The sequence below is a fragment of the Stenotrophomonas sp. TWI602 genome, assembly GCF_039674045.1.
Lineage (GTDB): Bacteria > Pseudomonadota > Gammaproteobacteria > Xanthomonadales > Xanthomonadaceae > Stenotrophomonas.
In genome coordinates this window covers 1-55,371 of record NZ_JBDJMT010000018.1, presented here as the reverse complement: position 1 = coordinate 55,371, position 55,371 = coordinate 1, and the positions used below count along the sequence as shown (strand labels likewise).

Genomic DNA, 55,371 nt, shown 5'->3' with positions numbered 1-55,371 from the left:
GGCTATTACCTGACGGTCTCCATCCCGAGCGTGCGTGAGCAGTTGGCCGGCTACAAGTATTACCCGCGCAACTTCGCCGGCTGGGAACCGTTGGCAGGCGCCGTGCGCGACGAGCTGAAACGCATGCCGCCCGGCACGCGCGTGCTGGCCGGCAACTTCAAGGTGGGTGCGGAACTGGGCTTCCAGTTGCGCGACGCCTCTATCGAGGTGCTGCCCCACCCGTTGAACGACAAGCACGGCCGCACTGCGCAGCTGGGGCTGTGGGGGCTGCTGCACGATGGCCAGCGCGACGCGCCGATGCTGCTGGTGCTCTCGCCCAGCGACCAGCGCTATCGCGATCTGCTGGCGCGCTACCACGCGGTCTGCGAACAGGTGGGCCCGCTGCCGCCGCCGCGTGTGGTCAGCAACGATCATGGTTTCCAGCGCTTCCTGTTGTTCAAGCTGCCGGCCGAGCGGGTCGAGGGGCCGTGCGTTACGCCGGCGATGGCCTGGCTGGATACGCCACAGCCCGGCGCCGCGGCGGGCAACCCCCTCCAGGTGCGTGGCTGGGCCTTCAAGGATGGCGTGGGCATCGAGCGTGTCGAGCTGCTGATCGATGGCCAGCCGGTGGGCGATGCGGTCTACGGTCGGCCCTACGACATCACCGGCGCGTGGAAGATCTCCACCGATCCGCAGCACCCGAACGTGGCCTTCGATGCCACGCTGAAGACCGACCACCTCGCGCCCGGCCGTCATTGGCTCGGCATGACGCTGCACGGCAAGGACGGCAGCGTGGAGCAGTGGCAGGAACAGGCCTTCACCGTCCCCGCGCGCTGAGCGTGCGTGTTCTTCCATGGATGACACCGTCATGCGCAATGCGCCGCAGGAATCTGCCCCCCTGTCTGCTTCCCACCCGCACGCCAAGCCGGTGTCACCCGCGCTGATCCGTGCGTTGTGGTGCGCGGTGGTGGGCATCGTCGCGGTGGGTGTGGCCGCGATGCTGTGGCTCTCACCGCGCGTGTTGTACGCCGATCCGTGGCGCTTCACCCAGAAGCTGCTGGAGATGCCGTGGCCGGGCAACGTGCTGGTGTCGGACAATGGCCACCGCGAAATCCTGCCGAACCTGGTGCGCTACGCCGAGTTGGAGTGGCTGCACGGCAATCAATGGCTGCAGATCGGTACCGGCGTTGCGTTGGCATTGGCCACGGTAGGGCTGCTCGCCCGGATCATCAGGGCCGATGCCTTGGCGCCGCCGGTGCGCGCCGCCGCCACCCTGGTCGCAGCGCTGTCGGTCTTCTGGCTGGGCAGCCAGCGCGCGCTCACCCATGCCAACGAATCGGTCCACGCGTACCTGATCACCGTGGCGCTGATGGCGGGCGTCGCCCTGCTGCTGCGTGGCGATCGCCGCGGCGCGGTCGCGGCCGCCGTATGCGGCGTGGCGGCGACGTTCTCCTTCGGCAGCGGCGTGGCCGTGTTCGTGGGGCTGGCGGCGGTGCTGGTGGTGCGGCGTGCGCCGTTGTCGCACTGGGTGCCCTGGATCGCCGGCCTGCTCGTGGCGGTCGGGCTGCACCTGGGCATGGGGCGGACCGGCATGCCGACACAGATGGCGCTGGCCCCGTTGCCGCAGCTGGACGTGCTGCTGCGCTGGCTGGCCTCGCCCTTCATCTATCTGGCTTGGCCGGCACTGGATCCGGCAGCGGCACAGCAGTTGCCGTTCGCGCCCGTGCGCGGCGTGGTGCATGCCGTGGCGAGCGCCTATCAGGCGCAGTTCGGACCGGTGCTGACCTCGCGCTGGCCGCATCTGCTGATCGGTGCTGCGGGGATGGCCGGGTTGCTCGGCATGACCTGGCGCACCTGGCAGCGCGGCCACCGCGCCGGGGCGGGGGAATCGGTGGGGCTGGCAATGGCATGGTTCGGCCTGGCCGTGGGCGGGCTGGTCGCACTGAGCCGCTGGACCTACTTTGCCGACTACCCCACGCAGCTGGCCGCACCGCGCTATGTGCCCTGGTCGTGGTTGTTCTGGTCCGGTCTGATGCTGTGGACGATCGTGCGCGTCGGCCTGCGCCGTCCCGGGGCGGTGGCCTGGGCAGCCCTGCTGTTGGCCTTGGTGGCCGTGCCGAGTACGGCGTGGATGGCCTACCTCGGTGCCAGCATGCAGCGGGTGGCCAACATGACCGCTACAGCGGCCGCGGCCGGTGTGGTCGATCCGGATCAGACGCATGGGGAAAGCGTGCCCGGCGAAGTGCTGGCCGCGCTGCCCAGCCTGCGCGCGCACGGGGCATCGGTGTTTGCCTGGCCGGAAGTTCGCTATCTGCAGGGCGCGCCAACGACGGCGACCGGCGTGGCCGTCCCGGTCAGCGACGTCTCCCTCGTGGCCGTGCGCAACCTCCTGGGGCACCCGGCCTGGCGCATCGATTTCAGCGCCCAGAGCAGGGCGCCACGGCTGGTCCTGCAATGCGGCGGGCATCCCGTGGGCCTGGCCATGCCGCTGGCGGGCCGCTGGGTTGGTTGGGCCACCGGCGAGCTTGATGCCAGCTGCCTGGAGGCGCTGCAGCTGCGCTGAGGCTCAGGGCAGGGTGTAGCCGGCCTGGCGCAGCAGCTGGCTGACCGCGATCAGCGGCAGCCCGATCAGCGCGGTCGGGTCGCGGTTCTCGATCGCCTCGAACAAGGTGATGCCCAGGCCTTCGCACTTGAAGCTGCCGGCGCAGTCCAGCGGCTGCTCGGCCGCCACGTAGCGGGCGATCTCGGCGGCCTCCAGCACCCGGAAGTGGACCCGGGTCAGATCACAGGTCGCCAGGGCCTCGCCATCGCGCACCAGGCTCACGGCCGTGTGGAACGCGACCACCTGCCCGGACATCGCGGCCAGCTGCGCATGCGCGCCCTCGACCGAGCCGGGCTTGCCCAGCGGGGCGCCGTTCAGTTCCGCCACCTGGTCCGAGCCGATCACCCACCGGCCCGGGTGCAGGCGGGCGACGGCCTCGGCCTTCGCGCGCGCCAGCCGCACCGCCACGGCCCGTGGGGCTTCGGCGGGGCCGGGGGTCTCGTCCACCTCGGGGCGGGCGGTCTCCAGGGGCAGGCCGAGCCGCTCCAGCAGTTCACGGCGGTAGCGGGAAGTAGAGGCAAGCAGCAGCGGGGTCATGCGACAATACCGGGCACGGAAGGGCGGCAGTCTGGCCCTTCGGGGCGGGGATCGGCAACCTGACTGCGCAGGCATTTGACAGCGGCCCGGACGATCCTTAACATTCAGCGGCTTATGTCCGCAAACGTGCCCGAAATGCTGGATGCTTGGCGGATGGTCGCAGCACGCAGGTGCTTCGACGGCCAGGTGAATCTAGCGGAATTGACCCGCCTCCAGGGCCTTGTCGCCGATACCGAAGGAACGTGCACCTATGCACTGGAATTCGCGCACGACGACATCCTGCAGGTATCCTATGTTGAACTGTCCATCGACACCGCGCTGCCGCTGATCTGTCAGCGCAGCCTGCAGCGTTTCCTGTTGCCGGTTTCGATGGTGCAGCGGCTCGGCCTGATCCGCAGCGAAGAGGAAGAATCCTCGCTGCCGGAAGGCTGGGAACCGTGGCTGGTGCCGGAAGACGGCATGCTGCGACCGCTGGAACTGGTCGAGGACGAACTCGTCCTGGCCGTGCCCGTCGTGCCGCTGTCTCCCGATGGTGAGGCCGTGGACAAGGACTGGGCACCGACCGAAGAAGAAATCAGCAAGGCCAATCCGTTCGCGGCGTTGGCGGCACTGAAAAAACAATAGCAGCCGGATTGTCGTCGGCGGCTGCGGCGAAAGCGAAAACTGTGCTGGGCGCTGGCGTCCTGCGCGACGATACGACGAAGCAAAACGAACCGAGTTTGGAGCAATCCCATGGCTGTGCAGAAATCCCGTGTCACCCCGTCCCGCCGCGGTATGCGCCGTGCGCATGACGCCCTGAGCGCCAAGCAGCTGTCCACCGATCCGACCACCGGTGAAGTGCATCTGCGTCACCACATCACCGCTGACGGTTTCTACCGTGGCAAGAAGGTGATCACGACCAAGTCGAACTCGGCCGTCGAAGAAGATTGATTTGTGAAGGCCGCTGCCCGGTCGGGCAGCGGCCTTTACCCCATTCTTCCCGATCGTCACGTTTGGCGATCGAGCTACAGGACATGCAATGAGCAAGCGGATCTACTCGAGGATCGCGGGCACCGGTAGTTATTTGCCCGAAAAAGTGTTGACCAACCAGGATCTGGAGAAAATGGTCGACACCAGCGATGAGTGGATTCAATCGCGCACTGGTATCCGCGAACGGCACATTGCGGCCGAAGGCGAAACCACCAGCGACCTCGGCTACCACGCCGCGGTACGTGCGCTTGAAGCGGCCGGTATCGACGCTTCGCAGCTCGACATGATCGTGGTGGGTACCACCACGCCTGACCTGATTTTCCCGTCCACCGCGTGCCTGATCCAGGCCAAGCTCGGTGCGAGCGGCTGCCCCGCCTTCGACGTCAACGCGGCCTGTTCGGGCTTCGTGTTCGCGTTGAGCGTGGCCGACAAATTCATTCGTTCCGGTGATGCACGCCATGTGCTGGTCATCGGTGCGGAAACGCTGACCCGTATCGTCGACTGGACCGAGCGCACCACCTGCGTGCTGTTCGGCGATGGCGCGGGCGCCGTCGTGCTCAAGGCCGACGAAGAGACCGGCATCCTCAGCACCCACCTGCATTCGGATGGCAGCAAGAAAGAGCTGCTGTGGAACCCGGTGGGCGTCTCGGCCGGCTTCGGCGAGGGCGAGAATGCCCGCGGCGCGATCCTAATGAAGGGCAACGACGTGTTCAAGTACGCCGTCAAGGCGCTGGACTCGGTCGTCGATGAAACCCTGGAAGCCAACGCGCTGACCAAGGACGACCTGGACTGGCTGATCCCGCACCAGGCCAACCTGCGCATCATCGAAGCCACCGCCAAGCGCCTGGAGATGTCCATGGACCAGGTGGTGGTGACGGTGGACAAGCATGGCAACACCTCCTCGGCCTCCGTGCCGATGGCGCTGGACCACGCGGTCCGCTCCGGCCGTGTCGAGCGCGGCCAGCTGCTGCTGCTGGAAGCCTTCGGCGGCGGCTTCACGTGGGGTTCTGCTCTGCTGCGCTATTGATAGTGTCAGTTACGACAACGTGACGCTGTCGTTACGGCCCCATTACGGGGCCGTATGCATTTCAGGAGAACTGCCATGGTTGAGCCCATCGTCATCGAGGGCCAACGCGCCTGGCTGAAGCAGTACGGCGAAGGCAGCCGGGTGGTCGCACTCGGGCTGCTCAATTTCATTGCCCGTCGCTTCCAGCTCGACGCCCTGCGCCCACCGCCGCACCGCGGTGGCGACGCCGCCCGCGAAACCGAGGCCCGCCGCCTGGCCGAACTGCAGGCGCAAGGTGTCAACGTCCCCAGTGTGATCGGCAGCGGTCATGCCGCCCTCGTGCTCGGCGACAACGGCTCCTCGTTCAATACCTGCCTGCGCGAAGCCGACGATGCCGGCCGTGACCGCCTTGTGTCCGCCGCGATGAATGCCATTGCCCAGGCGCACCGCAAGGGCGCGTACTTCGGCCAGCCGCTGCCGCGCAACCTCACCTGGGATGGCAAGGAGATCGGCTTCATCGATTTCGAGGAAGATCCCCTTGAGGTCATGGACCTCGCCCAGGCCCAGGCCCGCGACTGGCTGATGTTCGGTTACGGCGTGGCCAAGTACTACGAGGACCGTCCGCAACAGCTGCAGACCCTCATGGCCCAGGCCATGGACGGCGCCGAAGCCCCGGTCCTCGCCCATGCCCACGATGTCACCGGCCGCCTCCAGGGGCTGGCCCGCGCCAGCATGAAGATGGGCCGCTCCGCCCGGGCGCTGGCCCATTCCATCCTCATCGTGCACGGTGCCACCACCCTGGGCGTGCTGATGCTGGCCGTGATCTGCATCGATTTCTTCAGTGACGGCGACCTCGACATCCTCCAGCTGTTCACCTGAAGAAAGACCCCACATACGCGGCAGTACAGACGAAGGGCGACGTTCCCCTTTATCATTCGCCGTTCGATTTTTGCAGGCGGATGATCGCGTGACCGATACCAATCTCGCATTCGTGTTCCCGGGCCAGGGCTCGCAGTCGCTGGGCATGCTGGCCGAACTGGCCGAGCTGCACCCGCAGATCCGCGAGGCCTTCACCGAAGCCTCCGACGGCGCCGGTGTCGACCTGTGGGCGCTGTCGCAGGGCGGTCCCGAGGAAATGCTCAACCGCACCGAATACACCCAGCCGGCCCTGCTGGCCGCCAGCATCGGCGTGTGGCGCGCCTGGAACGCCGTTGGCGGCGTCCAGCCGGCCGTCCTGGCCGGCCATAGCCTCGGCGAGTACACCGCCCTGGTGGCCGCCGGCGCGCTGACCCTGCGGGACGGTGCCCACCTGGTGCGCCTGCGTGGCCAGCTGATGCAGGAAGCCGCCCCGACCGGCGTGGGCGCCATGGCCGCCGTGCTCGGCGCCGAAGACGCGCTGGTCGTGGAGGTCTGCGAGCAGGCCGCCGGCAGCCAGGTCGTCGTGCCCGCCAATTACAACTCGCCCGGCCAGATCGTCATCGGTGGCGACGCTGCCGCCGTGGATCGTGCGCTGGCGCTGCTGGCCGAGAAGGGCGTCCGCAAGGCCGTCAAGCTGGCTGTCAGCGTGCCCTCGCACACTCCGCTGATGCGCGAAGCCGCCAACCGCCTGGCCGAAACCATGGCCGGCCTGGATTGGCGCGCCCCGGCCCTGCCGGTGGTGCAGAACGTGGATGCCCGTGTGCATGACGGCGTGGACGCCATCCGCCAGGCGCTGGTGCAGCAGCTGTACCTGCCCGTGCAGTGGACCGGCTGCGTGCAGGCGCTGGCCGCCCGTGGCGTCACCCGCGTGGCCGAATGCGGCCCGGGCAAGGTGCTGAGCGGATTGATCAAGCGCATCGACAAATCGCTGGACGCGCGCACACTGTCCACGCCCGCCGATTTCGAGACGGCCCGCGAGACCTGGGCCGCCTGATGTCTTCCGATCGCGCCCGTGCTGGAATGGCTTCGCGCCAGCCCGGCCGGACCGGTCCCGTTTGAGGAAATGAGATGAGCAAGCCCCTTCAGGGTGAAATCGCACTGGTCACCGGCGCCAGCCGGGGTATCGGTGCCGCGATCGCCGACGCACTGGCCGCGCAGGGCGCGACCGTCATCGGCACCGCCACCACCGACGCCGGTGCCGCCGCCATCGGTGAGCGCCTGGCCGCCGTGGGTGGTCACGGCCGCGCGCTGAACGTCACCGACGCCGCTGCGCTGGAGGCCGTGCTGGACGGTATCGCCAAGGAATTCGGCGCCATCAGCATCCTGGTCAACAACGCCGGCATCACCCGCGACAACCTGTTGCTGCGGATGAAGGAAGAAGACTGGCAGGCGATCCTGGACACCAACCTGACCAGCGTCTTCCGCACCTCCAAGGCCGTCATGCGCGGCATGATGAAGGCGCGCAAGGGCCGCATCATCAACATCGCCTCGGTGATCGGCGTGACCGGCAATGCCGGCCAGGCCAACTACGCCGCGGCCAAGGCCGGCATCATTGCCTTCTCCAAGTCGCTGGCCAAGGAAATCGGCTCGCGCGGGATCACCGTCAACGTGGTCGCGCCGGGCTTCATCGATACCGACATGACCAAGGCCCTGCCGGAAGAGCAGCGCACCGGCCTGGTCAAGTCGATCGCCCTGGAGCGGCTCGGCGAGCCGTCCGATATCGCCAACGCGGTGGCGTTCCTGGCCGGTCCTTCGGCCAGCTACATCACCGGCGAAACCCTCCATGTGAACGGCGGCATGTACATGCCGTAAGCATGTGGCGCAAGGATTGCGCCGCAAGTGGTTGATCCGTTTGATGTTTTGCTGCAATGCAAGGTGTCGCTGGTTTCCACTACACTATCCCACGGTCATCCCTCACCGGATGGCGTCATTTTTGAACCACTACTCCATCTGGAGCGATATCCAATGAGCACCATCGAAGAACGCGTCAAGAAAATCGTCGTCGAACAGCTTGGCGTCAAGGAAGAGGAAGTCACCAACAGCGCATCGTTCGTCGATGACCTGGGCGCTGACTCGCTGGACACCGTTGAACTGGTGATGGCGCTGGAAGAAGAGTTCGAGTGCGAAATCCCGGACGAAGAAGCCGAAAAGATCAGCACCGTGCAGGCTGCGATCGACTACATCAACGCCCACGTCAAGGCTTGATGTCAGGCGGCTCGCGCGCGGCCGTGGCGATCGCTGCGACCGCGTGCGGCAAACCCATGGGGCCGCGCTTGCGGCCCTGTGCTTTTGAGCGTTTTACCGCGTGATACCCGCAACACCCGGGTCAGGAGAATCTGCAATGAAGCGTCGCGTCGTCGTTACCGGCATGGGCATGGTCTCGCCATTGGGCAATGATATGGCCAGCAGTTGGAAGGGCATCACCGAAGGCCGTTCCGGCATCGGTCCGCTGACCAACGTTTCGCAGTCCTACCTGGACCGTTTCACCACCAAGATCGCAGGTGAGGTCAGGGACTTCGACATCACCGCCGACAACGAACAGTTCGGCAAATTCCGGGTCACTGGCAAGGATGCCAAGAAAATGGACCCGTTCATTCATTACGGCCTCGGTGCCGCCTTCATGGCCTTGAACGATTCGGGCCTGGAGATCACCGACGGCAACGCCGAGCGCATCGGCGCCATCGTCGGGGCGGGCATCGGCGGCCTGCTGGGCATCGAAGAGCAGACCATCGATTTCCACGAAGGCAAGAAGATCTCGCCCTTCTACGTGCCCAAGACCATCATCAACATGCTTCCGGGCCAGTTGAGCATCATCACCGGCCTGAAGGGGCCGTCGTTCTCGGCGGTGTCCGCCTGCGCGACCTCGAACCACTCGATCGGCACCGCGATGCGCATGATCCAGTACGGCGATGCGGACGTGATGGTGGTCGGCGGTGCCGAGCGCGGCTCCTCGCCGACCGCCCTGGGCGGCTTCTGCGCGATGAAGGCGATGAGCACCCGCAACGATGCCCCGGCGGAAGCCTCGCGCCCGTGGGACAAGGAGCGCGACGGCTTCGTGCTCGGCGACGGTGCCGGCATCCTGATCCTGGAAGAGTACGAACACGCCAAGGCGCGTGGCGCGCGCATCTATGCCGAGCTTGCCGGTTTCGGCGCCAGCTCGGATGCGTACCACATGACCGCCCCGAGCGAGAACGGCGAAGGCGCGGCACGCTGCATGACCATGGCGTTGAAGGACGCCGGCGTGACCCCGGACCAGGTCGGTTACCTCAACGCGCACGGCACCTCCACGCCGCTGGGCGATCTGGGTGAAACCATGGCCATGAAGACCGCCTTCGGCGACCACGCCTACAAGATGATGGTCAGCTCCACCAAGTCGATGACCGGCCACCTGCTCGGCGCGGCCGGCGGCGTGGAAGCGATCTTCTCGGTGCTGGCGCTGCGCGACAACATCATTCCGCCGACCATCAACCTGCATGAAGCGGGCGAAGGCTGCGACCTGGATTACGTGCCCAACACCGCACGCGAGGCCAAGGTCGATGTGGTGATGTCCAACGGCTTCGGCTTCGGCGGCACCAACGGCACGCTGGTGTTCAAGCGCGTCTGACCGCACGTTCCGTGCATCCCCACCCGGGCCGCCATCATGGCGGCCTTGGTGTATCTGGCCCCCGCGCACGCTGCGCGCCCCCTCCGGTGTCCTGTCATGTTCCAGACGCTTCCGCTGCCCGCCACCACCGACCTGCTGGCCCTGCAGCGCCTGGCCCCGCAGCGCTACCCGCTGCTGATGGAATCCACCGCCTCGGGCACCGCACAGGGGCGCTGGGACCTGCTGCTGATGGGCAACGGTGAAGCGCTCTCACTGCAGGCCGACGGCGTGGTGCGCGATGCCGATGGCGTCGCCCATGAGGGCCGCTTCCTAGAGGTGCTGGACGCGCACTGGGCCGCGCTGCGGCTGCCGCGCGAAGCGACCACGCTGCCGTTCCGCGGTGGCTGGGCACTGATGCTGGATTACGAGCTGGCTGGCCAGATCGAAGACGTGCTGGCCTTGCCGGCGCGCGCCGATGGACTGCCGTCCGCGCTGGCGCTGCGCTGCCCGGCGGCGGTGCTGCACGACCGCGTGCTCGGCCAGTTCCATGCCGTCTGCGAGACCGGCCAGGCCGCGCTGCTGCAGACCCTGCAGGACGACCTCGCCGCGGCCGCCACGTTGGCGCCGCTGCCGACGTGGCAGCCACCGGTGGCGATCGGCGAGGACGCGCCGCAGCGCTTCACCGATGGCGTCGGCAAGGTGATCGATTACCTGCGCGCGGGTGACGTGTTCCAGGTGAACCTCTCGCGGCGCTGGAATGCGCAGTTCGCCGAGGCGCTCTCGCCGCAGGCGCTGTACGCGCAGCTGCGCGTGGCCAACCCCGCCCCGTTCGCCGGGCTGTTCATGGCGCAGGGCAGGGCGGTGGTCAGCTCCTCGCCCGAGCGCCTGGTCTCGGTGCATGGCGATGACGTCCAGACCCGCCCGATCGCCGGCACCCGCCCGCGCTTCGCCGGCGATGACGATGCCGCGCGCATCCAGGAGCTGGTCGGCCACCCCAAGGAGCGCGCCGAGCACGTGATGCTGATCGATCTGGAGCGCAACGACCTCGGCCGCATCTGCGCACCGGGCAGCGTGGAGGTGGATGAGCTGATGACCGTGGAGAGCTACGCCCATGTGCACCACATCGTCAGCAACGTGCGTGGCCGCCTGCGCGAGGACGTGAGCCCGGGCCAGGTGATCGCCGCGACCTTCCCCGGCGGCACCATCACCGGCTGCCCCAAGGTGCGCTGCATGCAGATCATCGCCGAGCTGGAGCAGACCGCGCGTGGCGCCTACACCGGCGCGTTCGGCTGGCTGAACCGCGATGGCGACCTGGACCTGAACATCCTGATCCGGACCGCCGAAGTGGCCGCCGACACCGCCAGCTTCCGCACCGGCGCCGGGATCGTGGTCGATTCGGTTGCCGACAGGGAACTGGACGAAACCCGCGCCAAGGCCCGTGGCCTGCTGCGTGCGCTGGGCAGCGATGCCTGAGCCGTTTGGCGGTGTGCAGCACCCGCGCGGTATGCTGCGCGGCGAAGAAATGGATTCGAGGTGAGCATGGCGGGTGCGAAACGGGGATGTCTGGCCGTACTGGCCGTGTTGCTGGTGCTGGCCCTGCTGGTGGCGGCCGCAGGGGCATGGTTCTGGCATCGCCAGGGCGCCTTTGCCGATGCACCGGTCACCCCGAGCGCGGAGAGCGTGGTGATCGCCTCCGGTGATGGCTTCAGCACCGTGCTCGGCAAGCTGCGCCAGGCCGGCGTGGACGAAGGCAGCGACACCCAGTGGCAGCTGCTGGCACGCCAGCTCGATGCCGCCGGCAAACTCAAGGTGGGTGAATACGCGCTCGATCCGGCGCTGACCCCGCGCGAGCTGCTGACCCGCATGCGCCAGGGCCGTGTCCTGCAGCACCGCGTCACCATCGTGGAAGGCTGGAACATCCGCCAGCTGCGCGCTGCGCTCAAGCGCGCCGATCCGCTGGTGCACACCACCGACGACCTGGATGATGCCGCGCTGATGAAGGCGGTCGGCTTCCCCGGCGAACACCCGGAAGGCCGCTTCCTGCCCGAGACCTACGTCTACCAGCGCGGCGACAGCGACATCGACGTGCTCAAGCGCGCGCATGCCGCGATGGAAAAGGAACTCACCGCCGCGTGGGACAGCCGCGTGGACGATCTGCCGCTGAACTCGCCGTATGAGCTGTTGATCCTCGCCTCGATCATCGAGAAGGAAACCGCACTGCCCAGCGAGCGTCCGCAGATCGCCGGGGTGTTCATGCGCCGCCTGAAGATCGGCATGCGCCTGCAGACCGACCCGACCGTGATCTACGGCATCGGCAGCAGCTACGACGGCAACATCCGCAAGCGCGACCTCACCACCGATACGCCGTACAACACATACACGCGCGCCGGCCTGACCCCGACCCCGATCGCCATGCCAGGGCGCGATGCGCTGCATGCCGCCGCGCAGCCAGCCAAGGGTGACGCGCTGTACTTCGTGGCCGTCGGTGATGGCAGTGGCGCGCACATCTTCTCGGCCAACTACACCGACCACAACGCTGCCGTTGCCCGCTACCTGCAGCAACTGCGCAGCAGACGTACCAACGAGGCCGCACCCCAATGAGTCCCGCGCTGCACCGGCACCCGCATTTCGTCAGCCTGGAAGGGGGCGAGGGCGCCGGCAAGACCACCGCCATCAACGCGATCCGCGAGGCCCTTCAGGCCCGTGGCCATGAGGTGGTGCTGACCCGCGAACCCGGCGGCACCGCCCTGGCCGAGCGCATCCGCGCGCTGGTGCTCAAGCCGGATGCGGAGATCGCCGCCGAGCCGCTCTCGGCCGAGGCCGAGCTGTTGCTGGTGTTCGCCGCCCGTGCCCAGCACGTGCGCCAGGTGATCGCCCCGGCGCTGCAACGCGGCGCCTACGTGTTGTGCGACCGCTTCACCGATTCCAGCTACGCCTACCAGGGCGGCGGCCGCGGCCTGGACCCGGCGTGGATCGCCGATCTGGAGCGCCGCGCCGTCGGCCTGCTGCCCGGCCTGACCCTGCTGCTGGATGTGGACGTAGCCGTCGGCCGTGCGCGCGCCAACGGCCGCGACATGTGGCCGGACCGGATCGAAAGCGAGCACGATGATTTCTTCCAGCGGGTACGCGCGGTGTTCCGCCAGCGTGCCAGCGAAGACCCCGCACGTTACCGCCTGATCGACGCCGGCCAGGACCAGGCCGGCGTCGCCGGCGCGGTGGTGGCGGCCGTGGAGGCATGGTTGGCACAGGAGCCGGATCGTGGCTGAACCCTTTTCCCCCTGGCAGCAGCGCGCCTATGACCAGACCGTGGCCGCGCTCGACGCCGGTCGCCTCGGCCATGGCCTGCTGTTCTGCGGCCCGGCCGGCCTGGGCAAGCTCGGCGTCGCGCTGCGGCTGGCCGAGCACGTGCTGGGGCAGGGTGAGCCGGCCGCGGCCAAGCGCAGCGCCCAGCTGCTGGCCGCCGGCACCCACCCGGACCTGCAGCGGATCTCGTTCATCCCCAACAAATCCGGCGACAAGCTGCGCACCGAGATCGTGATCGAGCAGATCCGCGAGGTCTCGCAGAAGCTCTCGCTGACCCCGCAGTACGGCGTGGCCCAGGTGGTGATCGTCGATCCCGCCGACGCCATCAACCGCGCCGCCTGCAACGCCCTGCTCAAGACCCTGGAAGAGCCGCAGCCCGGCCGCTACCTGTGGCTGATCAGCGCCGACCCCGCGCGCCTGCCGGCCACCATCCGCAGCCGCTGCCAGCGCCTGGAGTTCAAGTTGCCGCCGCGCGAGGAAGCGCTCGCCTGGCTGCAGACCCTGGGCCACAGCGATGCCAGCGCCCGCGAAGCGCTGGACGCCGCCCGCGGCCACCCCGGCCTGGCCGACCAGTGGCTGCGTGAGGATGGCCTGGCCCTGCGCCGCCAGGTCGCCACGGACCTGGAAGCCCTCGTCGCCGGCCGCGCCGGCGCGGTGGAGCTGGCCCAGCGCTGGACCGCCGACGACAACGCCGCCCTGCGCCTGCGCCACGCCGCCGATCTCGCCCTGGCCCAGGCCACCGGCGGTGGCTTGACCGATCCCGATCGATTGCACAAGCTGGCCGCCTGGTTCGATGCGGCCAACCGCACCCGCGACCTGCTGCGCACCACGGTGCGCGCCGATCTTGCGGTGGTGGAGCTGCTGCTGGCCTGGGGAAAGGTCAACGAACGGCACGCCAAGGGGAATAGAGCATGAGCGCCACCAACGCCCGACAGGGCATCCTGTCCCTTGCCGTCAAGGACAAGGCCGCGCTGTACAGCGCCTACATGCCGTTCGTGAAGAACGGCGGCATCTTCGTGCCCACGCCCAAACGCTACTTCCTCGGCGATGAGGTGTTCCTGCTGCTCACCCTGCCGGACTCCAGCGAGCGCCTGCCGGTAGCCGGCAAGGTGATCTGGGTAACCCCGGCCGGAGCGCAGGGCAACCGCGCGGCAGGCATCGGCGTACAGCTGGCCGACGGCGCAGAAGGGGAGACCGTCCGCCACCGGATCGAGACCTTGCTGGCCGGCATCCTGACCGCGGACAAGCCCACGCACACGATGTGAAGAAATTTCGGTGAAACCGTTGACGTCAAAATTTGCCGCCCTATAATGAGCGGCTCAGCAGCATCGGGCGGTTAGCTCAGCGGTAGAGCATTGCCTTCACACGGCAAGGGTCACAAGTTCGAACCTTGTACCGCCCACCATGATTCAGTCGAAAAAGCCTCCGGAAACGGGGGCTTTTTTGTTGGGTTGGGTTTGGGTGGTTCAAGGGCTGCGCAGCGCGACGTGGTCAATTCTCTGGACCAGGCGTCCCGATCTCCATCAAGCGCAGATCTGCCGGCGAAGGAGGCAGGCGATGGAACGAATTGCGCGAGCGGAACACCGATGTGCGATCCACGCTGCCGCACCTCGCGCTCGTTAATAGCCTCCACTAAAATCCGGAGGATTGCCAAGACGCGCCGGTCTCTGGCCCCGCTGGAGATTGTCCGTGAGCTACTGGCAGCTGGTTGAACCAGTCTGGGACACCGTGTCCATTTACGACGGTGCGGAGGTGTTTTTGCATCAATATAATGCCGCCCCGGAAGCATCACGCATTTTGTTCGCCGCGCACTGGTGCCAATCCGAGATCAACAATGGTGGTTTTGAGCAGTTCTTCTCGAACAGCACAGGGGTACTCGCCCCTGAAGGTGCTCGAGCCTTTCGTGCCCTCCACATGCCGCTTACCGCGGAGCTGATCGTCAAAGCGATGGCTGCCTTTGGTCCCCGGTATCCGAGAGAGCGAACCGAGCGCGACCTCGCGATGGACGAGATAGGGGCGAACAGCGATGACCAAGCAGGTCCTTTCCATCATTTGGACGAGGAATTCTTTGTGCTGGTGGAAACCGAGAACGGAGGGTTCAGGAGTGCGGCGAACGCTTATGCCGTGTCGATGGCGCATTGAACCGCCGTTGCCCTCGGTAGCGCTGCTTCGGTCCGCTCGCGTCCGCTTTTCGGCGATAGCGAAGATCCCCTTCAGCGAGCTCTCCCTGCTATGAGTGCTATTCCACCGCGCCAGCGGCCAAGCTGTCCCAGATACGTCCGTCACGTTGCGCTTCAGTGGTGACGTTGATCACCGCCTGTTCGCCCAGACGATCACGCAACTGCTGCAGATACAGGCTGCGAGGTGTCACCACCTGGCCCACCGATTGCACGATCCCTGCAGGTTCCTCAGGCGGGAATTTCCCGGGTGCAATGGCGCCCACCTGTCCCACGCTCCAGTTCATCGCGAAGGGCGGCGCCTGGATGACGTAGATGTCGTGCTCGGTGTTCCAGAACATCTGCTGCGCGCCCGCCCACCCATGCCCCGTTCCGCTGTACCGGCGATTCTGTGCCCGCAGCATGTATCCCTTGGTGTTGTCGTACAGCGTGCCGGTGGACCAGCGATGATGTGGACCACTGTCGTTGCTGTCACCTACGGCGAGGCAGTCCAGAAACACATTGGGACCGGGTACCCGTGCGCCGATGACGAAGGTATGCCTGCCGCCCTGGTTGTAGCAGCGCTGGATCAGATTGAAGGCGGCGTTGCCCTCGTAAAGGAACACATAGCGGCGGGCGCCTTGGGTTGCGCCATACCTGGGGTCGAGATAGGCAATGTCCTGCAGGGTATTGAACTGGGCGCCGTTGCGGGTCACGAAGCCATGCGACACATAACGCACGGTCACGTCGCGAACCCATGAGTTGTAGATTGCACCCAAGCGGAGTGCGGTAAAGGGGCCGGAATCGGCGGTGCCGTTGACCGTCCCGGTCTCGGGGTTACCCTCAAGGCGGAGGTCTTCGATGCCGACCTGCGAGATACGGATGGGATCCGTGCGATAGACGCTGCCGCCACCGAAGCGCGTCGCGATGGCATCCATGATCGGGGCATCCAGGCTGATCGTGTCGTGGTCTACGGCAGTGACGACGCGTTCGCTGTACGCAGCGTAGTCGCTGGGCGTCCATCGGTATCGTGCGGTATCGATGCCCTCGGGGCCGACCCAGCGGGCATTGGGTTCCCTCGCGATCGATACCGTATCGCCCACGCGATAGCCGGCTGCGGACTTCACTGTGATCCGCATCGCCCCCACCGGCACGTAGTCCATGGTGATGGCGGTCCGGCGTGGGTCCAGAGCGGCGCGGGGAACCGCGGATTCGCTGCTGCCCACTTCAAGAATCCTGCCCTGCCGATCGCTGACTTGGGAGCGGATCACCGTGCCGTCGGCACCTCGACCTTCACCGCGCAACACCACGCCGCTGGCCCGGATGGTCAGCGTCTTGCTCAACCTATAACCGCCGCGCCGCAGCAGGACTACGCCGCGTAGGCCCCGGCTGTCCTGGACACGCACGGCGACCGCGTCGATGGCTGCCTGGATGCGGGGATAGTCGTCACCCTCCGCGTTTGGCTCAAGGACCTCAATAACAGGAATGCTGGAGCGGGTGGGCAGGCTGACACCGCCGCCCTGGTAGCCGGCGCGGGAGAAGTCCGGGACGATGTTGCGCGCGTGATCGCTACCGCGTTCGGAGTACAAGGCATAGCGCAGCAGGCCGTTGCTGCCCAGTGCTACCAAGGGGGCGTCTTCGGCATTGTTGATGGGGTGGATGAAGGCGCTGGTCTCGGAAGCAGGCCCCGCCGCTGATAAGGTAGAAAACGGACAGACCGGCAACGCCACGAGCGTCAGCGCTGCGACGCGGCGAAACGCCGGGAGGAAAGGCATGCGGGCGACGTCCTTCCATTGAGGAGTAGCTTGCAATGTTAGCAACTGCTTCCAACGATGCAGTCCGTGCTGAAGAGTCAGGCTGGTCTGCTTTTCCGGCCGATCGCGGACTTTTCGGACAACAGAAAGGCGCCAATCGCTGGCAGTGACCGTTTCTGGCCGTCAGCGGCCCCCGCCTGCGAAGGCGGCCAGCTCCTCCGCCTGACCCTCGGGGAAGGATTCCTTGAGCAGGTCGAGCAACGCCGCCACCCTTGAGCTGAGCAGTCGTCGCGAAGGGTACAGCGCCCATATCTCGATCGGCGGGGCCTTCGCATGTCCCCACGACACCAATGCGCCCTCCCTGAGATCGTCGGCAACCAGCGAGAAGGGCAGCATCGCCGCGCCGGTGCCTGCACGAACGGCATCGCGCACCATGGTCAGTGCGCCCAGGCGCAGCACCGGATCCACCGCGATACGTATCTCGCCTCTCGGCGTCACCAGGTCCCAGCCGGTGGCATTGCTGGACGGACGGAACACCGCAGGCGCCGTCTCGCCCAGCGCGGGCAGGGGCAGGTCGGGGTGCGCCACCGCCACGAGGCGATCCCGGATCAGCACCCGCCCCACCAGCCGTTCATCTGGATCCGGATTGACCCTTATCACCAGGTCATAGCCTTCTTCCACCATGTCCACGGCGCGGTCTTCGGTAGTGACATCGAGCCGCACCTGTGGATAGCGCTTCACGAATTCGGCTGCGATCTTTCCCAGCGCCATCTGCGAGAACAGCATCGGTGCGCTCACGCGCAGCCGCCCACGGGGCGTGTCGCCGCCTGAGGAAATGGACGTGGCCGCTTCGTCCAGTTCGGTAAGCAGCGTCTCGGTGCGCTCGAACAGCGCCCGACCCTCCTCGGTGAGCTTCAGCGTGTGCGAGCCACGCTCGAACAGCCGCACCCCCAGGCTGGCCTCCAGCTCAGCCACACGCCGCGAGAGCGTTGCCTTGGGGCGGTCCGCTGCGCGCGCGGCACGGCCAAACCCGCCGTGGCGCGCCACCAGGTTGAAGTCGGCCAAGGCCAGTAGGTCCATGTGTTCCACCAGCGAGACAGGTGGTCCAAGCATATGGGCTATCGGCCCGTACGCGGATCAACAACCATGAGGCCTCACCACCCACCCGGAGTACCCCATGACCATTCTTGTTACCGGCGCCACTGGCACCATCGGCCGTCAGGTCGTCCAGCACCTCACCCAGCGCGGCGCAAGCGTTCGCGCACTGGTCCGCACCCCCGCCACTGCCAACCTGCCCGCCACCGTGGAACTGGTGCAGGGCGACATGCTGGATGTGGATGCCCTCCGCCAAGCTTTCGAGGGCGTCTCCACGCTGTTCCTGCTCAACGCCGTGGTCGCCGACGAATTCACCCAGGCACTTATCACCCTCAACGTCGCCCGCGAGGCGGGGGTGAAGCGCGTGGTGTACCTGTCGGTGATCCACAGCGACCGCTATGTCAACGTGCCGCACTTCGCCGGCAAGTTTGGCGTGGAGCGCATGATCGAGCAGATGGGCTTCAGCGCCACGATCCTGCGCCCGGCCTATTTCATCGATAACGACCTCACCATCAAGGACGTGGTGCAGGGCTACGGTGTGTACCCCATGCCGATTGGCAGCAAGGGGCTGGCGATGATCGACACCCGCGACATCGCCGAGATTGCCGCCATCGAACTGCTCAACCGCGAACAGGCGCCGGACAACAGCGCGCTGACCCGACTCAACCTGGTCGGCCCGGAAGCAGTCACCGGAGAACAGGTGGCCGCCATCTGGAGCGATGTGCTGAACCGCCCGATCGCCTACGGGGGCGATGACACGGCCGCCTTCGAGCAGAACCTGCGCCAGTTCATGCCGGCGTGGATGGCCTACGACATGCGACAGATGGCCGAGCGATTCATCAGCGACGGCATGCTGCCGGGCGCGGGTGACGTGGAGCGGTTGATGCAGTTGCTGGGTCGGCCGCTGCGTACGTACGCAGCGTTTGCGGCGGAGCATGCGTCAGCGGGATGAAGGCCGAGCCTGGGCAGCGGTTGAACAGCCAGCTGTTAGAGCCCTCAGCCTTCGCCATCTGGAACATCCACTTGGCAAGCAGACGCCGCTTGATCGCTTGGCGCGGCGCTGGGCTTGTGAACGTCCGCTTCTGGCCGAAAGTGGACGTTCGGGGAGGACGGTGGCGCCGACCGCTGGTAATGTCCGCTTTCGACGGCGGTTTCAACTGGTCAATGCAACAGCTTGTTGATATCGCTCGATCCGTGTCTGGAAGTCCCGCGCGACTGGATGAAGAGCGTGCGATAGATCGTCTCGTGTGAGACCTGGCAGCTCGGATCGTCCGGGTAAGTCCGCTTGAGCCAGCCAGCGATCTGTTCGGGCGACCACTGCTGCATCCCGCCAGTCTCGGCGAGAACCCCTCGCACGGACGAGTGATGCCGATCGAACAGCCTCGCCATCTGGTGCAACGACTCGCCCTGCCGCCAGCGGTCCCACATCAGGGCCTTGTGGCTGTCGGAACCGCCACTCAAAGCGGACACCACGGGCGACGACTCAGCGCTATTTCGTCGGCGATCCGGGTGATTCATCGGCGGCTTCTGTGGCTTGGTCGCAAACGGGTAGCCACGCCCCCGCGCGGATGGCAACTTGCAGCGGCGATCACGTCGACCTGGAGCCCCGCATGACCCCCGTTGTCCTGTATTCGCCCGATCCGGCCCGCGGCTGGCTGCCCTGGGCCTGGCTGACGCCGATCCTGATGATCCTGTTCAACGCGGTACCGGTGATCGCGCTGGACGGATGGATGCAGTCGCAGCATTGGTCGACGCCGGGCGGCGATCCGATCGGCCTCGCTGGCTTGCATGCGCTGCTGTGGATCGGCTTTGCGCCGACGCTGGCGGCCGTGCTCGCCTGGGTACGCTTCGTCGAAGGGCGCTCGCTGGCGAGTATCGGGCTGACCGGTCCGGCGCCGCTGAAAACCTTCCTGCGCGGACTGGCCGTTGGATTCGGCACGATCGCGCTGGTCGTAGTCGCGATCTGGATGGCTGGCGGCATGCAGGCGGCGGGCTTGGGGCAGGCCTGGCGGTCGCCCGTCAGTCTGCTGCACATCGGTCTGCTGCTATTGAGTTTCATGTTCCAGGCGAGCGTGGAGGAAGTCATCTTCCGCGGCTGGATGCTGTCGGTGGTGGCGCGCAAGACCAATGTCACGGTCGCAGTGCTGCTGGTGTCGCTCGTTTTCTGCTTCCTGCATTTCAGTCCGCACCAGCCGCCCCTGGTCATGCTCAGCACGTTCCTGTTCTCGCTGTTCGCCTGCGCCTGGGCGCTGCGGACCGGCAATATCTGGGGCGTGATGGGCTGGCACGCGGGGTGGAACTGGTTGCTCGCAACCGGCTTTGAACTGCCCGTCACCGGCATGGATGCGCACTTGCCGGCGCTGCTGGTGGCGCTGCGCCCGCAAGGCCTCGACACCCTGACCGGTGGCGCGCAAGGGCCGGAAGGCAGTTACCTGTGCAGCGTCTTCTTCGTCGCCGCGATCGCGTGGATCCAGTGGCGAAAGACGCGCGGAGCTCAGACCAAGCAATGGAGCGTCTGCTAGCGCTCAGGGCACTCGGTGGTGCCTGAGCGTGGTAGCCGTGGGAATCTCCCGTCTTGAGGGAGTACAAGCGTGCTACTTCACCTCCGCGGCCGCATTCGACCCAGAGCGAACGTTCGCCCCTTGCTCGCGTAGGCTCCGTACGCGTTTCTTCAGCAGTTCGACCTGCACGGAGACATCCCTTGTGCGCAACGTCCATGTAAGCGGAAATGCGAGTGCCACTACCAGCTGGAACCGAGACTGCCTTTGCTGAAGTGTCAACAAAGGGTGATCTGGCTTCCTCGATAAAGTTCGACTAGGCCCACCTTCGGCTTACGTTTCGCAATGTCTGCTCCTGGCCGGTAGCGGACATGCAACGAGATCCGTTCGTTTCATTCGTGGAGTCGCGGACTTTTGTCGCAAGCGATATCTTCAGCCCAAGGTTTGCCAGCCTCCTCTAGTAGCCACCGTGAGAACGTCTTCACAGGTCTGGGCGTCAAACCCATCGGTTCGGGCAGCACCAGGCAGAACGTCTTGGACACCGCCTCGCCTTGCGGCCATGGCGCCACCAGCCGACCTTGCTCCAGCTCTGTCTCCACGTAGAGACGTGGCACCAAGGCGACTCCGAGGCCTGCAAGCGCTGCTTCAATCAGCATCGCATGAAGGTCGTAGCGTGCACCCACCGCTACGTTAGCGAGAGCGATACCGACGTTCTCGGCATAACGCTGCCAAGCATCGGGACTCTGTCGTCTGTGCAGCCGCGGCAGTTGGTCCAGCGTGACGCGAGCCTTTGCGCCCTTGATGAGCGCGGGATGGCACACCGGCACCAGCACTTCCTGCAGTAGCGGGTAAGTGCGCATACCTGTCCAGGCTGGGTGCTCGAAGTGCACGGCGGCGTCGAATCCACTGCCGGCCAGCGCGAACGGGTCAGTGCGCTCGGAAAGGTGCACGGTGATGTTCGGGTGCGCGCGGGTAAACGCGGGCAGGCGAGGGATGAGCCATCGCAACGCGAAGGTGGGCGTTACGGCAATGTCCAGGCTTGCAGCGTCCTTCGGTTGGCCCATCAGGTATTGGCTGTCCCGGTCCAAGCGGTCCAGCGACTCGCGGACCTGGGCGGCGTATCGCTGCCCATTGGGCAGGAGGCGGACGCGATTGCCGACCCGCTCAAATAGGGGGACCCCCAGGAAGGATTCCAGCCTGCCGATCTGGCGGCTGATGGCCCCCTCGGTGAGGGAAAGCTCTTCCGCTGCCCGCGCAAAGCTGCCGTGGCGGGCGGCGGCCTCGAAGGCGGTCAGGGCGGTGCTACTGGGAATCTTCCTGCGCATGGGGATTCAGCGTGATCTTTTGTCACTGAAGCATACCGAAACATCGGTTTGATGCGAGCTAATGCAGGCCTAGCATGAGGGGACATCAACAAGGGGCGCGCACAAGCCGGCCCAGGAGTGTTCCCATGATCTACACCGTCGAATGCAGCTATTCCGACTCCGCCAGCGAGGAGGAATGGAACGATTTCTACAGCCTGCACAAACTGCCTGCGCTCATTTGCGTGCGGGGGTTCCACACCTCGCAGCGCTTCAGGGCATGTGGTGCGGGGTGCCCGACCTACCTTGCCCTTCACTCGATAGACGGCCTGGAGGTCCTGCAGGGGGACGAGTACGCCCGGAAGGGAGGGGGCAACTTCGCACGCTGGCAGCAGCACATCACCGACTGGCATCGCAACCTATACAGTGGCTTGGATCGGGCCTCCGCCGTCGAACAGGGCGATTACCTGCTGGTGAGTCGCGTCGGCCCTGAGCCGCTCATTGAGATGGGGACTGCATTCGAGGCCTTGCATGCGGTTGCGCTCGATCGCGCGCCCGCAGCACTCTGGCTTGCGCGCGTTCCGGCCGGGCAAGTCCCGGTCTTGGAATCCCTTCCTGACGGTGTGCACGCGTATACGCCCATGACCGCGCAACTCAAGAGCGTGGCGGTTGAAGGCCAACAAGGATCGGAGCAGCGCTCACATGCCTAGGCTCTCGATCTCCTTCACCGCGGAGCGGATGCCGGCGGACGACAGTCTGGCCGCGCTCACTGAGCGATGCGCGGTGCTGTGTACGGACATGCTGGGTGCTGCGTTGGACAACGTCCACATCCTTTACCTGGCTGCGCGTCAGGGGCGGGGCCATCCGGCATCTGCGGAACTGGCCTACCGACTGGGTCCGGAGAGGACGCCCGAGCTCATGGACGAATTCATGCGGCAGCTCGATCTGGCCATCCAAGACCATGCTGGGCTGACGGCGCGCATCCGATGCTTTGGCTACGGCAATGATTCCCTCCACGCGCGAAACTGACGAGCGGCATGAACGCATCCATCATTGAACGGGCTCTGCCCACCCTCCAGATCGGTGACTTCCTGATCCAAGCGATCAGCGATGGCCATCTGACCACCAGTCTGGATCTGCTCTCCCACATCGATCCGGCCGAGGCCGCGCAGCTACAGCTGAAGGCCGGGGTCAGCGACCCGTCCTCGATCCATATCAACACCTACCTGGTGCGGGGGAAGGGCCGCACGATCCTCATCGACGCCGGTGCCGGGGGGATCAAGGGCTGGGGAGGGGAATTGAGGGGCAATCTATTGCGAGCCGGTGTGCAGCCCACGGATGTGGATACGATCTTGCTCACGCATGCGCATCCTGATCATGTTGGCGGTCTACTCGATGCTCAAGGTCACCCCGTCTTCCCCAATGCGGAGCTGCTCATACACCCACGCGAGCTGTCCTTCTGGGAGGACGACGGCAACCTTGCCCGCAGCAATGATCGTGCCCGGGGCAACTTCCTGCTCGCACGGCAGGTGTTCGCCGGCTATCGCCGCAACTTGCGCTTGTTGGCCGAGGGCGATGTACTGCCCGGTATCAGTATGGTTCCGCTGTCAGGCCATACGCCAGGGCACACCGGATATCGGGTGGAATCGGAGGACCGCAGTGCGTTGATCTGGGGTGACATCGTGCATTTTCCCCACATCCAAATTGCCCGGCCCGACGTATCCATCGCATTCGACCAGGATCCGCAGCGGGCTGCGGCGGCCCGTTCAGCGCTTTTGGATATGGTCAGTGCAGATCAGTTGATGGCGGCCGGCATGCACTTGGGTGAGCTGGGGTTTGTTCGCATTCAACGCATCGGAAGAGGTTATTCCTTCACATACGCCGGATGAAGAAGGACTGGTTGTTGTAAAGGCTGCGTCCGCTCCTGGCCGAAATCCGACATCGGTCCTGCAGCGGTCTTCTCGAAGCGCTTATATCGACCCAAGTTCCCCGCGCACGTCCTCAACAAACGCCCGCCCCACCGGCACCTCAGCCCCATCATTCAGCACCAACCAGTAACGGCTCCCCGAAGCCGCATGCAACGTCCGCACATGCGTCAAATTGACCAGATACGACCGATGGCAACGCACAAAGTCCGGCGGTAGCACGGCAGTAAGAGTCGCCAGCGATTTGTCATGCAGCTCACTCCGCCCATCGCGCATACGTACTTCGCTGTAGTCCCCATCAGCACGAATCCAAAGCACATTGGCGAGCTCCACCATCGCCGTCCCCTGCGCATGCCAGATGCCCAGGTAACGCGCCGCCCCGGACCGATACCGCCCAACATCCAGCAGCCGCTCCAGCGCCTGCCCCAGCCGTTCGCGTGAGAAAGGCTTCGGCACGAAATCCAGCACCCCATGCTCAAACGCCTGCAGCGCCCGCTCCCGATGCGCGGAGACCACCACGCAGTGGTATCGGCCAGCCACCACGCGCTTCAGCAGGTCGAAGCCATCCTCTCCACCCAGATTCAAATCCAGCAGCAGGCCGTCATACACGCTGCGCTGCAGCCGGTCACCGGCGGCGTCAAGGTCGGCCACGGCATCGAATCGCGCGCGGCTGCCAGCCAGTTCGGTGCACATCCGCAGCAGCCGCTGGCGGACCAGCAGTTCGTCCTCGACGATCAGGATGCGCATGTCAGCTCCATGCGGCCGTACCAGTCGTTGCCATCGGGGCCTTGTTCAAAGCGCCAGTTCTCGGGGCAGGTGGCGGCCAGGCTTGCCTCGATGTAGCGGGTGCCCGTGCCTTGCCCGCGATGCGGGGCAGTGCCGCGTGCGCTGCGCAGCTCCAGCATCCAACGGTCGCCGTCGCGTTGGATACGCAGGCGGAAGGGATGCTCGGCACATGCGACGGCTCCTGCATGAGTCAGCGCATTCTCGACCTGCGCATGCAGCACGCCGGGCGGCAGCCATAGGCCCGTGTGCTCTCCGTCGACCTCGAGACCGATGTGGCGATCCAACGCGAGGCCGACGATGTCCAGGTGGTTGCGGCACAGCGCCAGCTCTTCGTCCAGCGGCACGCTGGGGCGGGTGCTGCTCTCGCGCAGGCGGTCGAACTGCTCGGCCAGCGATTCGACCAGGCGGCTTGCGCGCATCGGTGCCTGTTCGATCAGTTCCTGCAGGCCGGTGAGGGTGTTCATCAGCCAATGCGGTTGGATGCCCCGTTGCAACAGCTGCAGCGAGAGGCGGGCACGCTCTTCGCGCAGCTGCGCGTTGTGGTGGTCCAACGTACGCAGTTGGGCGGCGTGGCGGATCAGCAGGAAGCCCATCAGCACGGCCAGGAACAGGAAGTAGGGGCCGTCGAGGAAGATGCCGCCGGCCAGCGGCACGGCGAGTGCACCGGCCACCACCAGGGTCAGGATTGGCCAGCGCTCGTCGGGCTCGCCGCGGGCGCGCAGCAGCACGTAGGCGGAGGTCAGCAGGCTGAGCAGCAGGAGTGCGGCACCGCGGCCGTCGAAGCTGGGCACGAAGGCGGCCAGCGCCAGCAGTGTGGCGAGATAGGCGACGCGGGCTGTCTTCGGCACCGCGACGCCGAAACGACGCGCCAGGTAAGCCGGCAGCAGGATCGCCGCGGCGAGGTGCAGCAGAAGCAGCATGAGCAGTCGCGGGCCGTGCCACGGATAGCCATAGCCGACCAGCGGCCGCCATGCTTCGACGACGGGCAACGCAAGGCCGACGACCCCCAATGCGAGCAGCAGGCGCGCACCCGGTACCCGTGGACGGCCGCGCTGTGCAGCGAGGAAGTAGAGGCAGGCCGCACTCAGCGCCCCCGTGGCAAGCGCGGCGATCAACCACGGTCCAAGGTTGAGGCTGTAGATCGAGGCAGCCGGCCCGACCGCAACGAAGGCATCCGCGCCCCGCAGTTTGAACCACTGATGATGGCTGGAGGCGAGCAGCACCACCGTATCGGTGCCACTGGAGGAAGAGGGCGGCAGCACACGGATGATGTCCACCTGTCCCGGCTGCTCTTCGTCCGCGTTGCGGCCGACGGTGCCATTGGCGGCCAAGGGCTGGCCGTTCCAGAAGGGCTGGCTGGCGGCGCGTACCGAGATGCGCAGGGCACGGTCGGCCGCGCCGTGTGCTGGCTGCGCAGGCAAGCGCCAGCGCAGCCAGTAAGGGCCGCGCCACTTCACCAGTTCGCGTTGGTTGGCCGCTTGCCATTGCAGTGCCGTCGGTGGTGCGGTGGGCAGTGCGCCGTCGGCATCCAACGTGGCGGGTGCCATCTCCTGTGGCTCGTAGTAGTGCACGCCCGGTGGGGGCGCGACCAACAGCAGCCACGCGGCGACCGCGATGAGCAGGACGACGAGGGCGGTCAGGGTGCGTGGGATCTGCATGCGTCCATCGTATCGGTTGCGCGGAGTCACTGGACCCCCGCCTGGAGCTGTTCGGCGGACGGGCCGTCCTCGGCTGCCGTGGGGAAGGTGATGCTGACGGCGTGGTGCATGCGCCGTCACTCGGTGCACGATTCCCTTACCTCCCACCCGGAGTCCGTCATGTCCAACATCCCGATGTCCCTGTTCCGCTCTCCTGCTCCCGGCCTGTGCCTGCCGGTCACGCGGTGGGCAGCGCTCTGCCTGACCCTGGTCGGCGCGTCACCTGTGCTGGCACGTGATGCGGCGGCGCGGCTGGAGTTCGCCCCCTATGCGTTCGAGACGCAGAAGCACGGCACCATCGCCGCCGAGGCGGGCTACCTGGAGGTGCCGCGCCGGCATGCCGACCCCAACGGCCCGCGCATGCGCCTGCGGGTGGTGCGCCTGCCGGCAACGGGGGGCGATGGCAATGCGTCGCCCGTGGTGTACCTGGCCGGTGGTCCGGGGGGCTCGGGGATCGGGACCGGGCGCGGACCGCGCTGGCCGGTGTTCGATCAGGTCCGGCGCGAAACCGACGTGCTGCTGCTCGATCAGCGCGGGGCGGGTGAGTCGGAGCCGCCGCCGTCGTGCCCGCATGAGCACACGTTCGACGATGCAAAGCCGCTGCAGCACGATGCGGCGCTCGCCGCGCTGCGTGACGTTGCCGCCCGCTGCGTGGCGTACTGGCGGGAGACGGGCGTGGACCTGGGGGCCTACACCACCGCGGAAAGTGCCGGCGATCTGGAGGACCTGCGGCGTGCGTTGAAGGTGCCGAAGATCAGCCTGTGGGGCATGAGCTATGGCACGCATCTGGCGCTGGCCACGGTGCGCCTGCACGGCGCCGGTCTGGACCGCGTGGTGCTGATGGGGACGGAAGGACCTGATGACACCTTGAAGCTGCCGCTGTCGGCCGATGCGCTGCTGGCGGAGCTGGGCGTGTTGGCCAAAGGAGCGGGCTTCGATGATCTGACCGGCTCGGCCACGCGCGTGCTGGCGGCCCTGCGCGAGCAGCCGCGCCAGGGCCGCAGTGTCATGCATGGCGGCAAGCCCGTGATGATCGGCGAGTACGACGCGCAGCTGGCGATCAGTGCCTGTCTCGGGCGCCGCATGACCCAGCAGTGGCTGCCGCTGATCCTGCGCGATGCCGAGAACGGCGACTACGATCTGCTGGCGGCGATGGTCCTGCTGCTGCGCAGTGAGTACGGCAGCTACGGCGCGATGTCGCTGGCGATGGATGTGGCCTCGGGCCAGACTCCGCAGCGCCGCGCACTGGCCGAGGCGCAGGCACGCGAGAGCCTGTTCGGCGATGCGCTGAACTTCCCGTTCCCGGCACTGGGGGATGGCCTGGGGCTGGTCGATCTTGGCGATGCTTTCAGGGGGCCACTGCGCAGCAACGTGCCGGTGCTGTTCATCAGTGGCACGCTGGATGGGCGCACGCCGCCGGCCAACGCCGAGGCGCTGCGGCCGGGCTTCAGCGACAGCCGCACATTGCGGGTGCGCGGGGCCAGCCACGACAACGAACTGTGGCTCGGGAATCCCGCCATCGCCGCGGGCATCACGGACTTCCTGGCAGGTCGGCCGGTGGGTGATGCGGAGCTGGACGTGGGGGCGCCGGTGTTTGCGCGTAGCAAGAGCGATCTGGTCGATCCGCGGGGGCGCTGAGGGCTGCCGGAAGTGCGACTGTGTGCAGGTGCTGTGGACCGACCGAGGTGTATGGTTTCGGCTGGCCCGGCGCTTGCGCCAACACAGGAGGACGCGATGACCGATCCAACGGTGACTTCCGTGCACGGCACGCCCGATGATTACGGCGACACGCTGCACCGGGTGTATGTCGAAGTCGGGGAATCGGAGGACATCGCCCGCGATGCGATCACCACGTTCCTCGTTCAACGCGCCAGCGACAATCCTGCCTTCGACTTCGACGCCTCGCTCCTGCACGCCCGTCCGCACGGCTATGAAGTGGACCTGCCGATGCAGCTGATTCCCGAGGTGGTGCGTGCGCTGGCCGAGCGGAATATCGCGGTGTACCAGGTGGTCAGGCTCGGCGGGATATAGGGGCGCCGCCGGGCGCCACGGGACGTCGCTTCCTTGCTTGCCTTGGCGCTATCCTTCCGCCAGCGCCAGCCGCACCCTGCGTGCTGGCCGGATCGATACTCTCAACCTGGATAAGGCAGCAATGGCAGATCCTTACAACAGCGGTGGCCGCGCAGGCCCGGCAACCCGGCTCGACGATTCCATGGTGACCACGGCGATGGAGCTGCCCGGCTTCCGCGTGGTGCGCAGCCTGGGCGTGGTGCGTGGCATCACCGTGCGTTCGCGTTCCATCGTGGGCAACTTCCTCGGCGGGCTGCAGACCATCTTCGGCGGCAACATCACCATCTACACGCAGCTGTGCGAGCAGGCGCGCGAAGAGACCTACCGGGACATGTCCAACCATGCGCGGCTGCTGGGCGCCAACGCGATCATCGCGATGCGCTATGACGCCACCGACGTGATGACCGGCCTGACCGAAGTGCTGTGCTACGGCACGGCGGTGATCGTCGAGCCCACGCACCGCTAAGCATCTCGTGTGCGATACGCCCTGCGTATCGCAGCAAGCTGTCATCGGTATTGGCATCCGCGCTGTCCAGGGCGGATGCTGTCCGCATGACGATCAACGACACACTTTCTTTCGCCGGGCAGGTCGCCCTGGTCACCGGCGCCGCAGGCGGCCTCGGCTTCGCCTACAGCCGGTTGCTGGCCCAGCGCGGCGCGCATGTGGTGATGCAGGACGTGGGCGCTACGCTGGACGGTACCGGCCGTGATCCGCAGCGGATCGATCACGCTGTTGCGCGTCTGCGTGCCGAGGGGCTCTCTGTCGAGGCCAGCCACCAGGACATCCAGTCCCGCTCCGCGGCCGCTGCACGGGTCGCCGATATCCTGCAGCGGCATGGCCGCCTGGACGTGATCCTGCACAACGCGGGCTGGGTCGAGTACCAGCGGATCGATGCGGTGGACGAGGATCGTTTCGACCACATGATGGCGGTCGCGGCCAAGGCGCCGTTGTGGCTCGCCCAGGCCGCGTGGCCGGCGATGCAGGCGCAGGGGCATGGCCGCATCGTGCTGACCACCTCCGACCGCGCGCTGTACCCGCAGTACGTGCAGCACGGGCTGGCGGCCTACGCGGCGGCGAAGTCGGCCGCGGTCGGCATCGTCAATGTGCTGGCTGCCGAAGGCGCCGCGCATGGGATCGTGGTCAACGCGGTTTCACCCGTGGCCAAGACCCGCATGTGGGGCGTGGAAGGCGAGCCGGATGAGCTGCACCCGGAGGCCGTGGCGCCGGGCGTCGTGTTCCTGGCCTCGCGCGCCTGCATCGAGGGTGGCTGGATTCTGCGCGCCAGCAACGGCCAGTTCCATGCCACGCGGCTGAGCGAGGCCGAGGGCGTGCGCTATCCGCGCGATCTGCGGGCCGTAGTGGCCGGTAACATCGAGGCGGTCGCCAGGCAGTGGCCGCAGATCGCCAAGTCGGCAGTCGAACCACGCTGACACCCGCTCACGTCCTGACGTCCTGCGCTTGCCGGATTTCCCGACACGGCCCGCGGGTGGCAGCCGTCGAGCGTCAGCGCGTCAGCACGGCCTCCAGCGCGGCGATGGCCTCACGTGCCACCGCATGTGGATCGCGGGCCTTCAGCGCATCGTTGAACACCTCCAGCCCGATCGGCCCGCCGTAACCCATCGCGGCCAGCGCATCGATCAGCGTCTCCAGCGGCCAGAGGCCATCGCCCGGCAGGCAGCGGTGATGCCGCGCCTGCGTGGTGACCTGGCCGGGCAACGGCTGGGTCAGCACATCCGATAGCTGCACCAGCGCGATGCGCTCCACCGGCACGTCGTGCAGATCGTCGGCGGTGCGCCCGGCGGCGAACAGGTGGAAGGCATCGACCACGATGTCCAGGTTCGGCGCGCCGACCTGCTCGATCTGCTGCCACGCAGAGGGCAGGGTGGAATGCAGGCGGCTCCAGGCCATGCCTTCGTAGGCGATGCGCAGGCCACGTTCGGCGGCACGCGCGCACAGCCAGCGCAGGTCGTCGGTGACGCGGTCGGGCACGTAGTCGGTCGCGGTGCAGGCGGGCACCAGCACCGTGCCTGCGCCCATGTCGTGCGCCAGCGCAAGCAAGGACAGTGCCTCTGCACGCTTGCCCTCGCGGGTGGCCGCCGAAGCGCCATCAAAATCCAGCAGCACCTGCACGTCGGTGAGCTGCAGGCCGGTGCGCGTCAGGGTTGCACGCACCTCGGCGACGGATGAGGACTCGACATCCTCACGCCACAGCTCGACCTGTGCGAACCCTGCCGCGGCGGCGGCACCGAGTTTCCCGGCCGTGTCGCCGCCAAGCAGGATGGTGTTGAGGAAGCGCGGGCCGGGCAATGAGGACATCGAGGGGTACACCTTGCAGCGAATCAAGCGTCGCCGCCGATGCTAGTGGCTACCGCATCGCCGCGATGTGCAGGCGGCCGGGTGTCAGCGAAGCCCCTCCGCCGCGCAGCGGATGCTCAGCCATGCGCCGCCGCCCGGCGCATCCCCGGCGCGGACCCGGAACCCATGGAGGCCGGCGATGGCGGCCACGATCGAAAGCCCCAGCCCGAAGCCCTCGGTCGTCTCGCCGCCGCTACCGCCGCGGAAGAAGCGCTGGTAGATCAGGCTGCGATCCTGCGGCGGAATGCCGGGGCCGTTGTCGATCACATCGATGCGCGGTGCGCCGTGGTCATCCACCGCGCGCAGCACGATCCGGCCCTGCGCCGGGGTGAAGTGCAACGCGTTGGAGAGTAGGTTGGCCAGCGCCTCGAACAGCAGTTCGCGGTCGCCCCACAGCGTGCCTACCTGCGGGGTGATCTCCAGCAGCAGCTGCTGGTCCTTCTCCTCGGCCAGTGGCAGGTAGAACGCGTGCAGTTCCTGCAGCAGCTCGCCCGCATCCAGTTCGACGAAGGCCGAGCGGCGCTGGTGGCTTTCCAGTTCGGAGACGCGCAGCAGCGCCCCGAAGCGCGCCATCAGCCGGTCGGTTTCGGTCAGCGCCTTGTCCAGCTGCGCGGCACGCGGGTCATCTTCTTCCAGCCCGACACGGGTGCGGTAGAGATGCGCGCGCAGGCGGGTGAGCGGGGTCCGCAGATCATGCGCGATGCTGTCGCACACGCCCTTGACCTCGGTCATCAGCTGCTCGATGCGTTCGAGCATGGCATTGACGATGCTCGAGAGACGGTCGATCTCATCCGGGTGGCCGGACACGGGCAGGCGCTGGCCGAGATCGCCGGCGATGATGCGGTTGGTCGCGGCCTCGATCTGCTGGATCCGTTTGAGCGGGCGCCGGCGCAGGATGTGCCAGCCGGCCAGGCCGGGAATGATGGTCAACGAGACGCCCCACAGCAGCGCATCGAGAATGATGCTGTTGACCGCGGAGAGCTTGCCGCTCTGGCGAACGAACACCAGCAGCCGGCCATCCTGCGTTTCCACGCCGAGCGCGCGCCCGGGCGCCTTGATCGGCCCACTACGCAGGGACCAGCGTTCCACCGCCTGCGCGTGCCCGTCGATGCTCAGGCCATCGGGAATCGCCAGGAGTGGGCCGGACAGTGGCTGCCCGCTGCGGCTGAAGATGCCGTAGGCATACGCCCCGTGCAGGTCATAGCGCAGGCTGTCGCGCAGCGCATCGTCCAGCGCCGGGCCCTCGAACTTCTCGAACAGGTGCGCGCGCTGCTGCAGGCCGGACTCGGCGAGGTCGTTGAGGTAGTCCGAGACGCGCCAGTACATCACCCCCAGCAGTACGCTGGACCAGGCCACGAACAGCACGCAGTACAGCCCAAGCAGCCGGCTGCTGGAGGAACGCCAGTGATCAGACATGGTCGTCCAGGACATAGCCGGTGCCACGCACGGTGCGGATCGGCTGGGCACGCCCGGGCTGGTCGATGCGCTTGCGCAGGCGCCCGATGTGGACGTCGATCAGGTTGGTGCCGGGATCGAAGTGGTAGCCCCATACCTCCTGGAACAACATGGTGCGGGTGACCACCTGGCCGACGTTGCGCACGAGGAATTCCAGCAGTTTGAACTCGGTCGGCAGCAGGGTGATCTCCTCGCCGGCGCGGCGGGCGGTGCGGGTCATCAGGTCCAGCTCCAGGTCACCGGCGCGCAACTGGTTCTCCGCCACGGCTGGCTGCCCGTGGCGACGGATCAACACCTCCACGCGGGCCGCCATTTCGTCCGAGGCGAAGGGTTTGGTCAGGTAGTCGTCGCCGCCGGCGCGCAGGCCCCGGACCCGCTCATCCACATCGGAAAGGGCGCTGATCATCAGCACCGGGGTGGTGATGCCCTGGCGCCGCAGGGCCGTGACCAGGGCCAGGCCATCCATGCCCGGCAGCATGCGGTCCAGGGTGATCACGGCGTAGTCGCCGCGGCAGGCCATGGCCAGGCCGTCCTCGCCATTGCCCACCCGGTCCACCTCGAAGCCGTGGCTGCGCAGTTCCGTGGCGATCTCCTCGGCGGTGACGAGGTCGTCCTCGATGGTGAGTACGCGCGGCATGGGCCACTTTGACGATTGGGACCGGTGCATCGTCGCAACCCCCCGGAGGGACTGCAAATGAAAAATGTTTCATGCGGTTTTCGCCGGATCCTCGCCCCGCTTCTCCTATATTCGCCCCGAGCAGTGGCCCTGCCGCCCGGGGCCATGTGCCCCGTTCACGCCTGGAATACCGTCCCCCATGACCGATCCGCTCCCGTCCTCCCCGGCCCCCGGCCTGTTGTCCGGCCCTTGGCGCCTGCCGCTGCTGGGGCTGGCCGTGGCGTTGGGGCTGGCCGCCTGCAGCAAGGAAGCGCCCAAGGCAAAGGGACCGGCGCCGGAGGTGACGGTGCTGACCCTGCAGACGCAATCGCTGGCGCTGGCCCAGGAATTGCCCGGACGCACGGTGGCCTCTCAGGAATCGGATGTACGCCCGCAGGTGTCCGGGGTATTGCAGGCGCGGTTGTTCGAGCAGGGCGAGATGGTGAAAGCCGGGCAGCCGCTGTTCCAGATCGAACCGGCGCTGTACCAGGCCTCGGTGAACGAAGCGCAGGCCAACCTGCGCACGGCCGAGGCCAGTGCGGTGGCGGCGGGGTTGCGTGCAAAGCGCATGCAGCAGCTCGGCGTCGGTCAACTGGCGGCGCAGCAGGACGTGGATGATGCGGTGGCCACCCACCAGCAGGCCGAGGCGGCGGTGCAGGCGGCGCAGGCGGTGCGCGATACCGCACGCACCAACCTGGGCTTTGCGCGGGTGACCGCGCCGATCAGCGGGCGGATCGGCCGCGCGCTGTTCACCCCGGGCGCGCTGGTGACCAACGGCCAGGCCGAGCCGCTGGCGCGCATCCAGCAGGTGGATCCGATGAACGTGGATATCACCCAGTCCAGCAACGAGTATCTCGCGCTGCGCCGCGCGATCGCCGACGGCGGCGTGGAGGCGACCACCGCGCCGGTGCAGCTCAAGCTCTCCGATGGCACCGACTACGCCCTGACCGGCACGCTGGAATTCGCCGACATCGATGTGGACCAGGAAACCGGCAGCATCACCCTGCGGGCACAGTTCCCGAATCCACAGGGCCAGCTGCTGCCCGGCATGTACGTGCGCGCCCAGGTCGGCCAGGGTACGCAGCAGCAGGCGCTGCTGGTGCCGCAGGCCGCCGTGGACCGCAGCCCGAAGGGCGAGGCGCTGGCGTGGGTGGTGGGCGCGGACGGACGCGTGCATCAACGCACCTTCGGGACGGCGCGCGCGGTGGGTGACCAGTGGCTGGTGCTCGAGGGTCTGCGGGCCGGTGAGCAGGTCGTGCTCAGTGGCCGCCAGGGGCTGAGCGAAGGCGCCACGGTACGGATCAAGCCCGCGGGCGAAGCCGCACCGGCCACGGTGCCCGCCGCCGCGCCGGCCGGCGAGGGCTGAGCCGCCGATGCTGCCGCGCTTCTTCATCCACCGCCCGGTCTTCGCCTGGGTCCTGGCCATCTGCATCATGGCGCTGGGCACCATCGCGGTGACCCAGTTGCCGGTGGAGCAGTACCCGGACATCGCGCCACCGCAGGTCAACATCACCGCCAACTACACCGGTGCCTCGGCGCAGACAGTGGAGGACAGCGTCACCCAGGTGCTCGAGCAGCAGATCAAGGGCATCGACCACCTGCTGTATTTCTCCTCCACCAGTTCGTCTTCGGGCCAGGCGCGGATCACGGTCACCTTCGACCAGCGCGCCAACCCGGACATTGCCCAGGTGCAGGTGCAGAACAGCGTCAACCAAGCGATCAACCGGCTGCCGCAGGAAGTACAGCAGCAGGGCGTCACCGTGGCCAAATCGCAGGGTGATTCGCTGATGGTGGTGTCGCTGTATGACACCCACCGGCGCATGGAACGGGTGGACGTCTCCGATTTCCTGGTCAGCAATGTGCAGGACCCGATCAGCCGCATTCCCGGCGTGGGCGAAATCAACGTGTTCGGTTCGCCCTATGCGATGCGCATCTGGCTGGACCCGCACAAGCTGCGCGCGTTCGACCTGATGCCCTCGGATGTGCGCACCGCGATCCAGGCGCAGAACACCCAGGTCACCGCCGGTGAGCTGGGCGCGTTGCCAACCGGGCCGGCGCAGGCGCTCAACGCCACCGTCACCGCGCAGTCGCGGCTGCAGACCGCCGAGCAGTTCCGCGCGATCATCCTGCGCACCCTGCCCAGTGGCGCGGCCGTGCACCTGAGCGATGTGGCACGGGTGGAAATCGGCGCGGAAAACTACCAGACCAGCAGCTTCCTCAACGGCTATCCCGCAGCAGGCTTCTCGGTGACGCTGGCCTCCGGTGCCAACGCGCTGGAGACCGCCGATGCGGTGCGCGCCGAGATCGAGCGGTTGCGCCCGAGCTTCCCGCCCGGGCTGGAAGTGGCCTACCCACGCGACAGCACGCCGTTCGTGCGGGTCTCCATCGAGGGGGTCATCCACACCCTGATCGAGGCGATCGTGCTGGTCGTGGTGGTGATGTTCCTGTTCCTGCAGAACCTGCGTGCGACGCTGATCCCGGCGATCACCGTGCCGGTGGTGTTGCTGGGCACGTTCGGCGTGCTGGCGGTGGCTGGCTTCACCATCAACACGCTCACCCTGTTCGCGATGGTGCTGGCGATCGGCTTGTTGGTGGATGATGCGATCGTGGTGGTGGAGAACGTCGAACGCATCATCCATGAGGAGCACCTGCCGCCGCGCGAGGCGACCGAGAAATCGATGGGCGAGATCACCGGTGCGCTGGTCGGCATCACCGTGGTGCTCGGCGCGGTGTTCCTGCCGATGGCCTTGTTCGGCGGCTCCACCGGCATCATCTACCGGCAGTTCTCGATCACGATCGCCTCGGCGATGGCGCTGTCGGCACTGGTCGCGCTGACGCTCACCCCGGCGTTGTGCGCGACCCTGCTCAAGCCATCGAGCGCGCAGAAGCCACCGGGCCGCTTCTTCGCCTGGTTCAACCGCGGCGTGGAGCGCAGCCAGAACGGCTATCGCGGCAAGTTGGGCGGCATCGTGGCGCACCCGCGTCGCTGGATGGCCTTCTACGTGCTGCTGGTGGTGGGGGTGGTCGCGTTGTATGCACGGATGCCGACCGGCTTCCTGCCGGTGGAGGATCAGGGCCAGGTGACGTTCCAGTTCTCCACCCCGGAAGGCACGCCGATGGCGCGCACCGAGGCGTTGGGCGAGCAGATCAGTCGCTATTTCATGGAGCACGAGAAGGACAGCCTGGACGTGGTGTTCGTGGTGGTCGGCCGCAACAACGCCGGCACCGGGCAGAACGCGGGGCAGGGGTTCATGGCGCTCAAGCCGTGGTCCGAACGCGATGCCAGGCACAGCGCCGGGGCGATCATCGCCCGCGCCAACGCGCATTTCCGCAACCTGCCCGATGCGAAGGTCAACGTGCTGGCGCCGCCGGCGGTGCGCGGGTTGGGACAGTCCAGCGGGTTCGAATTGTGGCTGCAGGACAACAGCGCCGCCGGCCGGCCGGCGCTGCAGGCCGCCCAGGCAAAGGTGGTGCAGGCTGCCAGCGATGACGACCGGCTCACCTCGGTGCGGTTGAATGGCCTCGGTGACAAGGCCGAGCTGCATCTGGACATCGATCAGGCGCAGGCCAGTGCGCTGGGCCTGGCCCAGGCCGACATCAATTCAACGCTGTCCTCGGCGTGGGGCGGCACCTACGTCAACGACTTCCTCGACCGCGGCCGGGTCAAGCGCGTGTACGTGCAGGGCGACCAGCCCTACCGCAGCGTGCCCGACGACATCGGCCAGTGGTATGTGCGCGGCAGCAACGGGCAGATGGCCTCGTTCGCCAGTTTCGCCAGCAGCCACTGGTCACGCGGGCCGCAGCTGCAGCAGCGCTTCAATGGTCTGCCGGCGATGCAGATCCAGGGCAGTGCCGCCGAAGGGCGCAGCTCGGGCGAAGCGATGCAGACCATGCAGACGCTGGTGGCCGAGCAGCCCGGCTTTGCGCTGCAGTGGAGTGGGTTGTCCTACCAGGAGCAGCTGTCCAGCAACCAGACGCTGTGGCTGTACGCGGCCTCCATCGCCTTCATCTTCCTGTGCCTGGCCGCGCTCTATGAGAGCTGGACGGTGCCCGTGGCGGTGATGCTGGTGATCCCGCTGGGCGTGATCGGCACGGTGATCGCCACCACCGCGGCGGGCTTCGTCAACGACATTTACTTCCAGGTGGGGCTGCTGACCACGATCGGTCTATCGGCCAAGAACGCGATCCTGATCGTGGAGTTCGCCGAGGCTGAGTACCGCGCGGGCAGCTCGGCGGTGGAGGCGGCACTGAAGGGCGCGCGCCTGCGCCTGCGGCCGATCGTGATGACCTCGCTGGCCTTCGTGGCTGGCGTGATCCCGCTGGCCCTGGCGACCGGCGCTGGCGCGGTGAGCCGGCGCGAGATCGGTGTCAGCGTGATCGGCGGCATGCTCTCCGGCACGCTGCTGGCGATCCTGCTGGTGCCACTGTTCTTCGTGCTGGTGCGGCGCCTGGGCAAGGCCCGCCCCGATCCGGTGGCAAAACACTGAACGGAGATGCCCTCCGGACCCCCGATTTCATCTTGTTGACCCATTCCGTTCACGGTTTCAATGCCGGTGCGCCATTAGCGTAGATCGTCCCCACACCGCTTGGAGACACGCCATGAATCCCCTGCAGACGGTCGCTCGGACCATGCGAAACGGGTTGGAAGAAGTGGCGGCCCTGGTGGTCGGCCAGCGCGCCGAGTCACTGCGCCAGGACGATACGGCCGCGCCCGGGGTGGGCATCCCGATGCCGCGCCGGCTGCCGCTCAAGCGCCCGCTGCTGCATGGGCGCAAGGGCATGGCCCCGTGGCAGAAGATCGGCCCGGGCCGTCGCTAAGCGCGGTTGGCATCGGCGGGGTGGTTGACCCCGTCATTCACCGGCACCTCGCCGATATCGAACGGATTGACACCGTCCAGGCAGCCGACGTTGTAGCCATATTCCTCCGGTGAAGAACGTCGCTGATGGTGCGTGTAGATGCCGCACACGCCGCAGAAGTGGTGGCGGGCGACGTGCGTGTTGAACTGATACAGCCGCAGTTCGTCATGGCCCTGCACGATCTCCAGATCCGCCAGTTTCACCGAGGCCACGATCGCGCCGCGGCGGCGGCACATGGAGCAGTCGCAACGCCGGGGCGCGACCACGCCGTCGGGCAGGTGCAGGCGCAGGACGACGGCGCCGCAGTGGCAGCGCAGCAGATGGTGGCGCTGGATCGGCACGCCGCCGATGGTGGTCAATCCCTGCATGAGGGGCGCTTCCCGGGTAGCCGTTGGTGGCCAAGTATGCGATCGGGTGGGCAGGCGACGCCATGTGGTGCCGGGTCCGGGGTGAACGCCGGCCCGAAGCTGAACAGGCTCGACATGCAGCGCACACAGGGGTTATGGCTAACTAGCGCCCCGGATAGACGACGGATCGATGCGTGAAGAAGGCAGGACGATGGGGGCTGGCGTTGCTGATGCTGCTGGCGGCGCTGTGGATCACCGGTTTGCTGGCCTACCAGCTGCCGGGTCCGGGCTGGGTGCGGTATGTGCTGGTCGGCCTGTGGGCGCTATTTGCCGTCACCGGTGCGATCGGGGTGGCGCGTGCGCGCGCCGGGCGCTGGCCGGGCGTGCTGTACGGCGTGGCGCTGGTGCTCTCGGGCGTCTGGTGGCTGCTGCTCACCCCACGTCAGGATCGCGTCTGGGCCGATGATGTCGCCCAGCGGCTGAAGGTGGTCGAGGTGGATGGCCCGCGTGTGGTGCTCGACAACGTGCGTGATTTCACCTGGCGCAGCGAGACCGACTACGACGCGCACTGGGTACGCCGCGAGTACAACCTGGACCAGCTGCGCTCGGCCGATCTGATCATGTCCTACTGGATGGGCCCGGCGATCGCGCATACGCTGATTTCCTTCGGCTTCGACGACGGTCGCTACCTGGTGTTCTCGCTGGAGATCCGCAAGGAGCGCGGCGAGTCGTTCTCCGCGCTGGGCGGGTTCTTCCGCAAGTTCGAGATGACCCTGGTCGCTTCGGAGGAAACCGACATCGTGCGCACGCGCACCAATGCGCGGGGCGAAGATGTCTATCTGTACCGCCTGCACGGCATGACCCAGGAGCAGCTCAAGGCGCTGTTCGTGTCCTACCTCGGCGAGGCCCGCAAGCTCGATGCCGCGCCGGCGTTCTACAACACGCTGACCAGCAACTGCACGACCATCGTGTACGAACTGGCCAAGCAGATCGCGCCGGGCCTGCCGATGGACTACCGGCTGCTGGCCTCGGGCTACTTCGCCGAATACGCGCGCGATCTGGGGGTGCTCACGCCGGGGGTACCGTTCGAGACGCTGAAGGCACGCGGGCGGATTACCGACCGTGCGCGGGCGAGCAATGCAAACGATGATTTTTCACAGGTGATCCGCCGGGACGTCCCGGGGACAGGGCAGGGAAGCGTTCCATGAGTTCCGCATTGAAGCTGTTGCCGCACCGCGCCTTGCCGATGCTGGCCGTGGTGCTCTCGCTGCTGCTGTCCAGTGGCTGTGCGATGGTCACCATGAAGCAGGTGGCCCCGACCGAATACCTCGCCAACAAGCGCGGCGACGTGCTGACCTCGGGCAAGCTCAGCGCTGCCTCGCAGGAAACGCTGAGCGTGATCGGGATGGACGTGGCGCAGTGCGAAAAGGACGTGGCCAGCTGCCAGAAGACGCTGGAAGAGACCGATGTCCTGCCCGAGGAACAGCGCCTTTCAGCGCAGTCCGAGCTGTGGGTGAAGACCGCGTTGGCGCTGACCCCCAAGCCCAAGGACCGCGAAAAGACGCCGATGTCCGACGCCGCCCTGGATGCGTGGCTGGAAGCGGCGCGGTATGCGTATGCGTACCTGTTCTTCAGCGGGCGCACGCCTTCAGACCGCGCCTTCGAGGATCGCCAGACGCAGGTACGCGATTACTACAACTACGCCGCCGAGCAGACCGCGTCGGTGGTGTTCAAGCGCAGCCGCGAGAGCGCGCTGGAAGGCGAGGATTACAACGCTGCCGTCGCCGGGGAGCGCTGGACGCTGACCTCTGATTTCGATGAGCTGCGCATGCAGAGCATCCCGACCCGGATGGTGTCCGCCTCGGCGGTGAGTTTTGCCGGGCTGCGCAGCACCTATCGCCGCGATGGCTTCGGCGCCGAGCTGGTGGTGATCATGGACCCACCCAAGCTGGTCGCACCGGCCGACGGCGGGAAGGCGGAGATTCCGCAGTACAGCGAGATGTCGGCGATCAACGCCACCGCCCTGCTGCGCTTCAAGGGTGACAATCTGCAGCAGGTGCTCGATACCACCCAGGTGCTGTTTGATGTGTACTCGCCCGAGTCCACCGAGAGCGTGGACCTGCACGGTGAGAAGGTTCCGCTGGCGGGCAACTTCACCGCAGCCTACGGCTTATGGCTGGCCCAGTCCGGCTTTGCCACGCAGTCGCTGCGCACGCTGTTTGGCCTGAGCGAAGGCATCGGCGCGCCGCACATGTACCTGATGCAGCCGTGGGACCCGAATCGCCGCATCATCTTCATGCTGCATGGCCTGGGCAGCAGCCCGGAAGCCTGGGTCAACGTGGCCAACGAGATCATGGGCGATCCCGAGCTGCGCCGGCATTTCCAGGTCTGGCAGGTGTACTACCCGACCAACGCCCCGATCGCGCTGAACCGCTACGAGATCAACCAGGCCTTCAACAACACGCTCAAGCACTTCGACCCGACCGGCAGCACGCCGGCCGCCAAGGACATGGTGTTCATCGGCCACAGCATGGGCGGCGTGCTTGCACGCCTGCTGGTGACCTCCTCCGGCGATGTGCTGTGGAACGATCTGCTGGCCAACTACGATCTGAAGGGCGAGCGCCTGAAGCGCGTCGAAGCCAAGCTCGGCCCGCTGCTGCACTTCACCGCCGAGCCGAACGTGGAGCGGGTGATTTTCATCGCCGCGCCGCACAAAGGCACGGACATCGCGGGCAACCGGCTGGGGCGCCTGATCGGCCGGCTGGTGCGGTTGCCGATCACCATTCTGGGCAAGTTCGAGGATGTGTTCCTGACCCTGCAGGAATCCGAATCGGCCAACAGCACCACCAAGCTGCAGATTCCCAACAGCATCGACAACCTCAAGGCCAGCGATCCGTTCGTGAAGGCCGCTGGCGCGCTGCCGATCACACCGGGGCTGAAGTACCACTCGATCATCGCCCAGCGCAAACCGGAGGTGCCGTTGCTGCAGTCCGACGATGGCCTGGTGCCGTACTGGAGCGCGCATCTGGAGGGGGCGGTATCGGAGAAGGTGATCATCTCCGGGCACAGCGTGCAGGAGACCCCGCAGGCCGTGCTGGAGATCCGCCGCATCCTGCGAGAGGACCTGAAAGAGGTCGGCGACACGCATCCGTGAGGATGCGCGCGCCACGCCACCGCGCTCAGACCCGCCGCGCCACCGCCACGCTGAGCATCGCCAGCACCAGCATGATCGCGAAGGTCAGCAGGTAGCCCAGGGCTTCCCGGCCTTCCAGGAACAGCGCGAACAACGAGCCGGACACGGCCAGCGTGGTCGCCACGCCCAGGGCTTCGCTGAGCTGCAGGGCGGAGGTGTTGGCGCCCTGGTGGGCCGGCGCTGACAGCGACAACGTGAGCACCGACAGGCTGGGATAGATCAGTCCCATGCCCAGCCCGGTCAGCACCCAGCCCACCATCGCCGACCACAGCGGCATGCCCGGCTGGATCGCCAGCGACGTGGCCAGGATGCCCACGCACATCAACAGCGCGCCGGACTGCAGCAACTGCCGGCGTGACCAGCCGCGCTGCTGGTGGCCCTGCAGCCACGAGCCGGCAAACCAACCCAACGCGCCCAGGCTCAGTGCCACGCCCGCCAACAGCGGGGTCAAGCCGCGCTCGCGCTGCAGCAGCAAGGGCAGGAAGGCTTCGCAACCGAAAAACGCGGACGCCGCGATCCCACGCAGCGCGATCACGCTGGGCAGGCCGCGGCGCAGGGTCAACGTGCCGGTAGGCAGGAGCTTCCAACTGCACAGTGCCAGCACGGCCAGGGCCGGTGCCAGCAGCGCTGGCGCGAGCCATCCCTGCTGCTGGCCGCCGATATACAGCATGAGCGCGCCGAGGGAGGCACCCACGGCCCAGGGCACGACGTTGCGGCCGGTGCTGCCCGCGGCCACCACGCCGATCTGGCGCAGGGCGGGGCGCAGCAGCAACGCCGCCGGAATCGCCAGCAGCGGCACGATCAGAAACACCCAGCGCCAGCCCAGGTGCTGCACGATCAGGCCGCTGATGCTGGGGCCGATCAGCGAAGGCACCACCCAGCCGGCGGAGAAGGCGGCGAACACGCGTGGCCGCATCGGCTCGGGGAACGAGCGCCCGACCAGCACATACAGCGCCACGGAAATCGCGCCGGCCCCCAGCCCCTGCATCAGGCGCCCAAGCACCAGCACCGGCATGTGCTGGGCGAAGCCGGCCACCAGCAGGCCGGCGATGAAGCACGCCAGGCCCAGCCACAGCGGGCGTGCCGGGCCCTGCTGGTCGCTCCAGCGCCCGGACAGCGTCATCCCGATCACGCTGGTGGCCAGGGTGCCGCCGAACGCCAGCGCGTACAGGCGCAGCCCGTCCAGGTCATGGGCCACGGTGGGCATCGCGGCGGCCACGGCCAACGCCTCGAAGCCATGCAGCGAGACCAGCGCGACCATGCCGATCGTGGTCGCCCGGTAGGCCGGCGACAGGATCGAGGGGATCGGCGTGTCCTCCACCGGGACGGTGGCGGGCGGAGAGGAAACTTCAGCGGACATGCGGGTTCCAGACATCGGGAGGAGCGCCGGGCTTGCAGTGCACCCCCAGCGGCGCGCAGGATGCCACCTGAACCATGGTTGAGGTCAAGCAGTGATCGCGCAGGAACTGAGTGTAGGCGAGGTTGCCAAACGGAGCGGGGTGGCCGTCTCGGCGTTGCATTTCTATGAGCGCAAGGGGCTGATCCGCAGCCTGCGCACCGCCGGCAACCAGCGGCGCTTTGCCCGCGATGTGCTGCGCCGGTTGGCGGTGATCCGTGTGGCCCAACGGGTCGGGATGCCGCTGGAGGCGGTCGCGACCGCATTTGCGGCGCTGCCGGAGAACAAGACGCCGACCAAGGCCGAGTGGGCGAAGATGTCGGCGTTGTGGCGCAGCGAGCTGGACCAGCGCATCGAGCAGTTGCTGCTGCTGCGCGACCAGCTCACCGACTGCATCGGCTGCGGCTGCCTCTCGTTGAAACGCTGCCGCCTGACCAACCCCGGCGACACGCTCGGCGATCAGGGCGACGGCCCCCGCCGCTGGGAGTAGTGCCGGCCGCTGGCCGGCTCTCGAAGTGCCCTCCGTCGCCAGGAGCCGGCCAGCAGCCGGCACTACCGGTCCCGGTGATGCAGGGACATCGAGGTACCCAGCAGTGGGAGGTAGTGCCGGCCGCTGGCCGGCACCGCCCTCACCAGACGGTGAACACCTGCCCGCTCTGGATGCCTTCCACGCTGCGCTGATACGCCAGCGACGCGCGCTGCGCCGTCACCGGTTCAAAGCCCGGGAAGTACGCGCCGTAGTCGTCCATCGATTCGGCCAGCACATTCGGGCTCACGGCGTTGATGCGCAGCCCCCGCGGCAGCAACTCGCAGGCGGCGGCGCGCACGAAACCTTCCAGTGCGGCGTTGGCTGCCGTGGCATTGGCGCCATCGCGGATCGGCTGGGCGCTGATGATGCCGCTGGTCAGGGTGATCGAGCCGCCGGTGTTCAGGTGATGCTGGGCGGCCAGGCTCAGCCGCACCTGGCCGAGCAGCTTGTCCTGCAGGCCGAGGTTGAAGTCGGCCGGGCGCATCTGCGCCAGCGGACCGAAGTGGACCCGGCCGGTGGTCGCGATCACGGCATCGACCTTGCCCACCTTCGCGAACAGCGCCTGCACGCTGGCATCGTCGGTCAGATCGACCTGCGCATCGCCGCCATGACGGCCGGCGCGGATAACCTCATGGTGGGCGCCCAACGTGCTGGCGACGGCCTGGCCCAAGGTGCCGCTGGCACCGACAAGCAGGATCTTCATGTGCATGTCTCCCGTAAACGTAGGGGTAACGCCACGCCCTGCGTGGCTGCGCCTGGTCGTCAATCATTCGCCGCCGACAATGCCTGCCCACGCGTCGTCGCCGCGTCGATCGCGCGCGCGACCATGGTTTCAAAGCCGTCGGACTGGAAGCTCTCGATCGCGGCTTGGGTGGTGCCGTTCGGTGAGGTTACCCGACGACGCAGCTCGGCCGGGGCTTCGCCGGATTCATCGAGCATGCGCGAGGCACCGAGCAGCGTCTGCACCACCAGGGTGCGGGCCGCTTCGGCCGGCAGACCCTGGGCGATGCCGGCCGCTTCCATCGCTTCGGCCAGCAGGAACACATAGGCCGGGCCACTGCCGGAGACGGCGGTGACGGCGTCCATGCGCGCTTCGTCATCGATCCACACGGTGCGGCCGGCGCTGGCCAGCACGGTGTCGGCCTGCGCGCGCTGCGCGGCGCTGACCGTGGCGGTGGCGAACAGCCCGGTCACGCCCGCGCCGAGCAGGGCCGGCGTGTTGGGCATCGCGCGGACCACCGCCATGCCACCGCCCAGCCAACGGTCCAGCTGGCCGCTGGTGATGCCGGCCGCGATGGAGACCACCAGCGGCTGCTTGCCTTGGGCGATATCGGTCAGCGAGGCGCAGACATCACGCAGCACCTGCGGTTTGACTGCCAGCACCCAGACCGTGCCCTGCGCGGCGGCTTCGCTCGCGCTGGCGTAGGTCTTGATGCCGAATTCGGCGGTCAGCTGCTCACGCAGTTCGGTCACCGGCTCGGCCACATGGAGGCTGGCCGGGGCCACGCCCTGGCGGACCAGGCCGGCGATCAGGCTGCGGGCCATGTTGCCGCCGCCGATGAAGGTGATGGGGGACGTGCTCATGAACTCTCCTTGGAACGGGCGGGGCGCTCAGGCCGGTCGCGGGCGTGCGCCGAACAGCGCGGTGCCGATGCGGACCAGGGTGGCGCCATGGGCGATGGCCTCAGGGTAATCGCTGCTCATCCCCATCGACAGCGTATCCACCTGCGGATGCGCTGCCGCCAGCGTGGCAAACAGCGCGGCCATCCGGGTGAAGGCGGCCTGGCGACGCTCGGGATCGGGCCAAGGCGCCGGGATCGCCATCAGCCCGCGCAGGCGCAGCTGCGGCGCCGCAGCGATGGCGGCCGCGAGCGTGTCGATGTCTTCCGGCGCGCAGCCGTGCTTGCTCTCCTCGTCATCGATGTTGACCTGGATCAGCACGTTCAGCGGCGGCTGGCCGACCGGGCGGTGCGTGGCCAGTGCGGTGACCAGCTTGAGGCGGTCCACGCTCTGCACCCAGTCGAAATGGCGGGCAGCCAGCTCGGCCTTGTTGGACTGCAGATTACCGATCAGGTGCCACTCCAGGCCCAGCGGCGCCAGCGCCTCGATCTTGGCCACCGCCTCCTGCACGTAGTTCTCCCCGAAGGCTCGCTGGCCCTGCGCGGCCAGGGCCTGCACGGCCTCGGCCGGCTGCGTCTTGGAGACCGCCAGCAGGCGCGGATCTGGCCGCCCGGCGGCAGCGGCCGCGTTGTGCAGGTTCGTCAGGAGGGTCGGCAGGGCTTGGGCGGTCACGGCGGGTCCGGTGGATCAGGGGCTGGCGCGTATTGTGCACATCTCGCTCTATACTGCCGCCCGGGGAAAGAACCTTCCAGTCGCAGCAGTCATGGGGAGTAGCAGCGCATGGATATCGCCGAGCTGTTGGCGTTTTCTGTAAAGAACAAAGCGTCGGATCTTCATCTGTCGGCCGGCCTGCCGCCGATGATCCGCGTCGACGGCGATGTCCGTCGCATCAATATTCCGGCCCTGGACCACAAGCAGGTCCACGCGCTGGTGTACGACATCATGTCGGACAAGCAGCGCCGCGATTACGAAGAATTCCTCGAGGTCGATTTCTCGTTCGAGATTCCCTCGCTGGCGCGCTTCCGAGTCAATGCCTTCAATCAGAACCGCGGCGCGGGTGCGGTGTTCCGTACCATTCCCTCCGAGGTGCTCACGCTGGAAGACCTGGCCTGCCCGCCGATCTTCCGCGAGCTGATTGACCAGCCGCAGGGCCTGATCCTGGTCACCGGCCCGACCGGTTCGGGCAAGTCGACCACGCTGGCGGCGATGATCGACCACATCAACAAGAACGAATACGGCCACATCCTCACCGTCGAGGATCCGATCGAATTCGTGCACACCTCGCAGAAGTGCCTGATCAACCAGCGCGAAGTGCATCGCGACACGCACGGCTTCAACGAAGCGCTGCGTTCGGCCCTGCGTGAGGATCCGGACATCATCCTGGTCGGCGAACTGCGCGATCTGGAAACGATCCGTCTGGCGCTGACCGCGGCGGAAACCGGCCACCTGGTGTTCGGCACGCTGCACACCAGCTCGGCCGCCAAGACCATCGATCGCATCATCGACGTGTTCCCCGCCGGCGAAAAGCCGATGGTGCGCTCGATGCTGTCCGAGTCGCTGCGCGCGGTGATCTCGCAGGCGCTGCTGAAGAAGGTGGGGGGGGGGCGTACCGCCGCCTGGGAAATCATGGTCGGCACCCCGGCCATCCGCAACCTGATCCGCGAGGACAAGGTCGCGCAGATGTACTCGGCGATCCAGACCGGCCAGCAGATGGGCATGATGACCCTGGACCAGCACCTGCAGGATCTGGTCAAGCGCAGCCTGATCACCCGCAACCAGGCGCGCGAGTACGCCAAGGACAAGCGCATCTTCGAATGATGGTAGAGCCGGGCGCTGCCCGGCTTCCTGCACCGCCGGCCGTTGGCCGGCTCCCGGCAATCTTCGGAGCACACCGCAATGAACACCACCACCACCATCGACTTCACCTCGTTCCTCAAGCTGATGGCGCACCAGAAGGCGTCGGACCTGTTCATCACCGCGGGCATGCCGCCGGCGATCAAGGTCAACGGCAAGATCTCGCCGATCACCCAGACACCGCTGACGCCGCAGCAGAGCCGCGACCTGGTGTTGAACGTGATGACGCCGGCACAGCGCGAAGAGTTCGAAAAGACCCACGAGTGCAACTTCGCCATCGGCCTGTCCGGTGTCGGCCGCTTCCGCGTGAGCTGCTTCTACCAGCGCAACCAGGTCGGCATGGTGCTGCGCCGGATCGAGACGCGCATTCCCACCGTGGAAGAGCTGAGCCTGCCGCCGATCATCAAGACGCTGGCGATGACCAAGCGCGGCATCATCCTGTTCGTCGGCGCGACCGGCACCGGCAAATCGACCTCGCTGGCGGCGATGATCGGCTACCGCAACCACAACTCGACCGGGCACATCATCACCATCGAAGACCCGATCGAATTCGTTCACAAGCACGAGGGCTGCATCATCACCCAGCGCGAAGTGGGCATCGATACCGACAGCTGGGAAGCGGCGCTGAAGAACACCCTGCGCCAGGCACCGGACGTGATCATGATCGGCGAGGTGCGCACCCGCGAGGGCATGGATCACGCCATCGCCTTCGCTGAGACCGGCCACCTGGTGCTGTGCACGTTGCACGCCAACAACGCCAACCAGGCGATGGACCGCATCATCAACTTCTTCCCGGAAGACCGCCGCAACCAGTTGCTGATGGATCTCTCGCTGAACCTCAAGGGCGTGGTCGCCCAGCAGCTGATTCCCTCGCCGGATGGCAAGTCGCGCAAGGTCGCGATGGAGATCATGCTCGGCACGCCGCTGGTGCAGGATTACATCCGCGATGGCGAGATCCACAAGCTCAAGGAAGTGATGAAGGACTCCGTGCAGCTGGGCATGCGGACCTTCGATCAGAGCCTGTTCGAGCTGTATCAGGCCGGCGAGATCAGTTACGAAGACGCGCTGCGTTATGCGGATTCGCAGAACGAAGTACGCCTGCGCATCAAGCTGTCGCAGGGTGGCGATGCACGCACGCTGTCGCAGGGGCTGGACGGGGTGGAGATTTCGGAAGTCCGCTGACACAGCGGGCTTCAACAGGCGGCGCGGCGCTGGGATGGTCGCGCCGTCCTGGGCAACCGGGGTGCAGGGGCGCCGGCACCTTGCCGGTATCAACGTATCAGGTGATGGGCATATGGACATGCACGATCCGTACCGCGCGCCGGCGGCTTCCAGCGCGCAGCGTTGATCCAACAGCTGCAGCAGCGGCGATGGGTATCGATCAAGGATAAAAAGGTCACCTACGCGCTGCCGGGATGATGCGTATCTGCTTCATGCCTCGATTGATTAGCCACGCTCATGACCGAACGTACCCCACACCATCCAATCTCCGCCGCCGACAGGGCTATCGTGGCACTCCCCCATGACGCCGGTCCCACCGGCAGGAGCAGCACCATGCAGACACGTGAACTGGGCCGCAGCGGCCTGCGGGTTTCCGCCCTCGGCCTGGGCTGCATGGGGCTGAGCTACGGCTATGGCCCGGCCACCGACCGTACCGAGGCGATCGCGCTGTTGCGCGCTGCGGTCGAGCAGGGCGTCACCTTCTTTGATACCGCCGAAGCCTATGGCCCCTTCTTCAACGAGGAATGCTGGGCGAGGCGCTCGCGCCGTTCCGCGACCAGCTGGTGATCGCCACCAAGTTCGGCTTCAAGGGTGGCCATGCCGACGCCGGTCTGGACAGTCGCCCCGAGCGTATCCGCGCGGTGGCCGAGGCCAGCCTGGCGCGGCTGAAGACCGACCGCATCGATCTGTTCTACCAGCACCGGGTGGACCCGAACGTGCCGATCGAGGACGTGGCCGGCACGGTCAAGGACCTGATCGCCGAGGGCAAGGTGAAGCACTTCGGGTTGTCCGAAGCCGGTGTCGACATCATCCGCCGCGCGCATGCTGTGCAGCCGGTGGCGGCGCTGCAGAGCGAGTATTCCCTGTGGTGGCGCGAGCCGGAACAGGCCGTGCTGCCGGTGTTGGAAGAGTTGGGGATCGGCTTCGTGCCGTTCAGCCCGCTCGGCAAGGGCTTCCTGACCGGTGCGATCAACGTGGATACGCAGTTTGCGGCCGATGACTTCCGCAACAGCGTGCCGCGGTTTGCCGCGGAGGCGCGGCAAGCCAACCAGGCGCTGGTGGACCGCATCAGCGCGATTGCCGCCGAGAAGGGCGCAACGCCGGCACAGGTCGCCTTGGCGTGGCTGCTGGCGCGCAAGCCGTGGATCGTGCCGATTCCTGGTACCACCAAGCCGCATCGCCTGACCGAGAATCTTGGCGCGGCGGCCGTCGTGTTGAGTAATGCGGACATGCAGCAGATCGGCGAGGCGCTGGACAGCATCGCCATCGTCGGGGATCGCTACAACGCCGAGCGGCAGAAGCTGGTCGCGCGCTGAGCGGGGCGACGGGGCGCACGACCAACGGTCGTGCGCTACCCGTCCCACGCATGTCGGGTAGGTGCCGACCGTCGGTCGGCACGCGCCTCACCCGCGAATGAACGCCAACAGATCCGCGTTGATCACGTCCGCATGCGTCGTACACATCCCGTGCGGATAGCCCTTGTAGACCTTCAACGTGCCGTGCCTGAGCAGCTTGATCGCCAGCTCTGCTGAATCGGCGATCGGCACGATCTGGTCGTCGTCGCCGTGCATCACCAGCACCGGCACGTCGATCTTCTTCAGGTCGTCGGTGAAGTCGGTTTCCGAGAAGGCCTTGATGCAGTCGTAGTGCGCGTTGATCGCGCCCATCATGCCCTGCCGCCACCAGTTGTCGACGATGCCCTGCTGTGGCGGCGTGCCCTCGCGGTTGAAGCCGTAGAAGGGAATCGGCACGTCGCGGTAGAACGCCGCACGACCCGCGACCAGTGCCTGGCGGAAGCCATCGAAAACCTCTTTCGGCGTGCCGCCCGGGTTGGCCTCGCTCTTGACCATGATCGGCGGCACCGCACCGATCAGCACGGCCTTGGCCACGCGCCCGGGTTTGGCCTGCGCCACATAGTGCGCGACTTCGCCACCGCCGGTGGAATGCCCGATGTGGATCGCATCGCGCAGGTCCAGGTGATCGGCCAGCGCGTTGACGTCGGCGGCGTAGGTGTCCATCTCATGCCCGCCGCTGGTCTGCGAGGAGCGGCCATGCCCGCGGCGGTCGTGCGCGATCACGCGGTAGCCCTGCAGCAGGAAGAACTGCAGTTGGGTATCCCAGTCATCGGCGCTGAGCGGCCAGCCGTGATGGAACACGAGGGGCTGACCCTTGCCCCAGTCTTTGTAGAAGATCTCGGTCTTGTCGGCGGTGGTGACGTAGGGCATGGCACGGAACTCCTGAGGGAGGGAGGGGCGCAGCGGGGTACCCGTGCATGCTGCGTCTACAGGGTGTTCAGGCGGGATGAAAGGGGGATGTCGATTTCGCGACCCTGGCGCAGCTGAATCAATCTCCCCAACATCTGTCACGCCGATCGTGTCTAATACCGCTCCCCACGTCACACCCCCACCCCCATGTCCCTTGATTCCCATGGCCCCGCGCCGTGCGACGACGCTGACGGCCACCTGGTCACCGCAGGCCCGCTGACCCCGCCACCGGACAGCGCCGGCACCGTGGCCGACGAGAAAGCCCTGCGCCATTCCGTGGCCGAAGACGTGCAGGGCATGGTCCTGGCGACCCTGGTCGCCTCGCTCGGCCTGGCGATCTTCGCCAAGGGTGGGCTGATGATCGGCGGCATGGCCGGGCTGGCGTTTCTGGCCCACTACGCCTTCGGCTGGAACTTCGGCCTGGTATTCGTGCTGGTCAACCTGCCGTTCTATTGGGTGGCCGTGCGCCGCATGGGCTGGGAATTCACCCTGAAGACCTTCGCGGCGGTTACCGCCTGCGGCGTGCTGACCGACCTGCTGCCGCGCTGGGCCGATTTCGCCCACATGAGCTCGCTGTACTCGGCGATCGTCGGTGGCGCACTGGCGGGTCTGGGCATCCTGTTCTACATCCGCCACCGGGCCAGCCTGGGCGGCATCGGCATCCTGGCCGTGTACCTGCAGCGCACCCGCGGCTGGAGCGCCGGCAAGGTGCAGATGTCGTTCGACACACTGCTGATGTGCGTGGCGTTCTCGGTGCTGTCCCCGTCCAAGGTGATGTACTCGGCGATTGGCGCGGTGGTGCTCAGCCTGGTGCTGATGTTCAACCACCGCCCGGGCCGCTACATGGGCGTCTGACGCCCGTTACTCGCCCTGTGGTGGCACCGCAACGACGGTCACGCCGGAGACCCAGCGGCGGCTGCGCAGGTCCAATGCGGCCGCCTGTTCACCCGGGCCGCGGTACAGCCACAGCTGGCAGCACAGGGCATGGTCGCCGGCATAGCTGCTGCGCAGGGCGATGAGCGTGGCGCTGTAGCACTGCTTCCCCGAGCGGATCACGGTGTCGGCGGCGGTATCGAAGGTATAGCTCCCCGCGCCGCGCCACGGCCAGAGGTCTGTCTCACCGGGATCGGTGCCGGCCGGGACCGGGCAGCGTCCCTGCTCATCGCCGAAATGCGCGACGCCGTCGCCATCAACGGTCAGCGCGGCCAGCAGGCGCTCGATGTGCCTGAGCAGGCGCCGGTCCGCTGCGATCGCCGTGGCGGACGCATCCAGCGGTTCGCCGTCGACATGCATCACCGGATCGGCCAGCCGATGCTCGCGGCCGTAGCGCACCTTCAACCGGGTCGTCGGGCTGCGTTCGCGTGGGTCGGCCGACAACGGCCGGTTCAGCAGCAGGGTATCGCCGTAGTAGTCGCCATCGCGGTAGGCGATGTAGCTGACCCCGTCGATACGCAGCCAGTACAGGCCCTGATCGCTGCCACGCCCGCTGAGGCCGTATTGGCCCTGTGCCCAAGGGCGCTGCGGGTCCAGGCTGTCCGGCACCACGAAGCCGCGCTGCGGATCCCGCCGCAGCATGTCCACCTGCGTGTACAGGCCGGTGCCGCCGCTGTAGGCGCTCTGCACCAGGTCACGCTGGCCGTCGCCATCCAGATCGAGCAGGGAGAGCGACAGCTCGCCCATCTCCACCGGCACGCTGTGCTGGGCATCGGTCCCGCGCAGGTAGCGGGTCACCGCGTCCCAATCGGCCGGGGTGATGTTGGCCGGGCGCACCAGCGCGGGCAGCGGCGCATCGCTGTCGCCGGCCACCGGGATCTGCAGGTCGATGCCGGTTTCGTCGCGGTAGCGGGCCAGCACGGTATCGATCGGGGCCGGGTCGTCGACCGGCACCGCGGCGATCTCCGCGCGCAGGCGCTCCAGCACGCCGTCCAGGTCGCTTGCGGCAGCCAGCGGGGGCAGGCTCAGGGCAGCGAGCAGCGCAGCCCGCACGACGGGGTGCGTCACTTCTGGCGCCAGGCCGGCTTGAGCGTGTCGATGCGCTTGAACACCGGGCAGTCCGGGGCGTGCGCGCCGGGCAGGTAGCCCAGGCTCATCAGGAACTCGCCGGTGATCTCCCCGCCGGTGAAGCGGAAGGTCTTCTTGAACAGCTTCACCCAGCCGGCCTTGTCCAGCGGATGGTGGGCATCCAGCCAGCCGACGAAACTGCCGTGGCTGGCCCGCAGCTGCTGGATCACCTGGGCGTTGTGGACCGCTGCGTGCACCTTGAGCCGGTTGCGGATGATGCGGGCATCGTTGAGCAGGCGCTCGATCTCACGCTCGCCATAGGCGGCCACCGTGTCCACGTCGAAACCATCGTAGGCCGCACGGAAGCCCTCGCGCTTCTTCAGGATGGTCTCCCAGCTCAGGCCGGCCTGGTTGATCTCCAGGATCAGGCGCTCAAACAGTTCGCGCTCCTCACGCTGCGGGAAGCCGTACTCGTGGTCATGGTAGTGGCCGTGGACCGGATGGCCGGGGGCGATGAGGCAGTAACCGGACACGTGCAGCTCCTTGCGATGGCGGATCAGGCGCACGGACCGGGGCACGCACGCAGGCCTGCATTATGTCAGCGCGAAAGCGCACATCACGGCCAGCGGCTAGAATGGGGCCATGTCTGAACTGTCTACTTCGCTTGCCCACCACCTGCTGGTCGCGCTGCCGTCGCTGACCGACCCCACCTTTGCCCGTACCGTGGCGCTGATCTGCCAGCACGACGAGAACGGCGCGATGGGCGTGCTGGTCAACCAGCCCTCCGAGTACACCCTCGGCGAGGTGCTGGCCCAGATGGAAATCACCACCACCAGTGACACCCTGCCTGGCCAGATCGTGCTCAACGGCGGCCCGGTGCATCCCGAGCGCGGCTTCGTGATCCATGACGATGCGCGCAACTGGGATTCCAGCCTGGCCGTGGGCGAGGGCGTGTTCCTCACCACCTCGCGCGACATCCTTGAAGCCATGGCCCGTGGCGAGGGCCCGCGCAATGCGCTGGTCACCCTGGGCTGCGCCGGCTGGAGCGAAGGGCAGCTGGAGTCCGAGCTGGCCGAGAACAGCTGGCTGGCCGTGCCGGCCGACGCCGAGCTGTTGTTCAACACGCCGTTCGAACAGCGTTGGCAAGGTGCGGCGGCACGTATCGGCGTGGACCTGTTCCGCCTCACCGATTACAGCGGCCATGTCTGAGCCGGCCACGCCAGCGCCTGCTGCGGCCACGCCGCCAACCATCCGCCGTGATGGCACGGTGCTCGGCTTCGACGTCGGTTCGCGCCGCATCGGCGTGGCCATCGGCAGCTCGTTCGGCACCCATGCGCGGGCGATCGCGGTGGTCGATGTCCACGGCCATGGCCCGGACTGGACCGCGGTGGAGCGCCTGATCAAAGAGTGGCGGCCGGACGGCCTGGTGGTCGGCGATCCGCTGACCCTGGACGGCCAGGACCAGCCCAACCGCAAGCGTGCGCAGGGCTTTGCCCGCCAGCTGCGGGAACGTTTCAAACTGCCGGTGGTGCTGGTCGACGAGCGTTCCAGCTCGGTCGAGGCGGCACGCCGGTTCGCGGTCGAGCGCGCCGAAGGCCGCAAACGCCGTCGCGATGCCGCTGCACTCGATGCAGTGGCCGCGGCGGTGATCATCGAACGCTGGCTCTCCTGCCCGGATGACGCCACCCCCGTTTCCTGACCCTCAGACCCTGCCCATGACCGCCTCGCAACTCGATTCCGATGGACGCCTGCGCCACCTGCTGACCCTGGAGGGTCTGCCCCGCGAAACCCTGCTGCAGCTGCTCGACCGCGCCGGCCAGATCCGCGACGCGGCTGTCGGCCGGGTCGGCAACAAGCGTCATGTGCTCGGTGGCTCGGCGGTCTGCACGCTGTTCTTCGAACCGTCCACACGCACCCGCAGCTCGTTCCAGCTGGCCGCGCAGCGGCTGGGTGCGGACGTGCTGAACTTCGACGCCTCCACGTCCTCCACCCGCAAGGGCGAGACCGCCTGCGACACGCTGAAGAACCTGGAAGCCATGGGCGTGCGCGGCTTCGTGGTGCGGCATCCCGATGATGGCGCGGTGGCAGCGCTGGCCGCGGTGGCGGGCGAGGGTACCGCCCTGGTCAACGCCGGTGACGGGCGCAGCTCGCACCCGACCCAGGGCCTGCTGGACATGCTGACCCTGCGCCAGGCCAAGGGCAGCGATTTCTCGAAGATGAAAGTGATCATCGTCGGCGACGTGAAGCACTCGCGCGTGGCCCGCACCGACCTGCATGCCCTGCGCACGCTGGGCGTCGGCGAGATCCGCGTGTGCGGCCCGCAGTCGCTGTTGCCGGACGATGACACCCTCAAGGGCTGCATCGTTGGCGATGATTTCGACGCCATGCTGGAAGGCGCCGATGCGTTGATGATGCTGCGCCTGCAGCGCGAGCGCATGGAAGAAGGCCTGGTGCCCTCGCTGGAGCAGTACCACGCGCAGTACGGCCTGGATGCCGCGCGCTTGAAGCGTGCCGGCACCGACGCCGCCGTGTTGCACCCGGGCCCGATCAACCGCGGCGTGGAAGTGACCGACGAGGTGGCCGACGGCCCGCAGTCGTGGGTACTGCGCCAGGTCGCCAACGGCGTCGCCGTGCGCATGGCGGTGTTGGAGACGTTGCTGGGGTGAGCGTCAAGGGTATCGAACCGCATGCGAACCCATGACCGGTAGTGCCGGCCGCTGGCCGGCTCCGCAGAAATTCCGCCAGCGCGCAGGGTAGTGCCGGCCGCTGGCCGGCTCTGCAGCATGCATCGGCAGCCGCCCAGTGGCTGGCACTACCGGTCATCTGGCCAAAGGGTCCATGCGTACGGGTAGTCTCCGATCTGCCCTGACAGACCTGCACGGATCGGATTGCCGAGGATGTGCAGCGCATGCCGATGCAGCGACTCGTCGGAACGCACGGCGTGATCGTGGTAACCGGCTTGCCACAACGCACCACCACGACCCTGAGATCGATTGATCGCCAACGCAGTCGATGATTTGAAGCGTCGAGCGATATCGGCCAGTGGCTTCGTTTCCAGTTCCACCATCCAGTGCAGATGGTCGGGCATGACCACCCAGGCAAGGGATCGTACGTATCCACGTTCGTCCATTTCCTTCAGGTGCGACATGGCAATTGCGCAGACGTCGGGATCGACAAACCAGCGCTTGCGGTTATGGCAGACCATGGTCAGGACGTAGGTCTGCCCTGGAATCGAACAGCGCCCCACGCGTAGTCGAGAAGAACTCATGGCGCATCGTGAGTGATCCCGCAGCCCCCTGGTATCGGCCAACGGCGCAGACCGTTATGGCGAAAAAGCCAAATAAGGTAGTGGCGGCCGCAGGCCGGGGGGACGAACCGCGGGGGGTCGAAGACGGGTTGGGGCAGAGCCCGCCCCGCGCCCGCCCGAACGGGACCACGGCAGGG

Annotated in this window: 55 protein-coding genes, 1 tRNA gene and 2 pseudogenes (1 of these 58 only partly in view); 39 read left to right on the top strand and 19 right to left on the bottom strand. The window is 67.1% G+C overall.

Features of this window, described 5'->3' with window-relative positions:
- Both ABE483_RS14950 and ABE483_RS14945 read left to right on the top strand, forming a co-directional pair.
- On the top strand, positions 1-816 hold the 3' portion of the coding sequence (locus ABE483_RS14950; protein WP_346463605.1) for a glycosyltransferase family 39 protein. Its footprint begins 1,026 nt before the window's first position; the window shows 816 of its 1,842 coding nt (coding positions 1,027-1,842); its start codon lies off the left edge, out of view; it ends in the stop codon at positions 814-816.
- A gap of 16 nt (positions 817-832) precedes the next feature.
- The gene (locus ABE483_RS14945; RefSeq protein WP_346481953.1) at positions 833-2,542 is read left to right on the top strand and encodes a hypothetical protein; all 1,710 of its coding nucleotides are present in this window, start codon (positions 833-835) and stop codon (positions 2,540-2,542) included.
- A gap of 3 nt (positions 2,543-2,545) precedes the next feature.
- Here the strand turns inward: ABE483_RS14945 and ABE483_RS14940 are convergent, their stop codons facing one another.
- The gene (locus tag ABE483_RS14940) at positions 2,546-3,118 is read right to left on the bottom strand and encodes a Maf family nucleotide pyrophosphatase (protein ID WP_346481952.1); all 573 of its coding nucleotides are present in this window, start codon (positions 3,116-3,118) and stop codon (positions 2,546-2,548) included.
- Between the two features lie 114 nt (positions 3,119-3,232).
- Between ABE483_RS14940 and ABE483_RS14935 the strand changes: the two genes are divergently transcribed.
- The 15 genes from ABE483_RS14935 (at position 3,233) to ABE483_RS14865 (ending at position 15,039) form a co-directional block, all read left to right on the top strand.
- Positions 3,233-3,742, top strand: a complete 510-nt coding sequence (locus ABE483_RS14935; RefSeq protein WP_088432868.1) for a YceD family protein — start codon at positions 3,233-3,235, stop codon at positions 3,740-3,742.
- A gap of 108 nt (positions 3,743-3,850) precedes the next feature.
- Entirely contained in the window at positions 3,851-4,048 is a 198-nt protein-coding gene (gene rpmF, locus ABE483_RS14930; protein WP_017357626.1) for a 50S ribosomal protein L32, read from the top strand.
- A gap of 88 nt (positions 4,049-4,136) precedes the next feature.
- Positions 4,137-5,114, top strand: coding sequence for a beta-ketoacyl-ACP synthase III (locus ABE483_RS14925; protein WP_313212230.1), 978 nt, complete (start codon positions 4,137-4,139; stop codon positions 5,112-5,114).
- Between the two features lie 75 nt (positions 5,115-5,189).
- A complete protein-coding gene (locus ABE483_RS14920; protein WP_313212229.1) occupies positions 5,190-5,972 on the top strand; it encodes a serine/threonine protein phosphatase in 783 nt (260 codons plus the stop codon).
- An 88-nt stretch (positions 5,973-6,060) separates the two neighbouring features.
- Positions 6,061-7,005 (top strand): ACP S-malonyltransferase, encoded by a 945-nt coding sequence (fabD, locus tag ABE483_RS14915; RefSeq protein ID WP_313212228.1) that lies wholly within the window; start codon positions 6,061-6,063, stop codon positions 7,003-7,005.
- Positions 7,006-7,079: 74 nt separating this feature from the next.
- Positions 7,080-7,823, top strand: a complete 744-nt coding sequence (fabG, locus tag ABE483_RS14910; protein WP_070426748.1) for a 3-oxoacyl-ACP reductase FabG — start codon at positions 7,080-7,082, stop codon at positions 7,821-7,823.
- Between the two features lie 153 nt (positions 7,824-7,976).
- Positions 7,977-8,216, top strand: coding sequence for an acyl carrier protein (acpP, locus tag ABE483_RS14905; protein ID WP_017357544.1), 240 nt, complete (start codon positions 7,977-7,979; stop codon positions 8,214-8,216).
- Between the two features lie 136 nt (positions 8,217-8,352).
- Positions 8,353-9,615 carry a beta-ketoacyl-ACP synthase II gene (gene fabF / locus ABE483_RS14900; RefSeq protein WP_176990978.1) on the top strand — a complete coding sequence of 421 codons (1,263 nt, stop codon included), beginning with the start codon at positions 8,353-8,355 and terminating at the stop codon, positions 9,613-9,615.
- A 96-nt stretch (positions 9,616-9,711) separates the two neighbouring features.
- On the top strand, positions 9,712-11,067 hold the full coding sequence (locus ABE483_RS14895) for an aminodeoxychorismate synthase component I (protein ID WP_346481951.1): 1,356 nt from the start codon (positions 9,712-9,714) through the stop codon (positions 11,065-11,067).
- 66 nt (positions 11,068-11,133) lie between these two features.
- Positions 11,134-12,195, top strand: coding sequence for an endolytic transglycosylase MltG (gene mltG / locus ABE483_RS14890; protein ID WP_313217390.1), 1,062 nt, complete (start codon positions 11,134-11,136; stop codon positions 12,193-12,195).
- Positions 12,192-12,860 (top strand): dTMP kinase, encoded by a 669-nt coding sequence (tmk, locus tag ABE483_RS14885; protein ID WP_313212225.1) that lies wholly within the window; start codon positions 12,192-12,194, stop codon positions 12,858-12,860. The genes mltG and tmk overlap by 4 nt, the downstream gene beginning before the upstream one ends.
- Positions 12,853-13,812, top strand: coding sequence for a DNA polymerase III subunit delta' (locus ABE483_RS14880; protein ID WP_313217393.1), 960 nt, complete (start codon positions 12,853-12,855; stop codon positions 13,810-13,812). Before tmk ends, ABE483_RS14880 begins: the two co-directional genes overlap by 8 nt.
- Complete coding sequence (locus ABE483_RS14875) at positions 13,809-14,162, top strand: PilZ domain-containing protein (RefSeq protein ID WP_088432861.1); 354 nt, start codon at positions 13,809-13,811, stop codon at positions 14,160-14,162. The genes ABE483_RS14880 and ABE483_RS14875 overlap by 4 nt, the downstream gene beginning before the upstream one ends.
- 65 nt (positions 14,163-14,227) lie before the next feature.
- A tRNA-Val gene (locus ABE483_RS14870) sits at positions 14,228-14,302 on the top strand.
- Between the two features lie 284 nt (positions 14,303-14,586).
- Positions 14,587-15,039: a DUF4375 domain-containing protein gene (locus ABE483_RS14865; RefSeq protein ID WP_313212222.1), complete on the top strand. Its 453-nt coding sequence runs from the start codon at positions 14,587-14,589 to the stop codon at positions 15,037-15,039.
- A 97-nt stretch (positions 15,040-15,136) separates the two neighbouring features.
- Here ABE483_RS14865 and ABE483_RS14860 read toward each other — a convergent pair whose 3' ends face one another.
- Positions 15,137-16,828, bottom strand: coding sequence for a hypothetical protein (locus ABE483_RS14860; protein WP_346481950.1), 1,692 nt, complete (start codon positions 16,826-16,828; stop codon positions 15,137-15,139).
- A gap of 162 nt (positions 16,829-16,990) precedes the next feature.
- Positions 16,991-17,872, bottom strand: coding sequence for a LysR substrate-binding domain-containing protein (locus ABE483_RS14855; protein ID WP_313212111.1), 882 nt, complete (start codon positions 17,870-17,872; stop codon positions 16,991-16,993).
- A gap of 112 nt (positions 17,873-17,984) precedes the next feature.
- Between ABE483_RS14855 and ABE483_RS14850 the strand changes: the two genes are divergently transcribed.
- On the top strand, positions 17,985-18,854 hold the full coding sequence (locus tag ABE483_RS14850; RefSeq protein ID WP_346481949.1) for an NmrA/HSCARG family protein: 870 nt from the start codon (positions 17,985-17,987) through the stop codon (positions 18,852-18,854).
- A 254-nt stretch (positions 18,855-19,108) separates the two neighbouring features.
- On the opposite strand, the pseudogene ABE483_RS14845 reads toward ABE483_RS14850, so the two are convergent.
- Positions 19,109-19,330: pseudogene (locus tag ABE483_RS14845) on the bottom strand (IS30 family transposase); the annotation flags it as partial.
- 182 nt (positions 19,331-19,512) lie between these two features.
- On the opposite strand from ABE483_RS14845, the gene ABE483_RS14840 reads away from it, so the two are divergent.
- Positions 19,513-20,424, top strand: coding sequence for a type II CAAX endopeptidase family protein (locus ABE483_RS14840; protein ID WP_346481948.1), 912 nt, complete (start codon positions 19,513-19,515; stop codon positions 20,422-20,424).
- A gap of 368 nt (positions 20,425-20,792) precedes the next feature.
- Here ABE483_RS14840 and ABE483_RS14835 read toward each other — a convergent pair whose 3' ends face one another.
- Positions 20,793-21,725: a LysR substrate-binding domain-containing protein gene (locus tag ABE483_RS14835; protein WP_346481947.1), complete on the bottom strand. Its 933-nt coding sequence runs from the start codon at positions 21,723-21,725 to the stop codon at positions 20,793-20,795.
- A 125-nt stretch (positions 21,726-21,850) separates the two neighbouring features.
- Here ABE483_RS14835 and ABE483_RS14830 point away from each other — a divergent pair, with 125 nt between their 5' ends.
- From ABE483_RS14830 to ABE483_RS14820, 3 genes are read left to right on the top strand one after another with little or no spacing between them, the layout of a single operon-like run.
- A complete protein-coding gene (locus tag ABE483_RS14830; protein ID WP_346481946.1) occupies positions 21,851-22,411 on the top strand; it encodes a hypothetical protein in 561 nt (186 codons plus the stop codon).
- Positions 22,404-22,730: a hypothetical protein gene (locus ABE483_RS14825; RefSeq protein ID WP_346463568.1), complete on the top strand. Its 327-nt coding sequence runs from the start codon at positions 22,404-22,406 to the stop codon at positions 22,728-22,730. Before ABE483_RS14830 ends, ABE483_RS14825 begins: the two co-directional genes overlap by 8 nt.
- A gap of 8 nt (positions 22,731-22,738) precedes the next feature.
- A complete protein-coding gene (locus tag ABE483_RS14820; RefSeq protein ID WP_313212117.1) occupies positions 22,739-23,590 on the top strand; it encodes an MBL fold metallo-hydrolase in 852 nt (283 codons plus the stop codon).
- An 81-nt stretch (positions 23,591-23,671) separates the two neighbouring features.
- Here the strand turns inward: ABE483_RS14820 and ABE483_RS14815 are convergent, their stop codons facing one another.
- Complete coding sequence (locus ABE483_RS14815) at positions 23,672-24,373, bottom strand: LytTR family DNA-binding domain-containing protein (protein WP_346481945.1); 702 nt, start codon at positions 24,371-24,373, stop codon at positions 23,672-23,674.
- Positions 24,361-26,070, bottom strand: a complete 1,710-nt coding sequence (locus ABE483_RS14810; RefSeq protein ID WP_346481944.1) for a histidine kinase — start codon at positions 26,068-26,070, stop codon at positions 24,361-24,363. Before ABE483_RS14810 ends, ABE483_RS14815 begins: the two co-directional genes overlap by 13 nt.
- A 159-nt stretch (positions 26,071-26,229) precedes the next feature.
- On the opposite strand from ABE483_RS14810, the gene ABE483_RS14805 reads away from it, so the two are divergent.
- From ABE483_RS14805 to ABE483_RS14790, 4 genes are all read left to right on the top strand, one after another.
- Positions 26,230-27,747: an alpha/beta fold hydrolase gene (locus tag ABE483_RS14805; RefSeq protein ID WP_346481943.1), complete on the top strand. Its 1,518-nt coding sequence runs from the start codon at positions 26,230-26,232 to the stop codon at positions 27,745-27,747.
- 96 nt (positions 27,748-27,843) lie between these two features.
- Positions 27,844-28,140 (top strand): hypothetical protein, encoded by a 297-nt coding sequence (locus tag ABE483_RS14800; protein WP_346481942.1) that lies wholly within the window; start codon positions 27,844-27,846, stop codon positions 28,138-28,140.
- 121 nt (positions 28,141-28,261) lie between these two features.
- A complete protein-coding gene (locus ABE483_RS14795; RefSeq protein WP_313212122.1) occupies positions 28,262-28,645 on the top strand; it encodes a YbjQ family protein in 384 nt (127 codons plus the stop codon).
- Positions 28,646-28,731: 86 nt separating this feature from the next.
- Positions 28,732-29,610, top strand: a complete 879-nt coding sequence (locus tag ABE483_RS14790; protein ID WP_313217418.1) for an SDR family NAD(P)-dependent oxidoreductase — start codon at positions 28,732-28,734, stop codon at positions 29,608-29,610.
- A gap of 73 nt (positions 29,611-29,683) precedes the next feature.
- Here ABE483_RS14790 and ABE483_RS14785 read toward each other — a convergent pair whose 3' ends face one another.
- The 3 genes from ABE483_RS14785 to ABE483_RS14775 all read right to left on the bottom strand — a co-directional run bounded on the left by ABE483_RS14785 (position 29,684) and on the right by ABE483_RS14775 (position 32,627).
- A complete protein-coding gene (locus ABE483_RS14785; protein ID WP_346481941.1) occupies positions 29,684-30,496 on the bottom strand; it encodes a sugar phosphate isomerase/epimerase family protein in 813 nt (270 codons plus the stop codon).
- An 84-nt stretch (positions 30,497-30,580) separates the two neighbouring features.
- The gene (locus ABE483_RS14780) at positions 30,581-31,951 is read right to left on the bottom strand and encodes an ATP-binding protein (protein WP_313217421.1); all 1,371 of its coding nucleotides are present in this window, start codon (positions 31,949-31,951) and stop codon (positions 30,581-30,583) included.
- On the bottom strand, positions 31,944-32,627 hold the full coding sequence (locus ABE483_RS14775; protein ID WP_313212127.1) for a response regulator transcription factor: 684 nt from the start codon (positions 32,625-32,627) through the stop codon (positions 31,944-31,946). Before ABE483_RS14775 ends, ABE483_RS14780 begins: the two co-directional genes overlap by 8 nt.
- A gap of 178 nt (positions 32,628-32,805) precedes the next feature.
- Between ABE483_RS14775 and ABE483_RS14770 the strand changes: the two genes are divergently transcribed.
- The 3 genes from ABE483_RS14770 to ABE483_RS14760 all read left to right on the top strand — a co-directional run bounded on the left by ABE483_RS14770 (position 32,806) and on the right by ABE483_RS14760 (position 37,463).
- Positions 32,806-34,011, top strand: a complete 1,206-nt coding sequence (locus tag ABE483_RS14770; RefSeq protein WP_346481940.1) for an efflux RND transporter periplasmic adaptor subunit — start codon at positions 32,806-32,808, stop codon at positions 34,009-34,011.
- Between the two features lie 7 nt (positions 34,012-34,018).
- The gene (locus ABE483_RS14765) at positions 34,019-37,132 is read left to right on the top strand and encodes an efflux RND transporter permease subunit (RefSeq protein WP_346481939.1); all 3,114 of its coding nucleotides are present in this window, start codon (positions 34,019-34,021) and stop codon (positions 37,130-37,132) included.
- A gap of 112 nt (positions 37,133-37,244) precedes the next feature.
- On the top strand, positions 37,245-37,463 hold the full coding sequence (locus ABE483_RS14760) for a hypothetical protein (protein WP_346481938.1): 219 nt from the start codon (positions 37,245-37,247) through the stop codon (positions 37,461-37,463).
- Here ABE483_RS14760 and ABE483_RS14755 read toward each other — a convergent pair.
- A complete protein-coding gene (locus tag ABE483_RS14755; protein WP_313212130.1) occupies positions 37,460-37,870 on the bottom strand; it encodes a GFA family protein in 411 nt (136 codons plus the stop codon). The two genes, ABE483_RS14760 and ABE483_RS14755, sit on opposite strands and share 4 nt — an antisense overlap.
- Before the next feature lie 209 nt (positions 37,871-38,079).
- Between ABE483_RS14755 and ABE483_RS14750 the strand changes: the two genes are divergently transcribed.
- Both ABE483_RS14750 and ABE483_RS14745 read left to right on the top strand, forming a co-directional pair.
- Positions 38,080-39,057 (top strand): DUF4105 domain-containing protein, encoded by a 978-nt coding sequence (locus ABE483_RS14750; RefSeq protein WP_346481959.1) that lies wholly within the window; start codon positions 38,080-38,082, stop codon positions 39,055-39,057.
- Positions 39,058-39,095: 38 nt separating this feature from the next.
- Positions 39,096-41,003, top strand: a complete 1,908-nt coding sequence (locus ABE483_RS14745) for an alpha/beta hydrolase (RefSeq protein ID WP_313212146.1) — start codon at positions 39,096-39,098, stop codon at positions 41,001-41,003.
- A 25-nt stretch (positions 41,004-41,028) separates the two neighbouring features.
- On the opposite strand, the gene ABE483_RS14740 is transcribed toward ABE483_RS14745, so the two are convergent.
- On the bottom strand, positions 41,029-42,402 hold the full coding sequence (locus ABE483_RS14740) for an MFS transporter (protein WP_346481937.1): 1,374 nt from the start codon (positions 42,400-42,402) through the stop codon (positions 41,029-41,031).
- Positions 42,403-42,493: 91 nt separating this feature from the next.
- On the opposite strand from ABE483_RS14740, the gene soxR reads away from it, so the two are divergent.
- A complete protein-coding gene (gene soxR, locus ABE483_RS14735) occupies positions 42,494-42,928 on the top strand; it encodes a redox-sensitive transcriptional activator SoxR (protein WP_176990998.1) in 435 nt (144 codons plus the stop codon).
- Positions 42,929-43,067: 139 nt separating this feature from the next.
- Here the strand turns inward: soxR and ABE483_RS14730 are convergent, their stop codons facing one another.
- Genes ABE483_RS14730 through ABE483_RS14720 form a run of 3 tightly spaced genes read right to left on the bottom strand, consistent with a single transcriptional unit; the run spans position 43,068 to position 45,259 of the window.
- The gene (locus ABE483_RS14730) at positions 43,068-43,670 is read right to left on the bottom strand and encodes a short chain dehydrogenase (RefSeq protein ID WP_313212132.1); all 603 of its coding nucleotides are present in this window, start codon (positions 43,668-43,670) and stop codon (positions 43,068-43,070) included.
- A 59-nt stretch (positions 43,671-43,729) separates the two neighbouring features.
- Positions 43,730-44,551, bottom strand: a complete 822-nt coding sequence (proC, locus tag ABE483_RS14725) for a pyrroline-5-carboxylate reductase (RefSeq protein WP_313212133.1) — start codon at positions 44,549-44,551, stop codon at positions 43,730-43,732.
- A 27-nt stretch (positions 44,552-44,578) separates the two neighbouring features.
- Entirely contained in the window at positions 44,579-45,259 is a 681-nt protein-coding gene (locus tag ABE483_RS14720) for a YggS family pyridoxal phosphate-dependent enzyme (RefSeq protein WP_346463550.1), read from the bottom strand.
- A gap of 108 nt (positions 45,260-45,367) precedes the next feature.
- Here ABE483_RS14720 and ABE483_RS14715 point away from each other — a divergent pair, with 108 nt between their 5' ends.
- The 3 genes and pseudogenes from ABE483_RS14715 (at position 45,368) to ABE483_RS14705 (ending at position 48,978) form a co-directional block, all read left to right on the top strand.
- Positions 45,368-46,405: a type IV pilus twitching motility protein PilT gene (locus tag ABE483_RS14715; RefSeq protein WP_019185385.1), complete on the top strand. Its 1,038-nt coding sequence runs from the start codon at positions 45,368-45,370 to the stop codon at positions 46,403-46,405.
- Positions 46,406-46,483: 78 nt separating this feature from the next.
- Positions 46,484-47,623 carry a PilT/PilU family type 4a pilus ATPase gene (locus ABE483_RS14710; RefSeq protein WP_313212136.1) on the top strand — a complete coding sequence of 380 codons (1,140 nt, stop codon included), beginning with the start codon at positions 46,484-46,486 and terminating at the stop codon, positions 47,621-47,623.
- A 372-nt stretch (positions 47,624-47,995) separates the two neighbouring features.
- Positions 47,996-48,978 (top strand): annotated as a pseudogene (locus ABE483_RS14705) (aldo/keto reductase).
- A gap of 87 nt (positions 48,979-49,065) precedes the next feature.
- Here the strand turns inward: ABE483_RS14705 and ABE483_RS14700 are convergent.
- Positions 49,066-49,887, bottom strand: a complete 822-nt coding sequence (locus ABE483_RS14700; protein WP_346481936.1) for an alpha/beta hydrolase — start codon at positions 49,885-49,887, stop codon at positions 49,066-49,068.
- Between the two features lie 186 nt (positions 49,888-50,073).
- On the opposite strand from ABE483_RS14700, the gene ABE483_RS14695 reads away from it, so the two are divergent.
- Entirely contained in the window at positions 50,074-50,781 is a 708-nt protein-coding gene (locus ABE483_RS14695) for a YitT family protein (RefSeq protein ID WP_179460934.1), read from the top strand.
- Between the two features lie 6 nt (positions 50,782-50,787).
- On the opposite strand, the gene ABE483_RS14690 is transcribed toward ABE483_RS14695, so the two are convergent.
- Positions 50,788-51,927, bottom strand: a complete 1,140-nt coding sequence (locus tag ABE483_RS14690) for a hypothetical protein (protein ID WP_313212139.1) — start codon at positions 51,925-51,927, stop codon at positions 50,788-50,790.
- Complete coding sequence (locus tag ABE483_RS14685) at positions 51,924-52,460, bottom strand: DNA-3-methyladenine glycosylase I (RefSeq protein ID WP_313217443.1); 537 nt, start codon at positions 52,458-52,460, stop codon at positions 51,924-51,926. The genes ABE483_RS14690 and ABE483_RS14685 overlap by 4 nt, the downstream gene beginning before the upstream one ends.
- 109 nt (positions 52,461-52,569) lie before the next feature.
- Between ABE483_RS14685 and ABE483_RS14680 the strand changes: the two genes are divergently transcribed.
- The 3 genes from ABE483_RS14680 to ABE483_RS14670 are packed head-to-tail and all read left to right on the top strand — an operon-like array spanning position 52,570 to position 54,593.
- Complete coding sequence (locus ABE483_RS14680; RefSeq protein ID WP_313212141.1) at positions 52,570-53,136, top strand: YqgE/AlgH family protein; 567 nt, start codon at positions 52,570-52,572, stop codon at positions 53,134-53,136.
- Positions 53,129-53,626, top strand: coding sequence for a Holliday junction resolvase RuvX (ruvX, locus tag ABE483_RS14675; RefSeq protein ID WP_313212142.1), 498 nt, complete (start codon positions 53,129-53,131; stop codon positions 53,624-53,626). The genes ABE483_RS14680 and ruvX overlap by 8 nt, the downstream gene beginning before the upstream one ends.
- A gap of 16 nt (positions 53,627-53,642) precedes the next feature.
- On the top strand, positions 53,643-54,593 hold the full coding sequence (locus ABE483_RS14670; protein ID WP_313212143.1) for an aspartate carbamoyltransferase catalytic subunit: 951 nt from the start codon (positions 53,643-53,645) through the stop codon (positions 54,591-54,593).
- 146 nt (positions 54,594-54,739) lie between these two features.
- On the opposite strand, the gene ABE483_RS14665 is transcribed toward ABE483_RS14670, so the two are convergent.
- The gene (locus tag ABE483_RS14665; protein WP_346481935.1) at positions 54,740-55,195 is read right to left on the bottom strand and encodes a transposase; all 456 of its coding nucleotides are present in this window, start codon (positions 55,193-55,195) and stop codon (positions 54,740-54,742) included.
- Between the last annotated feature and the right edge of the window lie 176 nt (positions 55,196-55,371).

Bases quoted from the DNA above. Each gene is read 5' to 3' on its own strand.
- ABE483_RS14945 (WP_346481953.1), top strand. From the start codon at position 833: ATGGATGACACCGTCATGCGCAATGCGCCGCAGGAATCTGCCCCCCTG.
- ABE483_RS14940 (WP_346481952.1), bottom strand. From the start codon at position 3,118: ATGACCCCGCTGCTGCTTGCCTCTACTTCCCGCTACCGCCGTGAACTG.
- ABE483_RS14935 (WP_088432868.1), top strand. From the start codon at position 3,233: ATGTCCGCAAACGTGCCCGAAATGCTGGATGCTTGGCGGATGGTCGCA.
- rpmF (WP_017357626.1), top strand. From the start codon at position 3,851: ATGGCTGTGCAGAAATCCCGTGTCACCCCGTCCCGCCGCGGTATGCGC.
- ABE483_RS14925 (WP_313212230.1), top strand. From the start codon at position 4,137: ATGAGCAAGCGGATCTACTCGAGGATCGCGGGCACCGGTAGTTATTTG.
- ABE483_RS14920 (WP_313212229.1), top strand. From the start codon at position 5,190: ATGGTTGAGCCCATCGTCATCGAGGGCCAACGCGCCTGGCTGAAGCAG.
- fabG (WP_070426748.1), top strand. From the start codon at position 7,080: ATGAGCAAGCCCCTTCAGGGTGAAATCGCACTGGTCACCGGCGCCAGC.
- acpP (WP_017357544.1), top strand. From the start codon at position 7,977: ATGAGCACCATCGAAGAACGCGTCAAGAAAATCGTCGTCGAACAGCTT.
- fabF (WP_176990978.1), top strand. From the start codon at position 8,353: ATGAAGCGTCGCGTCGTCGTTACCGGCATGGGCATGGTCTCGCCATTG.
- ABE483_RS14895 (WP_346481951.1), top strand. From the start codon at position 9,712: ATGTTCCAGACGCTTCCGCTGCCCGCCACCACCGACCTGCTGGCCCTG.
- mltG (WP_313217390.1), top strand. From the start codon at position 11,134: ATGGCGGGTGCGAAACGGGGATGTCTGGCCGTACTGGCCGTGTTGCTG.
- tmk (WP_313212225.1), top strand. From the start codon at position 12,192: ATGAGTCCCGCGCTGCACCGGCACCCGCATTTCGTCAGCCTGGAAGGG.
- ABE483_RS14875 (WP_088432861.1), top strand. From the start codon at position 13,809: ATGAGCGCCACCAACGCCCGACAGGGCATCCTGTCCCTTGCCGTCAAG.
- ABE483_RS14860 (WP_346481950.1), bottom strand. From the start codon at position 16,828: ATGCCTTTCCTCCCGGCGTTTCGCCGCGTCGCAGCGCTGACGCTCGTG.
- ABE483_RS14850 (WP_346481949.1), top strand. From the start codon at position 17,985: ATGACCATTCTTGTTACCGGCGCCACTGGCACCATCGGCCGTCAGGTC.
- ABE483_RS14840 (WP_346481948.1), top strand. From the start codon at position 19,513: ATGACCCCCGTTGTCCTGTATTCGCCCGATCCGGCCCGCGGCTGGCTG.
- ABE483_RS14835 (WP_346481947.1), bottom strand. From the start codon at position 21,725: ATGCGCAGGAAGATTCCCAGTAGCACCGCCCTGACCGCCTTCGAGGCC.
- ABE483_RS14830 (WP_346481946.1), top strand. From the start codon at position 21,851: ATGATCTACACCGTCGAATGCAGCTATTCCGACTCCGCCAGCGAGGAG.
- ABE483_RS14825 (WP_346463568.1), top strand. From the start codon at position 22,404: ATGCCTAGGCTCTCGATCTCCTTCACCGCGGAGCGGATGCCGGCGGAC.
- ABE483_RS14820 (WP_313212117.1), top strand. From the start codon at position 22,739: ATGAACGCATCCATCATTGAACGGGCTCTGCCCACCCTCCAGATCGGT.
- ABE483_RS14815 (WP_346481945.1), bottom strand. From the start codon at position 24,373: ATGCGCATCCTGATCGTCGAGGACGAACTGCTGGTCCGCCAGCGGCTG.
- ABE483_RS14810 (WP_346481944.1), bottom strand. From the start codon at position 26,070: ATGCAGATCCCACGCACCCTGACCGCCCTCGTCGTCCTGCTCATCGCG.
- ABE483_RS14805 (WP_346481943.1), top strand. From the start codon at position 26,230: ATGTCCAACATCCCGATGTCCCTGTTCCGCTCTCCTGCTCCCGGCCTG.
- ABE483_RS14800 (WP_346481942.1), top strand. From the start codon at position 27,844: ATGACCGATCCAACGGTGACTTCCGTGCACGGCACGCCCGATGATTAC.
- ABE483_RS14795 (WP_313212122.1), top strand. From the start codon at position 28,262: ATGGCAGATCCTTACAACAGCGGTGGCCGCGCAGGCCCGGCAACCCGG.
- ABE483_RS14790 (WP_313217418.1), top strand. From the start codon at position 28,732: ATGACGATCAACGACACACTTTCTTTCGCCGGGCAGGTCGCCCTGGTC.
- ABE483_RS14785 (WP_346481941.1), bottom strand. From the start codon at position 30,496: ATGTCCTCATTGCCCGGCCCGCGCTTCCTCAACACCATCCTGCTTGGC.
- ABE483_RS14780 (WP_313217421.1), bottom strand. From the start codon at position 31,951: ATGTCTGATCACTGGCGTTCCTCCAGCAGCCGGCTGCTTGGGCTGTAC.
- ABE483_RS14775 (WP_313212127.1), bottom strand. From the start codon at position 32,627: ATGCCGCGCGTACTCACCATCGAGGACGACCTCGTCACCGCCGAGGAG.
- ABE483_RS14770 (WP_346481940.1), top strand. From the start codon at position 32,806: ATGACCGATCCGCTCCCGTCCTCCCCGGCCCCCGGCCTGTTGTCCGGC.
- ABE483_RS14765 (WP_346481939.1), top strand. From the start codon at position 34,019: ATGCTGCCGCGCTTCTTCATCCACCGCCCGGTCTTCGCCTGGGTCCTG.
- ABE483_RS14760 (WP_346481938.1), top strand. From the start codon at position 37,245: ATGAATCCCCTGCAGACGGTCGCTCGGACCATGCGAAACGGGTTGGAA.
- ABE483_RS14755 (WP_313212130.1), bottom strand. From the start codon at position 37,870: ATGCAGGGATTGACCACCATCGGCGGCGTGCCGATCCAGCGCCACCAT.
- ABE483_RS14750 (WP_346481959.1), top strand. From the start codon at position 38,080: ATGCTGCTGGCGGCGCTGTGGATCACCGGTTTGCTGGCCTACCAGCTG.
- ABE483_RS14745 (WP_313212146.1), top strand. From the start codon at position 39,096: ATGCTGGCCGTGGTGCTCTCGCTGCTGCTGTCCAGTGGCTGTGCGATG.
- ABE483_RS14740 (WP_346481937.1), bottom strand. From the start codon at position 42,402: ATGTCCGCTGAAGTTTCCTCTCCGCCCGCCACCGTCCCGGTGGAGGAC.
- ABE483_RS14730 (WP_313212132.1), bottom strand. From the start codon at position 43,670: ATGAAGATCCTGCTTGTCGGTGCCAGCGGCACCTTGGGCCAGGCCGTC.
- proC (WP_313212133.1), bottom strand. From the start codon at position 44,551: ATGAGCACGTCCCCCATCACCTTCATCGGCGGCGGCAACATGGCCCGC.
- ABE483_RS14715 (WP_019185385.1), top strand. From the start codon at position 45,368: ATGGATATCGCCGAGCTGTTGGCGTTTTCTGTAAAGAACAAAGCGTCG.
- ABE483_RS14710 (WP_313212136.1), top strand. From the start codon at position 46,484: ATGAACACCACCACCACCATCGACTTCACCTCGTTCCTCAAGCTGATG.
- ABE483_RS14700 (WP_346481936.1), bottom strand. From the start codon at position 49,887: ATGCCCTACGTCACCACCGCCGACAAGACCGAGATCTTCTACAAAGAC.
- ABE483_RS14695 (WP_179460934.1), top strand. From the start codon at position 50,074: ATGTCCCTTGATTCCCATGGCCCCGCGCCGTGCGACGACGCTGACGGC.
- ABE483_RS14680 (WP_313212141.1), top strand. From the start codon at position 52,570: ATGTCTGAACTGTCTACTTCGCTTGCCCACCACCTGCTGGTCGCGCTG.
- ruvX (WP_313212142.1), top strand. From the start codon at position 53,129: ATGTCTGAGCCGGCCACGCCAGCGCCTGCTGCGGCCACGCCGCCAACC.
- ABE483_RS14670 (WP_313212143.1), top strand. From the start codon at position 53,643: ATGACCGCCTCGCAACTCGATTCCGATGGACGCCTGCGCCACCTGCTG.
- ABE483_RS14665 (WP_346481935.1), bottom strand. From the start codon at position 55,195: ATGAGTTCTTCTCGACTACGCGTGGGGCGCTGTTCGATTCCAGGGCAG.